At 65.4% G+C, this 56793-nt stretch carries 53 protein-coding genes and 1 pseudogene (2 of these 54 running past the window's edge); 39 read left to right on the top strand and 15 right to left on the bottom strand.

The window, feature by feature from the left end:
• From hda to BJI69_RS11735, 3 genes are all read right to left on the bottom strand, one after another.
• Positions 1-491, bottom strand: the 5' portion of a protein-coding gene (gene hda / locus BJI69_RS11745) for a DnaA regulatory inactivator Hda (RefSeq protein WP_046966990.1). It extends 205 nt beyond the left edge of the window; only the first 491 of its 696 coding nucleotides appear in the window; it begins with the start codon at positions 489-491; the stop codon falls past the left edge of the window.
• Positions 488-1645, bottom strand: a complete 1158-nt coding sequence (locus BJI69_RS11740; protein WP_046966991.1) for an AI-2E family transporter — start codon at positions 1643-1645, stop codon at positions 488-490. Before BJI69_RS11740 ends, hda begins: the two co-directional genes overlap by 4 nt.
• A gap of 70 nt (positions 1646-1715) precedes the next feature.
• Positions 1716-2702, bottom strand: coding sequence for a DUF2066 domain-containing protein (locus BJI69_RS11735; protein ID WP_046966992.1), 987 nt, complete (start codon positions 2700-2702; stop codon positions 1716-1718).
• Between the two features lie 104 nt (positions 2703-2806).
• On the opposite strand from BJI69_RS11735, the gene purM reads away from it, so the two are divergent.
• The 3 genes from purM (at position 2807) to BJI69_RS11720 (ending at position 5359) form a co-directional block, all read left to right on the top strand.
• Entirely contained in the window at positions 2807-3877 is a 1071-nt protein-coding gene (gene purM / locus BJI69_RS11730; RefSeq protein ID WP_181016711.1) for a phosphoribosylformylglycinamidine cyclo-ligase, read from the top strand.
• Positions 3877-4527 (top strand): phosphoribosylglycinamide formyltransferase, encoded by a 651-nt coding sequence (gene purN / locus BJI69_RS11725; protein WP_071925088.1) that lies wholly within the window; start codon positions 3877-3879, stop codon positions 4525-4527. The genes purM and purN overlap by 1 nt, the downstream gene beginning before the upstream one ends.
• A 130-nt stretch (positions 4528-4657) precedes the next feature.
• The gene (locus tag BJI69_RS11720; protein WP_046966995.1) at positions 4658-5359 is read left to right on the top strand and encodes a DUF3108 domain-containing protein; all 702 of its coding nucleotides are present in this window, start codon (positions 4658-4660) and stop codon (positions 5357-5359) included.
• A gap of 84 nt (positions 5360-5443) precedes the next feature.
• Here BJI69_RS11720 and murA read toward each other — a convergent pair whose 3' ends face one another.
• Together murA and BJI69_RS11710 are read right to left on the bottom strand one after the other, a co-directional pair.
• Positions 5444-6703, bottom strand: a complete 1260-nt coding sequence (gene murA, locus BJI69_RS11715) for a UDP-N-acetylglucosamine 1-carboxyvinyltransferase (RefSeq protein ID WP_046966996.1) — start codon at positions 6701-6703, stop codon at positions 5444-5446.
• Between the two features lie 50 nt (positions 6704-6753).
• Entirely contained in the window at positions 6754-6993 is a 240-nt protein-coding gene (locus BJI69_RS11710; RefSeq protein ID WP_046966997.1) for a BolA family protein, read from the bottom strand.
• Between the two features lie 170 nt (positions 6994-7163).
• Between BJI69_RS11710 and BJI69_RS11705 the strand changes: the two genes are divergently transcribed.
• The 14 genes from BJI69_RS11705 (at position 7164) to BJI69_RS11640 (ending at position 19761) form a co-directional block, all read left to right on the top strand.
• Positions 7164-8177: a KpsF/GutQ family sugar-phosphate isomerase gene (locus BJI69_RS11705; protein ID WP_046966998.1), complete on the top strand. Its 1014-nt coding sequence runs from the start codon at positions 7164-7166 to the stop codon at positions 8175-8177.
• 20 nt (positions 8178-8197) lie between these two features.
• Complete coding sequence (locus BJI69_RS11700; RefSeq protein WP_046966999.1) at positions 8198-8746, top strand: KdsC family phosphatase; 549 nt, start codon at positions 8198-8200, stop codon at positions 8744-8746.
• 5 nt (positions 8747-8751) lie between these two features.
• Positions 8752-9342: an LPS export ABC transporter periplasmic protein LptC gene (gene lptC / locus BJI69_RS11695; RefSeq protein ID WP_046967021.1), complete on the top strand. Its 591-nt coding sequence runs from the start codon at positions 8752-8754 to the stop codon at positions 9340-9342.
• A gap of 22 nt (positions 9343-9364) precedes the next feature.
• On the top strand, positions 9365-9952 hold the full coding sequence (gene lptA / locus BJI69_RS11690) for a lipopolysaccharide transport periplasmic protein LptA (RefSeq protein WP_244465234.1): 588 nt from the start codon (positions 9365-9367) through the stop codon (positions 9950-9952).
• A gap of 4 nt (positions 9953-9956) precedes the next feature.
• Positions 9957-10676 carry an LPS export ABC transporter ATP-binding protein gene (lptB, locus tag BJI69_RS11685; RefSeq protein WP_046967000.1) on the top strand — a complete coding sequence of 240 codons (720 nt, stop codon included), beginning with the start codon at positions 9957-9959 and terminating at the stop codon, positions 10674-10676.
• A 99-nt stretch (positions 10677-10775) separates the two neighbouring features.
• Entirely contained in the window at positions 10776-12257 is a 1482-nt protein-coding gene (locus BJI69_RS11680; protein ID WP_046967001.1) for an RNA polymerase factor sigma-54, read from the top strand.
• A gap of 117 nt (positions 12258-12374) precedes the next feature.
• Entirely contained in the window at positions 12375-12725 is a 351-nt protein-coding gene (gene hpf, locus BJI69_RS11675; RefSeq protein ID WP_046967002.1) for a ribosome hibernation-promoting factor, HPF/YfiA family, read from the top strand.
• A gap of 125 nt (positions 12726-12850) precedes the next feature.
• On the top strand, positions 12851-13753 hold the full coding sequence (gene hprK / locus BJI69_RS11670) for an HPr(Ser) kinase/phosphatase (RefSeq protein WP_244465235.1): 903 nt from the start codon (positions 12851-12853) through the stop codon (positions 13751-13753).
• A gap of 20 nt (positions 13754-13773) precedes the next feature.
• A complete protein-coding gene (gene rapZ, locus BJI69_RS11665; protein WP_107913052.1) occupies positions 13774-14655 on the top strand; it encodes an RNase adapter RapZ in 882 nt (293 codons plus the stop codon).
• Between the two features lie 39 nt (positions 14656-14694).
• A complete protein-coding gene (locus BJI69_RS11660) occupies positions 14695-15087 on the top strand; it encodes a PTS sugar transporter subunit IIA (protein ID WP_046967004.1) in 393 nt (130 codons plus the stop codon).
• Positions 15080-15349, top strand: a complete 270-nt coding sequence (locus BJI69_RS11655; RefSeq protein ID WP_046967005.1) for an HPr family phosphocarrier protein — start codon at positions 15080-15082, stop codon at positions 15347-15349. Before BJI69_RS11660 ends, BJI69_RS11655 begins: the two co-directional genes overlap by 8 nt.
• 3 nt (positions 15350-15352) lie before the next feature.
• A complete protein-coding gene (ptsP, locus tag BJI69_RS11650; RefSeq protein ID WP_046967006.1) occupies positions 15353-17101 on the top strand; it encodes a phosphoenolpyruvate--protein phosphotransferase in 1749 nt (582 codons plus the stop codon).
• 93 nt (positions 17102-17194) lie between these two features.
• Positions 17195-18139 carry a glycosyltransferase family 2 protein gene (locus BJI69_RS11645; protein WP_046967007.1) on the top strand — a complete coding sequence of 315 codons (945 nt, stop codon included), beginning with the start codon at positions 17195-17197 and terminating at the stop codon, positions 18137-18139.
• A complete protein-coding gene (locus BJI69_RS11640) occupies positions 18136-19761 on the top strand; it encodes a hypothetical protein (protein ID WP_046967008.1) in 1626 nt (541 codons plus the stop codon). Before BJI69_RS11645 ends, BJI69_RS11640 begins: the two co-directional genes overlap by 4 nt.
• 199 nt (positions 19762-19960) lie before the next feature.
• Here the strand turns inward: BJI69_RS11640 and BJI69_RS11635 are convergent, their stop codons facing one another.
• Positions 19961-22432, bottom strand: coding sequence for an acyl-CoA dehydrogenase (locus BJI69_RS11635; RefSeq protein WP_046967009.1), 2472 nt, complete (start codon positions 22430-22432; stop codon positions 19961-19963).
• A 5-nt stretch (positions 22433-22437) separates the two neighbouring features.
• Positions 22438-23307 (bottom strand): alpha/beta hydrolase, encoded by an 870-nt coding sequence (locus tag BJI69_RS11630; RefSeq protein WP_244465236.1) that lies wholly within the window; start codon positions 23305-23307, stop codon positions 22438-22440.
• Between the two features lie 155 nt (positions 23308-23462).
• Between BJI69_RS11630 and BJI69_RS11625 the strand changes: the two genes are divergently transcribed.
• From BJI69_RS11625 to BJI69_RS11605, 5 genes are all read left to right on the top strand, one after another.
• Positions 23463-24053: a TetR/AcrR family transcriptional regulator gene (locus BJI69_RS11625; RefSeq protein WP_046967024.1), complete on the top strand. Its 591-nt coding sequence runs from the start codon at positions 23463-23465 to the stop codon at positions 24051-24053.
• Between the two features lie 96 nt (positions 24054-24149).
• Positions 24150-25940 carry a phosphoenolpyruvate carboxykinase (GTP) gene (locus tag BJI69_RS11620; RefSeq protein ID WP_046967011.1) on the top strand — a complete coding sequence of 597 codons (1791 nt, stop codon included), beginning with the start codon at positions 24150-24152 and terminating at the stop codon, positions 25938-25940.
• Positions 25941-26154: 214 nt separating this feature from the next.
• The gene (locus BJI69_RS11615) at positions 26155-26709 is read left to right on the top strand and encodes an RNA polymerase sigma factor (RefSeq protein WP_046967025.1); all 555 of its coding nucleotides are present in this window, start codon (positions 26155-26157) and stop codon (positions 26707-26709) included.
• Positions 26706-27131 (top strand): hypothetical protein, encoded by a 426-nt coding sequence (locus BJI69_RS11610; protein ID WP_046967012.1) that lies wholly within the window; start codon positions 26706-26708, stop codon positions 27129-27131. Before BJI69_RS11615 ends, BJI69_RS11610 begins: the two co-directional genes overlap by 4 nt.
• Positions 27132-27156: 25 nt before the next feature.
• Positions 27157-28065, top strand: coding sequence for a DUF4097 family beta strand repeat-containing protein (locus BJI69_RS11605; protein WP_046967013.1), 909 nt, complete (start codon positions 27157-27159; stop codon positions 28063-28065).
• A 59-nt stretch (positions 28066-28124) separates the two neighbouring features.
• Here the strand turns inward: BJI69_RS11605 and BJI69_RS11600 are convergent, their stop codons facing one another.
• The gene (locus BJI69_RS11600; protein WP_046967026.1) at positions 28125-29081 is read right to left on the bottom strand and encodes a hypothetical protein; all 957 of its coding nucleotides are present in this window, start codon (positions 29079-29081) and stop codon (positions 28125-28127) included.
• Between the two features lie 259 nt (positions 29082-29340).
• On the opposite strand from BJI69_RS11600, the gene BJI69_RS11595 reads away from it, so the two are divergent.
• On the top strand, positions 29341-32241 hold the full coding sequence (locus tag BJI69_RS11595) for a bifunctional diguanylate cyclase/phosphodiesterase (RefSeq protein WP_046967014.1): 2901 nt from the start codon (positions 29341-29343) through the stop codon (positions 32239-32241).
• 113 nt (positions 32242-32354) lie between these two features.
• Here the strand turns inward: BJI69_RS11595 and hslO are convergent, their stop codons facing one another.
• The gene (hslO, locus tag BJI69_RS11590; RefSeq protein ID WP_071924941.1) at positions 32355-33272 is read right to left on the bottom strand and encodes an Hsp33 family molecular chaperone HslO; all 918 of its coding nucleotides are present in this window, start codon (positions 33270-33272) and stop codon (positions 32355-32357) included.
• A 106-nt stretch (positions 33273-33378) separates the two neighbouring features.
• Here hslO and mtgA point away from each other — a divergent pair, with 106 nt between their 5' ends.
• The 3 genes from mtgA (at position 33379) to BJI69_RS11575 (ending at position 35582) form a co-directional block, all read left to right on the top strand.
• Positions 33379-34119: a monofunctional biosynthetic peptidoglycan transglycosylase gene (mtgA, locus tag BJI69_RS11585; protein ID WP_046967015.1), complete on the top strand. Its 741-nt coding sequence runs from the start codon at positions 33379-33381 to the stop codon at positions 34117-34119.
• Positions 34120-34128: 9 nt separating this feature from the next.
• Positions 34129-35073: a glycosyltransferase family 2 protein gene (locus BJI69_RS11580; protein ID WP_046967016.1), complete on the top strand. Its 945-nt coding sequence runs from the start codon at positions 34129-34131 to the stop codon at positions 35071-35073.
• Positions 35074-35153: 80 nt separating this feature from the next.
• A complete protein-coding gene (locus BJI69_RS11575) occupies positions 35154-35582 on the top strand; it encodes a CBS domain-containing protein (RefSeq protein WP_046967017.1) in 429 nt (142 codons plus the stop codon).
• Here the strand turns inward: BJI69_RS11575 and BJI69_RS11570 are convergent.
• Complete coding sequence (locus tag BJI69_RS11570) at positions 35579-36862, bottom strand: NTP/NDP exchange transporter (protein WP_342016341.1); 1284 nt, start codon at positions 36860-36862, stop codon at positions 35579-35581. The two genes, BJI69_RS11575 and BJI69_RS11570, sit on opposite strands and share 4 nt — an antisense overlap.
• 238 nt (positions 36863-37100) lie before the next feature.
• Between BJI69_RS11570 and BJI69_RS11565 the strand changes: the two genes are divergently transcribed.
• Complete coding sequence (locus tag BJI69_RS11565) at positions 37101-38447, top strand: serine hydrolase domain-containing protein (protein ID WP_046967018.1); 1347 nt, start codon at positions 37101-37103, stop codon at positions 38445-38447.
• 601 nt (positions 38448-39048) lie between these two features.
• On the opposite strand, the gene BJI69_RS11560 is transcribed toward BJI69_RS11565, so the two are convergent.
• The 3 genes from BJI69_RS11560 to gcvH form a co-directional block, all read right to left on the bottom strand.
• On the bottom strand, positions 39049-40080 hold the full coding sequence (locus BJI69_RS11560) for an energy transducer TonB (RefSeq protein WP_046968569.1): 1032 nt from the start codon (positions 40078-40080) through the stop codon (positions 39049-39051).
• A gap of 274 nt (positions 40081-40354) precedes the next feature.
• Entirely contained in the window at positions 40355-41008 is a 654-nt protein-coding gene (gene metJ / locus BJI69_RS23110; protein WP_071924940.1) for a met regulon transcriptional regulator MetJ, read from the bottom strand.
• Positions 41009-41440: 432 nt separating this feature from the next.
• Positions 41441-41842 carry a glycine cleavage system protein GcvH gene (gcvH, locus tag BJI69_RS11550; RefSeq protein ID WP_046968508.1) on the bottom strand — a complete coding sequence of 134 codons (402 nt, stop codon included), beginning with the start codon at positions 41840-41842 and terminating at the stop codon, positions 41441-41443.
• A 263-nt stretch (positions 41843-42105) separates the two neighbouring features.
• On the opposite strand from gcvH, the gene BJI69_RS11545 reads away from it, so the two are divergent.
• A complete protein-coding gene (locus tag BJI69_RS11545) occupies positions 42106-43275 on the top strand; it encodes a DUF3103 family protein (protein ID WP_046968509.1) in 1170 nt (389 codons plus the stop codon).
• A gap of 85 nt (positions 43276-43360) precedes the next feature.
• On the opposite strand, the gene gcvT is transcribed toward BJI69_RS11545, so the two are convergent.
• Positions 43361-44470 (bottom strand): glycine cleavage system aminomethyltransferase GcvT, encoded by a 1110-nt coding sequence (gene gcvT, locus BJI69_RS11540; protein WP_046968510.1) that lies wholly within the window; start codon positions 44468-44470, stop codon positions 43361-43363.
• 108 nt (positions 44471-44578) lie between these two features.
• On the opposite strand from gcvT, the gene BJI69_RS11535 reads away from it, so the two are divergent.
• Genes BJI69_RS11535 through BJI69_RS11520 form a run of 4 tightly spaced genes read left to right on the top strand, consistent with a single transcriptional unit; the run spans position 44579 to position 48072 of the window.
• The gene (locus BJI69_RS11535) at positions 44579-45721 is read left to right on the top strand and encodes an MlaE family ABC transporter permease (protein WP_046968511.1); all 1143 of its coding nucleotides are present in this window, start codon (positions 44579-44581) and stop codon (positions 45719-45721) included.
• The gene (locus BJI69_RS11530) at positions 45715-46524 is read left to right on the top strand and encodes an ABC transporter ATP-binding protein (protein WP_425476882.1); all 810 of its coding nucleotides are present in this window, start codon (positions 45715-45717) and stop codon (positions 46522-46524) included. Before BJI69_RS11535 ends, BJI69_RS11530 begins: the two co-directional genes overlap by 7 nt.
• A 4-nt stretch (positions 46525-46528) precedes the next feature.
• The gene (locus tag BJI69_RS11525) at positions 46529-47467 is read left to right on the top strand and encodes an MlaD family protein (protein ID WP_046968513.1); all 939 of its coding nucleotides are present in this window, start codon (positions 46529-46531) and stop codon (positions 47465-47467) included.
• Positions 47464-48072: an ABC-type transport auxiliary lipoprotein family protein gene (locus BJI69_RS11520; protein ID WP_046968514.1), complete on the top strand. Its 609-nt coding sequence runs from the start codon at positions 47464-47466 to the stop codon at positions 48070-48072. Before BJI69_RS11525 ends, BJI69_RS11520 begins: the two co-directional genes overlap by 4 nt.
• A gap of 116 nt (positions 48073-48188) precedes the next feature.
• Here the strand turns inward: BJI69_RS11520 and BJI69_RS11515 are convergent, their stop codons facing one another.
• Positions 48189-49589, bottom strand: coding sequence for an amidase (locus BJI69_RS11515; protein ID WP_046968515.1), 1401 nt, complete (start codon positions 49587-49589; stop codon positions 48189-48191).
• Positions 49590-49741: 152 nt separating this feature from the next.
• Between BJI69_RS11515 and BJI69_RS11510 the strand changes: the two genes are divergently transcribed.
• From BJI69_RS11510 to BJI69_RS11485, 7 genes and pseudogenes are all read left to right on the top strand, one after another.
• Positions 49742-51349, top strand: coding sequence for an electron transfer flavoprotein-ubiquinone oxidoreductase (locus tag BJI69_RS11510; RefSeq protein WP_046968516.1), 1608 nt, complete (start codon positions 49742-49744; stop codon positions 51347-51349).
• A complete protein-coding gene (locus tag BJI69_RS11505; protein ID WP_052767273.1) occupies positions 51349-52620 on the top strand; it encodes a glycosyltransferase in 1272 nt (423 codons plus the stop codon). Before BJI69_RS11510 ends, BJI69_RS11505 begins: the two co-directional genes overlap by 1 nt.
• A complete protein-coding gene (locus BJI69_RS11500) occupies positions 52617-52853 on the top strand; it encodes a hypothetical protein (RefSeq protein WP_046968517.1) in 237 nt (78 codons plus the stop codon). Before BJI69_RS11505 ends, BJI69_RS11500 begins: the two co-directional genes overlap by 4 nt.
• A gap of 14 nt (positions 52854-52867) precedes the next feature.
• Positions 52868-53383, top strand: a pseudogene (locus BJI69_RS23155) (glycosyltransferase family protein); the annotation flags it as partial.
• Positions 53384-53485: 102 nt separating this feature from the next.
• A complete protein-coding gene (locus BJI69_RS11495) occupies positions 53486-55660 on the top strand; it encodes a glycosyltransferase family 4 protein (RefSeq protein WP_244890682.1) in 2175 nt (724 codons plus the stop codon).
• A gap of 36 nt (positions 55661-55696) precedes the next feature.
• Positions 55697-56602 carry an FkbM family methyltransferase gene (locus tag BJI69_RS11490; protein ID WP_046968518.1) on the top strand — a complete coding sequence of 302 codons (906 nt, stop codon included), beginning with the start codon at positions 55697-55699 and terminating at the stop codon, positions 56600-56602.
• Positions 56603-56744: 142 nt separating this feature from the next.
• On the top strand, positions 56745-56793 hold the beginning of the coding sequence (locus tag BJI69_RS11485) for an electron transfer flavoprotein subunit beta/FixA family protein (protein WP_046968519.1). Its footprint extends 698 nt past the window's final position; only the first 49 of its 747 coding nucleotides appear in the window; it begins with the start codon at positions 56745-56747; its stop codon lies beyond the right edge, outside the window.

Here is a 56793-nt window from a genome sequence, read left to right as displayed (position 1 = left end):
TCGGCCAGCGGCTTCAGCAGCGCCTGCGTGAGCGAGCCCAGCCGCGAACGAAGATCGGGCAAGGCGATCTCCAGCGACACCGGCGCGGCGACCGAGGCGAACAGCAAGGTGCAGCCATCGGCGCGATAGCGGTTGAAGGTGTCGAACAGCGCATGTTCGGCGTCGGCCTCACCAGCAATCGAATCGACATCGTCGATCGCCAGCACATCGCTGCCGGCCATGCCACGAATGGCGGCCGCACGCGAACCGCGCAGCCCTGCCAAAGGCAGGTATTGCGCCGTGCGTCCCGCATCGATCGCCGCCTTGCAGGCGGCGATGAGCAAATGCGTGCGTCCGCTGCCGACAGGCCCGGCGACGAACACCCAGGGCGCCACGGGGTCAACTGCCGCCGCGCGAATGGCTTCGAGCGCTACCGCATTTTCGCCGGCATGGAAGTGCTCGAAGCGCTGGCGACGCGGCCAGCGTAGCGCGAGGGGAAGCTGGGTCGTCATGGACCGCCGTCACCCGGGATGGTCGGGCGGACCGGCTTCACGCTCACGTCCACGTCGACGTCCACATCGATGCGCTCCGGCTCCGCCACGACGGCCGGCTCCGTGTAGAGATCGCTCTCGCGGTACCGCGCGAAGACATAACGCATAAGGACCACCACCACCGACGCGGCCGGCAGGGCGAGCAGCACGCCGAGGAAGCCGAACAGATGACCGCCGGCGAGCACGGCGAAGATCACCGCCACCGGATGCAGGCCGATCTTGCCGCCGACCAGGCGCGGCACCAGCACATAGCCTTCGAGCAGCTGGCCGATGGTGAACACGACGGCCACCAGGATGACGTGGGTCCAGTCGCCGTACTGCACGAGGGCGGCGATCATCGCGGCGACGAAGCCGATCATGAAACCGAGGTAAGGCACGAAGCTGAGCAGGCCGGCGACCATGCCGATCAACGGACCGATCGAAATGCCGCACAACGTGAGCCCAAGGCCGTAGAACACGCCGAGCGCGAGCATCACCAGCAGCTGGCCGCGGACGAAGGCACCGAGCACCTGGTCCGACTCGCGCGACAGGCGCACGACGGTCGGCTCGATCGAACGCGGCAGCAGGCGCTGGATGTGCGCGATCATCGTGTCCCAGTCGCGCAGCAGGTAGAACGCAACCACCGGGATCAGCACGAGGTTGGTCAGCCACATGACGATGCCCATGCCAGACTGCGACACCTTGGCCACGGCCGTCGCCAGCACGCTGCTGACCGAGCCGATGTGCTCCTTGATCGTCGCGATCAGGCGATCGCTATCGAACACGTCGGCATCCAGATGCAGGCGTTGCTGGATCCACGGCAAGGCCGTGCTCTTCGCCCATTCGACGTAACGCGGCAGGTTCTCGGCGAGGTTCTCGAACTGGTGCTGGATCAGCGGGACCAGAAGCAGCAGCGCGCCGATGAAGACCAGCGCGATAACCGTGAAGACGATACTGACCGCCCAGGTGCGTCCCATGCCCAGCCGCTGCAGGCGGTCCGCCAGCGGATCACCGAGGTAGGCAAGCATCGCGGCGACGGCGAAGGGCATGAGCACGGGCGCCAACAGCCAGATCACGAAAATGATGACGGCGGCGATCGCAAGCATCTGCCAGCGGCGCGAAGTGTCGTGAGTCATGCGATTCCAGTTCCGGCATAAGAAGGTCGCCGCCATCGTCCCGTGGCGGCGGTGACGCTATTGTCGTGGATCAGGGGATCCAGCGAACGGCGAGGTCGGCGCCGTCGTGGGCGTCGGCGGCAAGAACATGGCCGGCGGAGGCGTAGCCGGCGATCAGGCGGGCCAGCGGGGCGGTGGCGCTCACGTTGAACAGCACGCCCTCGGCGGTAGCACCGACCGGAGCGACCGACTTCACCGCAGGGTCGTTCTGGAAGGTCGACAGCAGACCGGCATAGTCGGCGGCCGAGCGCAGGCCCGACACCCATACCTTGCCGCTGGAGCTACCGCCCTGGGTCGCCGCGAACTGGCGATCCAGCTTGTCCGCCATGGCGTTGGCGCCATTGGAGAGCAGCGCCGCGCGCGCCTCGCCACTGTCTTTCCAGTTGCTCGTGCGACCGGCCGAGACCAGGGTCCAGTCGGTCTGGTCGCCACCGACCTTGCCGATAAGGATCACGGCGGTGTTGTACTGGCGCGCCACCGTCGCGATCGCGGCGGGATCGCCCCCGGCGATGGCATTGGCGTCCAGGGTGGCATCCGGCTTGGGCAGGATGGTCTGGTAGCCGCGGGTATCGGCCATCTGCGACAGCGGGAGCAGGTCCTGCTGGCCGAGCAGCTTGCCGCTCGCATCGCGGGCGATCACCAGCACCGGCGACTTCGGAGCGGCCGCGGCGGCATCGCCGACGGCGAGCACGCGGCGGATCGCACCCGGATCGAAGACGATATCGAGGCTCAGCGGCGCGCCGTTGGCGCCACCCGTGCGGGCGTACTGATACTGCTGAACCAGGCCACCGGGCTGCTTGATCGCCTCGGCATAGCCCGGCTTGGAGCGCGGATCCGCGCCGTTCGATGCCCGGGCGAGCACCTGGGTCAGGCCGTTGGCAAACGCCTGGTCACGCACGGCGGCGCTGGTGTCGGCGACCGGCACCGTCACCGTATAGATCGCGGTCTGCGCCGCCGCCGTGCCAACGAAGGACAGCAGGAAGAGCATCAGGAAGGCGAGGAAACGGGCTGGGCGCATGGTTGTGGCGTCGCTCTGTGAAGACGGGGAGTCTGCCCAAACCTTGCCATGCCGTCCATCCAGACGGCGTGCAGGGCAAGGCCGCGGGGTCGCTTGCTGCTATCATGCACGGTTTCCAATACGCGCCGGTATCGCTTATGTCCTCCGACCAGGGCTCCCTCACCTATCGCGACGCAGGCGTCGATATCGATGCCGGCAACGCCCTCGTCGAACGTATCAAGCCGATGGTCAAGCGGACCTTCCGTCCTGAAGTCATGGGCGGGCTCGGTGGCTTCGGCGGCCTGTTCGACCTCTCCGGTCGCTACAAGGAGCCGGTCCTGGTCTCGGGTACCGACGGCGTGGGCACCAAGCTCAAGTTGGCCCAGAACCTCGGCCGTCACGACACGATCGGCATCGACCTGGTCGGCATGTGCGTCAACGACGTCCTCGTCCAGGGCGCCGAACCGTTGTTCTTCCTCGACTATTTCGCCACCGGCAAGCTCGACATCGACACCGCCGCCTCGGTCATCAGCGGCATCGCTCGTGGCTGTGAGCTGGCCGGTTGCGCCCTGATCGGCGGCGAAACCGCCGAGATGCCCGACATGTACCCGCCGGGCGAATACGACCTCGCCGGCTTCACCGTCGGCGCGGTCGAAAAGTCCGCCATGAACGACGGCTCGAAAATCGTCGCTGGTGACGTCATTCTCGGTGTGGCCGCCTCCGGCCCGCATTCCAACGGCTATTCGCTGATCCGCAAGATCCTCGAACGCGCCGGTTCGCCGCTCGACCTGGACATCGGCGGCGTGAAGCTGGGTGACGCCCTGATGGCGCCGACCACCATCTACGTGAAGCCGATCCTCGACCTGCTGACCAAGGTCGACGTGCACGGCATGGCCCATGTCACGGGCGGCGGCCTGAAGGAAAACATCATCCGCGTCGTGCCTGACGGCCTCGGCCTGAGCATCGATGCATCGTCGTGGGAGCTGCCGCCGGTGTTCCAGTGGCTGCAGCGCGAAGGCAAGGTCGCCCGCGAGGAAATGTGGCGCACGTTCAACTGCGGCATCGGTTTCACCGTGCTGCTGGCTCAGGACCAGGTCGACGCCTCGAAGGCCGCGCTGGCTACCCACGGTCTCGCCTCCTGGGCGATCGGCTCGGTCGTCGCCGCCGGCGGCGACGAGCGCGTCCACATCGCCTGATCCGCTCCGTGGATCGACCCTTGCGTGTCGCCGCGCTCGCTTCCGGGCGCGGCAGCAATCTCGCCGCGCTGATCGCCGCGCGGCTGCCGGTCGAGTTCGTCCTTGTCGGTAGCGATAAGGCATCGGCCGGTGCCCTGTCCGTGGCCGCTGATGCGGGCATCCCGACGGTCTTCCTCGATCCACGTGACTACGCCACGCGTAGCGACTTCGATCGCGCATTGTTCGGCCGCGTCGCCGAGGCCGGTGCCGACCTGCTGGTCCTGGCCGGTTTCATGCGGATCATCGACGCCAGCGTGGTCGCCGACTGGGAAGGCCGGGCGATCAACGTGCATCCGTCCCTGCTGCCGAAGTATCGCGGCCTGCATACGCATCGCCGATGCCTCGAAGCCGGCGACGCCGAACACGGTGCCAGCGTCCACTTCGTCACCGCCGAACTGGATGGCGGACCGGTGGTCGCGCAGGCCCGTATCGCCGTGCACGCCGACGACACCGAGGCCTCGCTGGCCGCGCGACTGCTGGTCGAGGAACATCGCCTGTTGCCGGCCGTCGTGGCGGCCATTGCCAGCCACCGCCTGCGCTGGGATGGCCAGCCGGTGTTCGATGGGGTGCCGCTCGCCTCTCCGCTCGATATCGCGACGCTCCTTCCGTAGGAGCCGATTCATCGGCGATTGGGTGCTCGCGCCAACCCGGCCCGCTGCCGCGGGATCGCCGATGAATCGGCTCCTACCAAGAGCGGCGGCCCTTGCCCACCATTCAGGCGCCGCCGCTAGACTTGGCGGCATGAAGACCACTCCCCTGCTCCGCGCCGGCCTTGCGCTGGCCCTCGCCCTGCCCGTCGCCGCTTTTGCCGCGAACGTACCGCAGTCTTTTACCGCGACGTATCGCGTGCTGCAGGGCGGCAAACCGCTCGGCGACGCGACCATCACCCTCAAGTCCGTCGGTGGCGGCCAGTACGAATACAGCAACCAGACCAAGGGAACCGGTGGCCTTGCGGCAGCCATGGGTGCCAACGTGAGCGAAATCTCGCGCTTCGCCTGGTCCGGCATGGTGCCGTCGGCGATCAGCTACCACTACCAGCTGGACTCGTCGTTCAAAAGCAAGACGCGTGACGTGACCATCCAGGGCAATACCGTCCAGGTGCAGGACACCAAGAAGAGCTACAGCTACGCCGCCGTGCCGAACATGGTCGAGCGCAATACGCTCCCCCTGGCACTTGGCGTCGCACTGGCTGCGGGCCGGCAGCAGGTCACCTTCCCCGTCGCCGTGAAACAGGCCGTGGAGAACCAGTCGTTCGAGGTATCCGGCAAGGAGAAAGTCACCGTTCCCGCCGGCTCGTTCGATGCCCAGCGCGTGGACCGTGCCGACCAGGCCGCCACCTTCAGCGCGTGGTACGTGCCGACAAAGTACCCGGTGCCGGTGAAGCTGGCACCGAAGGATGGCGGCGACCTGACGCTGGAGCTGGTGAGCTTCAAGGGCAACTGAAATAGCGGCTTTCACATAAATCGGCTCCTACCAGAGCAAAAAAAGCCGGCGTCAGCCGGCTTTTTTGTTCCACAGACAGATGGCTCAGCCCGGCAGGCGACGAATCGTCGCGCCGAGGACCCCCAGCTTTTCCTCGATGTTCTCGTAGCCGCGATCGATGTGGTACACGCGGTCGACCGTGGTGTCGCCCTCGGCGACCAGGCCAGCGAGGACCAGACATGCCGAGGCGCGCAGGTCGGTAGCCATGATCGGCGCACCACTCATCTTCGGCACGCCGGTGATGATCGCCGTGTTGCCTTCGAGGCGAATGTCCGCACCGAGGCGCTGCAGCTCCAGCGCATGCATGAAACGGTTTTCGAATACCGTCTCGGTAATCACGCCCACGCCTTCCGCAACGCAGTTCAGCGCGGTGAACTGCGCCTGCATGTCGGTCGGGAACGCCGGGTACGGCGCGGTGACGAGGTTGACCGCCTTAGGCCGACGACCGCCCATGTCGAGCTCGATCCAGTCCTTGCCCGTGCTGATGTGCGCGCCGGATTCCTCGAGCTTCTGCAGCACGGCGTCCAGAGTGTCGGGACGCGCGCCACGCGCACGCACCTTGCCGCCGGTCATCGCCGCGCCGACGAGGAAGGTGCCGGTCTCGATGCGGTCGGGCAGCACTTCGTAGTGCGCACCATGCAGGCGCTCGACGCCTTCGACTATGAGTGTGGACGTGCCGACGCCGTCGATCTTCGCGCCCATCGCCATGAGGCAATGCGCGAGGTCGACCACTTCGGGTTCCTGCGCGGCGTTCTCGATGATCGTCGTGCCCGAGGCCAGGGTGGCGGCCATCAGGATGTTCTCGGTACCGGTGACGGTAACCATGTCCATGACGATGCGGGCGCCCTTCAGGCGGCCGGCCTTCGCCTTGATGAAGCCATTTTCCACCGTGATCTCGGCGCCGAGCGCCTGCAGGCCGCGGATGTGCTGGTCCACCGGACGTGAGCCGATCGCGCAACCGCCGGGAAGCGAGACCTCGGCCTTGCCGAAACGGGCAACCAGCGGGCCCAGCACGAGGATCGACGCGCGCATGGTGCGGACCAGCTCGTACGGCGCCACGCAGGAATTCTCCGGGCGCGGGTCGATGTGCATCTTCATGCGATCGTCCAGCACCACGCGCACGCCCATGCGACCGAGCAGTTCGATGAAGGTGGTGACGTCGTGCAGGTGCGGCACGTTGCCGATGCTTACCGGTTCGTCGGCGAGCAGGCAGGAAGCGAGGATGGGCAGGACGGCGTTCTTCGCGCCGGAAATGCTCACATCGCCCACGAGCGGATTACCGCCGGTGATAAGGATCTTGGCCATGGTGTCGAATACCTAGAGAGGAGATCGTGCGAAGGAAGTCGCGGCGCGCGTCAGCGGCGGCCGGCGGCTTCTTCGGGAGTGAGGGTCTTCAGGCCCAGGGCGTGGATGGCACCGCCCATGAGGTCGCCGAGGGTGGCATAGACAAGGCGGTGACGCGCCAGCGGAAGCTTGCCGGCGAACTGATCCGAGATCACGTCAGCCTCGAAGTGCACGCCGTCGTCGCCGCGAACGTTCACCAGGGCACCGGGCAGGCCGGCTTCGATCAATGCCTGGATGCGTGCAGCGTCCATGGATTCTCCGTTGGAAGGGGGTCGCCAGGCCGAAGGGTTCCGAAACGGACCCTGAACCACCGTTCGATGGCGGCGACGATAAAATGAGAATATGTAATGGTAATGGAAATCCGGTGTCGCAGAAATGGACATCCCGGGTCAAACGCCCCAACCCGGACCCCCGAGGCCGCATGAATGCCCGCACCGCACCGCCTCTCGATCACCCGCTCGTGAACGCCGATATCGTCGTCCGTAGTGCGCGTACCGTGATCGTCACCGAGGCAGCGGCCATCCGTGCCCTGGAAGAGAAGGTCGACGCCTCCTTCGTGGCGGCCTGCCAGATGATCCTGGCCTGCAAGGGCCGCGTGGTCGTCTCCGGCATGGGCAAGAGCGGCCATATCGCACGCAAGATCGCCGCCACACTGGCGTCGACGGGTACGCCGTCGTTCTTCGTCCACCCGGGCGAGGCCAGCCATGGCGATCTCGGCATGATCCAGCCGGACGATATCCTGCTCGGAATCTCCTACTCCGGCGAGACCGACGAACTGCTCTTCATCCTTCCTGCGATCAAGCGCCAGGGCATTCGGCTGATCGCGATCACGGGCAACCCGAAGTCGTCACTGGCCCGGCAGGCCGACGTCAATATCGATGGCAGCGTGAGCTCCGAGGCCTGCCCGCACGGCCTGGCACCCACGGCCAGCACCACGGCCGCCCTGGTGATGGGCGATGCGCTCGCCGTCGCCCTGCTCGAGGCCCGTGGATTCACCTCCGACGATTTCGCACGCTCGCATCCGGCCGGCAGTCTCGGCCGCCGCCTGCTCCTGCACATCGCCGATGTCATGCACGCCGGGGACGACGTTCCTCGCGTCCGCCGCGATGCCACCCTCAGCGAAGCGCTCGTCGAGATGAGCCGCAAGCACCTGGGCATGACCGCCGTGGTCGATGACGACGGCGTCCTGCTGGGTGTGTTCACCGACGGCGACCTTCGCCGCTGTCTCGACGACCACGGCATCGACCTGCGCAGCGCTACCGTCGCCCAGCTGATGACCCGGGGGCCGAAGACCATCGGCTCCGACAAGCTCGCCGTGGAAGCGGCGCAGCTGATGGAAAAACACCAGATCAACGCGCTGCTGGTCACCGATGCCGACGGGCGTGTGGTCGGCGCACTGAATATCCACGACCTGCTCCGCGCCCGCGTCGTCTGACGCCCAGCCACCAGAAGCCCATGCCCTACACGCATTACACCGAGATTTCCGCCGATATCGCCGAGCGCGCTGCCCGAGTACGCGTGGTCGTTTTTGACGTGGACGGAACGCTCACCGACGGCCGCCTGTGGTACGCCGAAGACGGCCGCGAGACCAAGGTCTTCCACGTCCATGACGGGCTGGGCCTGAAGCGCCTGCAGGAAAACGGCGTCAAGGTCGCCATCATCACCGCCCGCATCAGCCACCCGGTGTCGCTGCGCGCGGAAGAGCTGGGCATCCAGCACGTCTACCAGGGCCAGAAAGACAAGCGGGCCTGCCTTACCGAGCTGCTGGATGCCCTGCGCCTGACGCCCGAGCAATCCGCCTTCGTCGGCGACGACCTGCCCGATCTGGCTGCCATGGGCATCGCCGGACTCGCCGTGGCGGTCGCCAACGCACACCCCTGGGTTGTCGAGCGCGCACACATCCGCACCCGCCTGTCCGGCGGTTACGGCGCCGCCCGCGAGGTGGCCGACCTGATCCTCGCCGCCCAGGGCAAGGCCGAAGCCGAGCGGGATCGCTGGCTGTGAACCTGATGCTCCTGTTCAAGGACCGCAGCGCCGCGGGCGTCGCCGGCGTGCTCGCCGTGCTGCTTGGTGCCAGCGTCCTGCTCTATTACTGGGTTGCCCCCGACAAGAAGGTCGACGATTTCGTCGGGCCGCCGCGCTCGGGCTACGTGCTTACCAACTTCAATCTCGACTCCTACAACGACTTCGGCCAGCCCGCCTTCAAGTTGATTGCGCCCCACCTGGAACGCCGCGAGGACGACGAGTCGCTGTACATCAACGCGCCCGACTTCGTCCTGCCGCCGACCAAGGACCTGACGGCGCCACCCTGGAAAGGTCATTCCGAATACGGCTGGGTGAACAAGGACGGCAGCCTGCTCAAGCTGCAGGGCAAGGTCCACATGGACCGCATCGCCTTCGAGCAGAACCCGCCGGCCAGCATCGACACCTCCGAGGTCACCGCGTGGCCGAAGGAGAACCGTCTGGAGACGGCGGAGGCGGCCCGGATCGTTCAGGGAGCCTCTACAATGGAAGGCGTTGGCATGCGCGCCAATCTCGATACCAAGCATTTGGAGCTCCTCGATGCAGTCCACACCGTCTACCCGCCTCGCAAGCGCTAAGGTCCTCCTTGCGGTGCTCGGCGTGGCATTCGCCACGAGCATGCCCGCCGTCGCCAAGCAGTCCGATCGCACGCAGCCAACCAACGTCACCTCGAAGTCGTTCGACGGCACCCAGCAGCAGGCGAACAGCACCCAGCCGGGCAAGGTGATCTGGACCGGCAACGTGCTGCTGACCCAGGGCACGCTGAAGATCACCGGCGACAAGGCGACCGGCTACCTCGACGCCGACAACCAGATCATCCGCGTCATCATCGACGGTAGCCCGGCCACGGTGCAGCAGCTGGACGACCAGGACCTGCTGATGCGGGGCCACGCCAGCAACATCGATTACAAGCCGGAAGACCCCGCCAACAGCGGCAACGGCATCGCCGTGCTCACCGGCAATGCGCATGTCGACAAGCAGACCGATGGCGCCGACAAGAGCAAGCTCAACCAGAGCGACGGCGACAAGATCACCTACAACACGACCAACAGCACCATGACGGGCGAGAGCAACGGCCCGCAGCCCGTGCACATGGTCTTCCAGCCGAAGAACCCGCCCCCGGGCGCGGCTCCGGCCGCACCCGCCACACCGCCGGCCGCCAAGCCGCCCCAGCCGAAGAAGCCCTGACCCGATGCTTTCAGCCCAAGGCCTGCAGAAGCGCTTTCGCGCCCGCCAGGTAGTCCGTGATTTCGCCTTCTCCATCCGGGAAGGTGAAGTCGTCGGGCTACTTGGCCCCAACGGCGCCGGCAAGACCACCTGTTTCTACATGGTGGTCGGCCTGATCCAGGCCGATGCCGGCTCGATCAAGCTCGACCAGCAGGACATCACCGGCCTGCCCATGCACGCCCGCGCCAAGCTCGGCATCGGCTACCTGCCACAGGAAGCCTCGGTGTTCCGCCGCCTCAGCGTGTCGGACAACATCCTGGCCGTGCTCGAACTGCGCGACAACATGACCAGCCGGCAGCGTGAAGAGGAGCTGGAAAGCCTGCTCGACGAGCTGAAAATCGCCCACATCGCGGAACAGAAGGGCATCAGCCTGTCCGGTGGCGAACGTCGGCGCGTGGAAATCGCCCGTGCGCTGGCCGCGCGCCCGCGCTACATGCTGCTGGACGAACCCTTCGCCGGCGTCGATCCGATTTCGGTCGGCGAGATCCAGCGCATCGTCCGCCACCTGAAGGAACGCGGCATCGGCGTGCTGATCACCGATCACAACGTCCGTGAGACGCTCGGCATCTGCGACCGCGCGTATATTCTCAATGACGGCGAAGTCCTGTCCCGGGGTACGCCCCAGCACATCCTCGCCGACGAGAAGGTGCGTGAGGTATACCTGGGCCGTGAATTCCGTATCTGACGTATTGCCTATTCGGCCGGTGGGCCTGGCTCACCGGAATGCTGGTTTGGAAAGGTCGCAAGGGGTTACGATGGATTCGACACCTCACGCATCCAAGGCATGAAACCCGGACTTCAGTTTCGCCTGCATCAGCAGCTCACGCTGACGCCCCAGCTGCAGCAGGCCATCCGCCTGCTTCAGTTGTCGCAGCTGGAGCTCGAGGCCGAGCTCCGCCAGATCGCGGAAAGCAACCCCCTGCTCGAGTTCGCCGAGGATGCCGAAGCGGAGGCCGAGTTGCCCGAAGAAGGCGACTACGACGGCCCCGACTTCCCGGCACGCGACGAACCACCCGCCAAGACCTCCAAGGCCGAGGAAGAGTCGACCGCGACCCCCTCGGAGGAGCTCGCTCCCGAGTGGGACGACGATCGCTTCCACGGCGAAGCCGGCGACTACGCCGGTGCGCCTTCGCGCTCCGGCAGCGGCGACGAGGACGGCTTCGAACCGCAGAACGCCGCTCCCGAAAGCCTCCAGCAACACCTCGAGTGGCAGCTCAACCTGTCCCAGTTCTCGCCGCGCGACCACGCCATCGCTACCGCGATCATCCACGCGCTGGACGAGGACGGTTATCTGCGTGACGGCGTCGAGGCCGTCGAAGCCGCCCTGCCGGCCGAGCTGCATGCCAGCGCCGAGGAGATCGAGCGCGTGCGCCAGCGCGTGCAGCGCTTCGACCCCACGGGCATCGCCAGCCTGGACCTGCGTGACTGCCTGCTCTGCCAGCTGTCGCAGTTCGCCCTGGATACGCCGCATCGCGACCTTGCCATCCGCGTGGTCACCGATGAGCTCGAGCTCCTGGCGCGCAACGACGCGGCCAAGATCGCCCGCAAGCTCAAGGCCGCCGAGGAAGACGTCGCCGCCGCGGCCGCCCTGATCCGCAGCCTCGATCCGCGCCCCGGCTCCGCCCTGGACGCCACGCCCGTGGAATACGTCGCCCCCGACGTCTACGCGCGCCGCGAAAACGGCCGCTGGCAGGTCAGCCTCAATCCCGATGCCCAGCCCCGGCTGGGCCTCAACCAGCACTACTGCAACCTCATCGCTCGCGCCCGCGGCGACGACGCCACCTGGATGAAGGGCCAGCTACAGGAAGCCCGCTGGCTGCTGAAGAGCCTGCAGTCGCGCGCCGAGACGCTGACCAAGGTGGCCGACGTGATCGTCCGCCGGCAAAGCGCCTTCCTCGACTACGGCCCGGAGGCGATGCATCCGCTGGTCCTGCGCGAGGTGGCGGAGGAGGTCGGCATGCACGAATCGACCATTTCCCGGGTCACTACGCGCAAGTACATGCACACGCCGCGCGGTACCTTCGAACTGAAGCACTTCTTCTCCAGTGGCGTGGCCACGGAGGACGGCGGCAGCGCCTCGGCCACCGCGATCCAGGCCATGCTCCGCAAGCTCATCACGGGCGAGGACGCGCGGCGCCCGCTGTCCGACCAGGCCCTGGCCGAGGAACTCCATCGACGCGGAATTCAGGTAGCCCGCCGTACGGTAGCCAAGTACCGGGAAGCCCTGCGCATCCCCAGCTCCAGCGAACGTGTCCGCGCCAGTTGAGGCGCGGGGAACCCTCACGGAGGTCCACGGTCACACCATTTCAGGCTTGAGGAACGGCACTCCGTCGTTCCGCACTCGTCGCCACCAAGGCGGCACCCTCAGCAAGAAGGAGGCGTCATGCAAATCCAGATCAGCGGCCAGCACATCCATCCCACCCCTGCCCTGCGCGAGCGCGTGGAACAGCAAATCAGCCGCTTCGAACGCCTTTTCGACAACATCACCGCCCTCGACGTGGTCCTTTCCGTCGACAAGAACGAGCACAAGGCCGGCGGCACGCTCCATTGTGCCGGCGTCCGTCTCCACGCCGACGGCGTGGCCAGCCTCGAAGATGAAAAGAAGCCCGATGCCCTGCACAAAGCCATCGACGCGATGATCGCCAAGCTTGCCGACCAGCTGAAGAAGCACAAGGAAAAGCTCAAGGATCACCACAACGCCGAGGGTCGCGACGCTCGCGTCGCCGCTCCCTGAACCCCCGTCCACGCTTGATGGCACAATAGCCCCAGCCGGCGCCCTCGCGCCGGCTTCGCCATTTCAAGGGATCCAGCGTGGACCGGCTGACCGCCAGACAACTCTTCGACGGAGTACACGAGCGCATGGCGCTGCGTTGGGCCGCAGGCATGCGCGGCGAATCGCGCGTGCTCGAACCCAACGCCAAGCAAAGTCGCCGGCCGTCCCTGGTCGGTTACCTGAACGTGATCTACCCGAACAAGGTGCAGATCATCGGCACCGAGGAACTCAACTTCCTCGACGGCCTGGAGCCGCGCCAGCGCTGGGAGGCGATCCACAAGATCGCCGCCTACCAGCCGGCGGCGCTCATCGTCACCAAGGATCAAGCGATTCCCTCGGATCTGCGCGAAGTCGCCGAGGAAACCGATACCCCGCTGTGGCAGAGCACCCGCCGCGGTCATGAGCTGCTCACCTACCTGCAATACCACCTGGCGCGCACGCTCGCGCCGAGGGTCACCCTGCACGGCGTGTTCCTCGAGGTGTTTTCGATCGGCGTGCTGATCACCGGTGAACCCGGTTCCGGCAAGAGCGAGCTGGCGCTGGAGCTGGTCAGCCGTGGTCATCGCCTGGTCGCCGACGACGCCACCGAATTCACCCTGATCGCGCCCGACGTCATCGACGGCGCCTGCCCCGATCTGCTCCAGGACCTGCTCGAGGTACGCGGTCTCGGCGTGTTGAACATCCGCGAGATGTTCGGCCATACCGCGGTGAAGCCCTCGAAGTACCTCCGCCTGGTCATCCACCTCAAGCCCATGCTGGTCGGCGAAGAGACGGATGCGATGACCCGCCTCACCGGCGACGTCAGTCGGCGTAATGTGCTCGACGTGGACGTCCCCAAGATCACCATTCCCGTCGCGCCGGGCCGCAACCTCGCTGTTCTCGTCGAGGCGGCCGTGCGTAGCCACGTCCTCAAGAGCAAGGGCATCGACCCCGCGCAGACCTTCATCGACCGCCAGGCGCACCAGATGCGCCGGCTGCCACCGTGGTGACCCCCGTGACCGATGAAGTCATGAGCCCGATCGTCGAGCCCGATGCCATCCACCTGATCGTCCTCACCGGCATGTCCGGTGGTGGCAAGACGGTCGCGTTGCGCGCCCTGGAGGATCTCGAGTTCTATTGCGTGGACAACATGCCCGCCGAGCTCATCCCGCAGCTGGTCGCGGCCGTAAGCCAGGGCGAGCATGGCCCGCGCCGGCGTATCGCCGTGGGCGTGGACGTGCGCAATCGCCGCGTCGACCTCTCGCGCATGCCCCACGTCCTCTCCGAACTGTCGATGGCCGGTGTGCACGTGCACCTGATCTTCCTCGACAGCCGCGACGACGTACTGATCAAGCGCTACTCGGAAACCCGCCGCCGTCATCCGCTGGCCGCCGAAAAGCTTTCCCTGGCCGATTCGATCGCCCAGGAGCGCAAGCTGCTCCGGCCGCTGATCGCGATCGCCGAGAAGGTCATCGACTCCAGCGACCTCAACGTCCACCAGCTACGCCGCCTGTTTGCCACCGGCTACGCGGCCGCCTCCGACGGCACCACCCTGTTGTTCGAATCGTTCGCCTACCGCCGCGGCCTGCCCTCGGACGCCGATTTCGTCTTCGACGCCCGCTGTCTGCCCAACCCGCACTGGGACCCACGCCTGCGCCCCTTCTCGGGCAAGGACCAGCCCGTGAGGGAATTTCTCGACGCGAACCCCCTCGTAGGCGAATACTATGCCGACGTGACTCGCTGGCTGGAAACGTGGTTGCCACGCTTCGAAGGGGAGGATCGCAGCTACGTGACCGTTTCGATCGGTTGCACGGGCGGGCGCCATCGCTCGGTCTACCTCGTCGAGAAGCTGGCCCAGCATTTCCGCTCGGAACGCGGCAACGTACTGACATTTCATCGTGAGCTCGAATAACGCCATGACCCAGCCCAAGCATTACCGAGCGTCCGGGCGATGAGCGTCGGCGTCCTCCTCATGACCCACGAAGCGGTCGGCAAGGCGCTGATCTCCGCGGCACGCCATGTCATGCCCAGGCTGCCGATGGATGTGGACGCCGTGGAAGTGCCGCCCAGTGCGGATCCCGACGTCATGCGCACGCTAACCGCGAAGCACGCCCGCGACCTCGACCATGGCGACGGCGTTCTCGTCCTCGCCGACCTTTACGGCGCGACGCCGTGCAATATCGGTCTTTCCCTGAGCGAACTGGGCGTGCACCTGCGCTGCGTTTCGGGACTCAACCTGCCGATGCTGCTGCGCGTGCTCAACTATTCGGACAAATCGCTGACCGAACTGACCGAAATCGCGGCCAGTGGCGGTCGCGGAGGGATCTTCATCGACCATGCTTGAACGGGACATCGTGGTATCCAACCGGCTGGGCCTGCACGCACGCGCCTCAGCCAAACTCGTCCAGCTGGTTTCCAGCTTCAAATCGACCGTCTGGATCGTCAGCAAGGGTCGTGAGGTCAATGCCCAGAGCATCATGGGGGTGATGATGCTGGCCGCCGGCATGGGCACCGCCCTGGGCGTGCGCGCCGAGGGCGAGGACGAAGAAGCCGCGTTGGCGGCCGTGGTCGAATTGTTCGACCGCAAGTTCGACGAGGGTGCCTGACCGATGAGAGTCGTGCTGACCGGCACGCAAGCCGCCCGGGGCATGGCCCTCGGTCGCGCACGCCTGGTCCAGCCGAGTATCTATGCGGTCGACACGCGCATGCTCGAGGACGCGGAGATCGCGCCCGAGATCGACCGCCTGCACAAGGCCATCGACAGCGCACGCACGGAACTGCGTGAACTACGTGGCAAGTTGCACGGCGCACTGGCGAGGGAGGTCGGCGACTTTATCGACGCCCATAGCCTCCTCCTCGACGACGAAGAATTGCTCCGCGGCCTGGACGAACTGGTTTCCGTCGGCCACTACACCGCAAGCGCCGCGCTGAAGATGCAGCGCGACCGCCTCGCCGCGGTGTTCGATGCGATGAACGACCCCTACCTGAAGAGTCGCGGCGAAGACATCGACCAGGTGATCGGCCGCGTCATGTCCGCCCTGCTCCAGCAATCCAGCCGCGAAGAGCGCAAGCTCGCCGCACGCGTCGGCGAGATCGTGGTCAGCGATACGGTCGCTCCCGCCGACATGGCCAGCATGGCCGGCCAGGGCATGCTCGGCGTCATTGCCAGCGCAGGCAGCATCTACTCGCATAGCGCCATCCTCGCGCGCAGCTTCAACCTGCCGATGCTGGTCGGGACGAAGGACGCCCTCGCCACGATCAATGACGACGACCTCGTCCTGATCGACGCCGAGCACGGCGAAGTCATTGTGCATCCGACCGCACAGGACCTCGCACGCTATCGTCAGTGGCAGCGTCAGGCCGCCGCGGAAGGCCGTCGCCTGGCCGCCCTCGCCTCGGCACCGACGCTGACGAAAGACGGCGCGCACGTGCGCCTCTACGCCAACGCCGAACTGATTGGCGACATCACGCTGGCCCGCGCCCGCGGTGCCGACGGTGTCGGCCTGTATCGCTCCGAATTCCTGTTCCTTCGCCAGCGCGGCCTGCCCTCGGAAGAGGAGCAGTTCATTGCCTACCGTGATGTCGTCCTCGGCATGGGCGGCCTGCCCGTCACGATCCGCACGCTCGACCTCGGTGCCGATAAGGCAGACGCGGCGGGCCTGGCCATCCGTGGGGAAGACAATCCCGCCCTGGGCGTTCGGGGCGTTCGCTTGTCGCTGCGCTACCCCGACATTTTCAGCGTGCAGCTGCGCGCGATCCTGCGCGCCGCCTGTTACGGCCCGGTGCGCATTCTCGTCCCGATGATCACCCACCTGGGTGAGATGACCGAGGTGCGCCGCCTGATCAAGAAGGCGCGCGAGGACCTTGCGCGCGTGGGGCAGGAGTTGCCGGAGCGACTCGACGTCGGCGCGATGATCGAAGTCCCGGCAGCTGCGATCGGTGTGACGTCGATTCTCGAGAAGGCCGACTTCCTCGCCATCGGCACGAACGATCTCGCCCAATACGTGCTCGCGGCCGATCGCAACAACGATGCGCTCGAAGGCATCTACGATCCGCTGCAGCCGGCGTTCCTGCGGCTCATCGCCCATGTGATCGCGAGTGCGCGGCGAGCGAAGAAGCCCGTGAGCCTGTGCGGCGAGATTGCCGGCGATACGCAGTTCACGGCGTTGCTCCTGGCCATGGGCCTGGAAGAGTTCAGCATGCACCCGGGGCAGCTGCTCCAGGTGCGCGACCGCCTCACCACGCTGGACTGCTGCGCGCTCCGCCGTGCGGCACCGCGGTTGTTCCGTGCACATTCGCGGGATGAGGTGGAGGCGCGACTGCTCGAGGTGGTCGCCCGGCAGGATGGTTGCGCCTAGGCCCTGGAGCCCGGCAGGACGCCGCTGTGGGAACTTTCCAGCTTGCCCGGTACCATTTGGCCCTTCTCGCAACTACCGCCCTGGCATTCCCTCATGGATGACTCATCCCTCCGCATAGCCGTATTGATCCCGTGCTTCAATGAGGCAGTAGCGATCAGGCAGGTGGTGGAAGGCTTCAGCGAGGCACTGCCATCTGCCCGCATCGTGGTGTACGACAACAACTCGAGCGACGCCACGTCCGAGGTTGCCCGCACTGCCGGCGCCGAGGTCCGGTTCGAGCGCCTGCAGGGCAAAGGGAATGTCGTGCGCCGGATGTTCGCGGACATCGAGGCCGACATCTACATCATGGCGGATGGCGATGCGACCTACGACGCCGCCGCTGCCCCCGCCCTGGTGGCACGACTCCTGGACGACGGGCTGGACCTGGTCGTCGGCAGCCGGGTGACCGACGACCATGCCGCCTATCGCAGCGGCCATCAGTTCGGGAACTGGGCCCTGACAAGTCTCACGAGCTGGATCTTCGGTCGGTCGTTCAACGACATGCTCTCCGGTTACCGCGTCATGTCGCGACGTTTCGTCAAATCCTTTCCCGCGCACGCCAACGGCTTCGATACCGAAGTTGAGCTGGCGGTCCACGCACTGGAGCTGCGCGTGCCCGTCGTCGAAGTGCCGACGCGCTATTTCGCCCGACCCGAGGGCTCACATAGCAAGCTCAGCACGTACCGCGACGGCTGGCGAATCCTGAAGACCATCCTGCGCCTGACGAAGAACGGTCGGCCACTTGCCTTCTTCATGACCATCAGCGCGATTTGCATCATCGCGGCGGTGGTCATCGCGTTTCCGCTGCTGCGAACGTATCTGGATACGGGCCTCGTTCCGCGCATACCCACGGCCGTCCTGAGTGTCGGCCTCGCGCTCATGGGCAGCATATCGACGGTGTGCGGCATCGTCCTGGATACGGTGACGCTCGGCCGCCGTGAAACGAAGAACGCCGCTTATCTCGCGCACCCCGCGCTTTCCGAGGGCCGCGGGTCTTGAAGCACGGACTGTTTGATCGCTTCGCCCGAAGCCCCTTCCTGCTGCCGGCGTTGCTGCTTCTTGGCGCCGCGATTTCCGTCGCCCGCGGACAGGATGCCGCCTGGGACCTGAAGAACTATCACCTCTACAACGCCTGGGCGTTCCTCAACGGCCGGCTGCCCGTCGATACGGCAGCGGCAGGCCTGCAGGGTTATTTCGGCCCCCTCCTGGATATCCCCTACTTCTGGCTCGGCACGGGTGTGCTGAAGGACGCGCCTCGCGTTCTGGCTGCGTTCCAGGGCCTCTGGTATGGCGCCACGATCTTCGTGCTCAGCCGCATCGTTCTGAAGTACACCGTTCAGCGCGGCATCCCGTTCGACTGGAAGGCTGCCGCTGCTGTCATCGTCGGCGCGACGGGAACGATGACGCTTACCCAGGCGGGCATGTCGACGAATGAGCTACCGCTTGCGCTGCTGGTGTTACTCGGCTTCTACCTCGTCATGCCGTTGTTCGCAGGTAACGAGTCCGCCGCACCGCTCTCTCGTGTCGCATGGGCAGGCTTGCTCTGCGGTGCGGCCGCCGGGCTCAAACCGACGGCCATCGTCTACGCGCCTGCGCTCGCCTTCGCCGTCTGGGCCGCCTACGAGTGGCGGATCGCCGGCCTCAAGCTTGCCGTCGTCATCGGGCTGTCCAGCTTTGCAGCCTTCGTCCTGACTTACGGCGTCTGGGGATGGCAGCTGTGGCAGCTGACCGGGAACCCCATATTCCCGATGTTCAACCAGTTCTTCCATTCGCCATGGATGCCGCCGGTTGGCGGCACGGATCGCGCACTCATGCCGACATCCGTGCTCCAGGCGTTGTTCTATCCGTTCTGGTGGCTGCACAGGAATCGCACCCAGGCGGGAAACCAATTCGCCGATCCGCGCTATGCACTGGCCATGGTCGCCATGCTCGCCTTCGCGGCCTACCATCTCTTCGGCCGCCTCACGCGTACGACCGTGCGAGCGAGCAGGACGAATCGCCTTCTCTTCGTCTTCGTCGCCACCAGTTACGTGCTCTGGCTCGCCCTGTATTCGATCCTTCGCTACGCCGTGCCCATCGAGGCACTGACCGGCCTGATTCTCCTCGCCGGCGTGTCGGAGATGTCCAGCACGACAAGCGGTATGGCCGCAACGTGGCGGACCTATCTCCCGACGGCAGTCATGGTGGCATGCCTTCTGCCGATCGTGATCATGACCCGCTACACGGATTGGGGCCACGCACCGTTCGGCCGCCAGGCCTTCGACATCCATCCCGGCGAGATCGAACCTGGCAGCCTGGTCGTCGTACTCTCGCAACCGAATGCCTACCTCGCCCCCTTCCTCGAAAACGCGGAAGGCAGCCATTTCGTCGGCATCACCTGGCTCAACGACCTCGGCGCCGGCTATGAACTTCAGCGTCGCGTCCGCGAGGACATCGTCAGCCACAAGGGCCCGATGTATGCCCTGCTTCGCGACGACAGCACCGCCGCGGCGGCCACGCTTGCCGGCTACCTTCCCGGCATGAGGTTCGACGCCTGTCATCCGGTCGTTAGCCAGATCGAACAGACCAAGCGCCGCCGGGATATCTCAGAAGGGCTTCGTCTGTGCAAGGTCGTTCGCTGAGTTCACGACGTCACGCGCATAACCCAGGTCAAACAGCAGATAGCTGCGCCAACCATCGAGGCGTCACAGCAGGCAGCCGTGGCGGCATCTCCGCTGCGCAGGCTCGTCGCCCCTGAAACGACGCTCACGGAAAGCAGAAAGGCCGCGATCGCTCGCGGCCTTTCGCCGATGAATCGGCTCCTACAAAGAGCGCGGTTGCTTAGGCAGCCCGCACCTTGTTGATCGCTTCTGCTTTCCGCTGCACGCCGGCCTGCAGCTCTTCGCTGTCGAAGTCATCGACCGAGATGAACTCGGCCACACCGTCACGCACGCGCTGGAGCAGGTCGCGCTCGGCGGCGGTGATGGCGCCCAGCTTCTCGGCTTCGGCAAGCTGCTCGTTGTACGTATGCGACTTCAGCTGGCCACCCTTGAAGGCCTTGAGGAACTTGCGTTCCACCGGCTCGGCAGCGATCACGTCGGGCAGGAGCGCATTCATGCGACCCACCGTGTTGTTCGCCGTCGGGGTGAGATACGTCCAGGTGGTCAGGCGATCGCGAGCTTCGCTGGGCGCGGTGATCAGCGCGGCGACGCGACGACCGAGACGATCGGACGGCGGCACTTCGCGGCGACCGAACGGGAACACCAGGGCACGCAGCAGCCAGGCCACCGGACGCACGGGGAAGTTACGGATCACGCCGTCGAGCGCCATCTGCATGTTCCAGACGCACTGGTGGAAGGCCCAGGCCAGGAGCGGACGATCCGCTTCCGGACGACCGGTGTCTTCGTAGCGCTTGAGCATGGCGCTGGCGATGTACAGGTACGAAAGCACGTCGCCGAGGCGGGCCGAGAGCTTCTCCTTGAACTTCAGCTTGCCGCCGAGCACGCCCATCGCCACGTCGGCACACAGTGCCAGTGCCGCGGAGTAGCGGTTGAGCTTGCGGTAATAGCGGCGCGTGTAAGCATCGCCGGCGGTCTCGCCGATCTTCGCCGCGGTCAGGCCGAGGACAAAGCTGCGCACGGCGTTGGAGAAGCCGAAGCCGATGTGGCCGAACAGCGCCTTGTCGAAGGTCTTCAGGCGCTCACGGTAGTCCGCGATGCCCAGGGCCTGCATTTCCTTCAGTACGTAAGGATGGCAGCGGATCGCACCCTGGCCGAAGATCATCAGGCTGCGCGTCATGATGTTCGCGCCTTCCACCGTGATGGCGATCGGCACGGACTGCCAGCCACGCCCCATATAGTTCTTCGGGCCGAGGATGACGCCCTTGCCACCGTGCACGTCCATCGCGTCCGACGCGATCTGGCGGCACCATTCGGTGGCGTGATACTTGGCGATCGCCGAGGGCACGGCCGGCTTCTCACCACGATCGACCGCGGCGGCGGTGGCACGCGACAGCGCCTGCATGGCGTAGGTCAGGCCGCCGATGCGTGCGAGCGCTTCTTCCACGCCCTCGAAACGACCGATGGCCAGGCCGAACTGCTTGCGCATGCGTGCGTACGAGCCGGTCGCCGAGACCGCCATGCGCGACGCACCCGTTGCGTTCGACGGCAGCGAGATGGCGCGACCGACGGACAGGCACTCGACCAGCATGCGCCAGCCCTGCCCGGCCATGTGCGGGCCACCGATGAGCACGGACAACGGGACGAACATGTCCTTCGCGTGCACCGGACCGTTCTGGAACGGGGTGTTCAACGGGAAGTGACGACGACCGATTTCCATTCCCGGGGTTTCGCGCGGCAGCAGGGCCAGCGTGATGCCGAGGTCTTCCTTATCACCCAGCAGCTTGTCCGGATCGTACATGCGGAACGCGAGGCCGACGATGGTCGCGACCGGCGCCAGCGTGATGTAGCGCTTGTCGAAGGTCAGGCGGATACCGACGGTTTCTTCGCCGTTCCACAGGCCCTTGGTGACGATGCCGAAATCGGGAATCGAGGTCGCGTCCGAACCGGCGTACGGGCCGGTCAGTGCGAAACACGGGACTTCACGGCCATCGGCCAGGCGCGGCAGGAAGTGGTTCTTCTGCTCGTCGCTGCCGTAGTGCATGAGCAGCTCGCCCGGTCCGAGCGAGTTCGGCACGGCGACGGTGGAAGCGACCGTCTGCGACATGCTCGAGAGTTTCTGCAACACGGCGGAGTGCGCCAGCGCCGAGAAACCGAGGCCGCCATAGGTCTTCGGAATGATCATGCCGAAGAACTTGTTCTTCTTGATGAATTCCCAGACGTTCGGCGGGAGATCCGCCAGTTCGTGGGTGATCTGCCAGTCGTCGATCATGCTGCAGAGTTCTTCGACGGGGCCGTCGAGGAAGGCCTGTTCTTCCACCGACAGTTCCGGCTTCGGCTGGCGCAGCAGTTCGGACCATTCCGGCTTGCCCGAGAACAGCTGGCCTTCGAAGCCGACGGTGCCGGCTTCGAGCGCGGTCTGCTCGGTTTCGGACAGCTTCGGCGTCACCTTGGCGAAGATCGACAGCAGCGGCGCACTGATCTTCTTCCGGCGGAAGTCCACCATCAGCAGGGGCGCGGCGACGAGGGCCAGCAGGATCAGCACGACGACCGTGGTCACCGGTGCACGTGCGAGAAGGCCGACGACGAGGGTCGTGACCGCCGTGGCGACAGCCCACGTACGGAGCGACGTGCGGTGGTAGGCACAGGCACCGGAGGCGATGATTGCCGCCAGTACAACCAGGATTGCAGACATCGGTGTTACCTCGTCAGGGATTGCATGAACTGGGTGATCTCGCGGGTAAACGCGTCGTTCGCGTCACCGGCCACCATATGCGTGGCATCGGCGAGGGAGACATGGCGCGCGTGCGGTACGAGACGTAGAAATTCTTCGACGGTATGGCTGGAGACGACGTCGCTGCGGCTGCCGGAAAGGAGCAGGACCGGCACCTCGACGCGCGCGGCGGCGGCGAACAGGCGCGGCTGGTAACGCTCGCTCTCCTGGACCAGGCCATCGAGCAGGGCGGGATCCCAATGCCAGCGCAGACGGCCCCGGCCATCCTGGCGCAACAGGGGCTTGAGCTGGGCCTCGGATTTGCGCTCACGACGCTGCGGCAGGTACGCCTCGATCGCCGAGGCCGCCTCCTCGTAACTCGCGAAACCGTCCGGGTGCGCGCGCATGAAGCCGAGAATACGTTCGACGCCGGCGGTTTCCCAGCGCGGGGTGATGTCGACCAGGATCAAGGCGGAGAACGGCGGACGATCTGCTTCGGCTTCACCGGCCGCCATCAGGCCGAGCAGGCCCCCCATGGAGGCGCCGACCAGCACCGGAGGCCGGCCGTCGGCCGAGTGGGCCCGGGCCGAAACCATGAGCAGGTCGTGGACGAACTGCTCCATGTGATATTCGCCGCGGGGCACGCGCTCGCTTTCACCGTGGCCGCGGGCATCGAAGGTAGTGGCGTCGAAGCCCTGCTCCGCCAGGGTTCGCGCCGCGCCGTTCCAGGCATGACGCGTCTGGCCGAAGCCATGCGCGAACACCAGGGAAGGCGACCGCGCACCGCCCCAGCGCTGCGTGGCGAGGGCGATCCCATCCAGCGAGACCAGGCTCGCGGTGGTGGACGACGGGGACATGGGGCTGGCTACCATACGGCCGAGTATGTAACGCCGGACGAGGTGCGTCAATACGCCAGCGTACGGTCACGCAATGGCAACCAAGTCAAGGTCTTATGCAACACGCCGGACGCCTGCCGGATTGCAAACCGCCGCGTCTCGGCTACCATGCGTCGATGACCGACGGTGCCAAGAATGAACGAGTCCGCCTCTCCGCAGAAGACTGGGAAGACGGCGCCCTAGCCCTTATCGCCGAACAAGGCGTCGGCGCCCTTGCCGTAGAGGCGCTTGCGCGGCGTCTGGGCGTGACCAAAGGCAGCTTCTACTGGCATTTCCGTACGCGCGAAGCGTTGCTCCAGGCCTCACTGGAGCGCTGGGAAGAATACGGCGAACGCGAAGTCCTCGGGGAAATCGAGCGCATTGCCGATCCGCGTAAGCGCTTGCCGGAACTGTTCCGCCGCGTCGCCCATGAATTGCAGGCCCACCGTGTGTATGCCGCGCTACTGAAAGCCCTCGACCACCCCCAGGTCGTGCCGGTCATGGCGCGCGTATCGCAGCGGCGCATCGAGTTCCTCACCACGATGTACAAGGAAGCCGGTCTCGAGCCGGTGGTCGCCCTGCATCGCGCTCGTCTCACCTACGCGGCGTACGTCGGCTTTCTCCAGCTGAACTTCACGCTGGGTCTGCCGCGACTGAGCCACGACGAGTTCGACGCCTACGTCGAGCACGTGATCTTTACGCTGACGCCGGCCAAACCGAACGCGTGAGCTGAACGGCGCAGCGCAAATTGCTGCGCCGTGCCTTGCCAATACCAACGCTCGCAAACTACTGTCTCCACAGCGTTTAACTGGAGACCACAACGGATGCGTTCGTACGGAAGTTCCCTGGAAGCATTGAATCGATGGGTTGACGATGTCGCCCGACTGACGGAGCCCGGCTCCGTTCGCTGGTGTGACGGCTCGGACGCGGAATACGCGGAACTCGTTCAGACGATGCTCGCCAGTGGCGATCTCCTCCCGCTCAACGAGGAGACCAACCCGCGCAGCTACCTGCATCGATCGAATCCGTCGGACGTCGCTCGCGTCGAGCACCTGACCTTCGTTTGCACACCCGAGGAAGAGGAAGCCGGCCCGAACAATCACTGGATGGCACCGGCCGAGGCCCATGCCAAGATCGATGCGCTGTTCGCCGGGGCCATGCGTGGCCGCACCATGTACGTGATCCCCTACTGCATGGGACCGATCGATTCGCCGCTTTCGCGTTGTGGCGTCGAGATCACCGATAGCCCCTACGTGGTCGCCAACATGCGCATCATGACGCGCATGGGTGCGCCTGCCCTGGCGCGGATCGAACGCGAGGGTCAGTTCGTGAAGGGCCTGCACTCGACTGGCGACCTCGACCCCGAGCGTCGCTTCATCATGCATTTCCCCGAGGAGCTGTCGATCAAGTCGATCGGCTCCGGCTACGGCGGCAATGCCTTGCTCGGCAAGAAGTGCCACGCGCTGCGCATCGCCAGCCACCAGGCCCGACGCGAAGGCTGGCTCGCCGAGCACATGCTGATCGTCGGCATCGAGAATCCACAGGGCGAGAAGCACTACATCGCCGCCGCGTTTCCGTCGGCGTGTGGCAAAACCAACCTGGCCATGCTCATCCCGACCGAGGGCTATCGCAAGGCGGGCTGGAAGGTGTGGACGGTCGGCGACGACATCTGCTGGATGACGCCGGGTGAAGACGGCCGCCTCTGGGCGATCAACCCGGAAGCCGGCTACTTCGGCGTCGCCCCGGGTACCGGTGCGAATACCAACCCGACCGCACTGGCCACGCTCGGTCGCGATGCGATCTTCACCAATGTCGCCGTCACCGCCGATGCGCGCCCCTGGTGGGAAGGCCTGGGTGAGGGCGAGCCTGTCACCGACTGGCAGGGTCGTCCCTTCGACATCGCCAACGGTCCCGCCGCCCATCCGAATTCCCGCTTCACCGTCAGCGCGAAGCAGTGCCCGAGCTGGGCGCCGGAGTCCGAAGACGCAGCCGGCGTGCCGATCTCGGCCATCGTGTTCGGCGGTCGTCGGCCCTCGCTCGTCCCGCTGGTCTTCGAGGCGAAGGACTGGGCGCACGGCGTGCTCGTCGGCGCGGCGATGGGGTCGGAAACCACGGCGGCGGCAACCGGCGCGGTCGGCGTGCTCCGTCGCGATTCGATGGCGATGAAGCCGTTCTGCGGTTACAACTTCGCCGATTACTTCGCCCACTGGCTGTCCTTCGACAAACCGGGCGCGAAGCTGCCGCGGATCTTCCACGTGAACTGGTTCCGCAAGGATGCCGATGGTCGTTTCATGTGGCCGGGGTACGGCGAAAACCTGCGCGTGCTCGACTGGATGATCCAGCGCGTCGCCGGCAAGGCCGAAGGCGTGGAGACACCGATCGGCGTGGTCCCGGCCCAGGGCGAGCTCAATGCCGAGGGCCTGTCGTTGGCACCCGGCGCCCTCGACGAGCTGCTCCAGGTCGATGTCGAAGGCTGGACCGAAGAGCTCAACGCCATCGGTCTGTACCTGGATGGGTTTGGGGCGCGTATGCCCGAGCGGCTGAAAGCGGAGCGCCTGCGCGTGAGCAAGGCGCTGGAAGCGGCCGTGGAACGTCGGGCCGCCAACGTCGCCTGATTCGGCAATCCGAGGGGCCCCATGGGCCCCTCTTTGCGCGAGGCCCGCTCCGTGTGGGAGCCGATTCATCGGCGATGGACCTTCCGGCTAACCCGCTCCGTCGGCTTTTCGCCGATGAATCGGCTCCCACATTCCTTGTCTCTTAAACGCTTCTCCCCTTGCCGGCATCCAAGCTGGCAAGATGAATGCCCTATGCCTCGCCGCCACCTCCTTCATGCAGCCTGAGCTGCCTGTCGCCACGTCCGATGACGATGTGGTGCGCGCTGCCGTCGGCGGCGACCGGAAGGCGTTCGAGACGCTCTATCGCAAGCATTCGGACCGGGTCTATGGCGCCATCCTTCGCCTGGCCGCCTTCGACCACGCCCGTGCGGAAGACCTGACCCAGGAAGCCTTCATCCGCGCCTGGCAGAAGCTCGACGGCTTCCGCTTCGAGAGCGCGTTCGGTACCTGGGTGTACCGGCTGGCGGTGAATGTGGCACTCATGTCCATACGTGCCCGCAACGCCGACCCGGTCAGCATCGTCGACGATGAACATCTGCCGGACATCGCCGACCTCGACAATCCCGTCCGCGCCGTGGAGCGCGACGAACTGGAAAAGGCCATCGCGGCGTTGCCGCCGCGGGCCCGTGCCGTGCTCGTCCTTTACGACGTGGAAGGCTGGAAACACGAGGAGATCGCCATCGAACTCGGGATGGCGGTCGGCTCCTCGAAAGCGCAGTTACACCGTGCGCGCGGACTGCTCCGCCGCGCACTGGGAGATACGCCATGAATGACCTCGAATACCTCCGCCAGATGCGCTCCCTCAACCGCCCGGTCGCGCCCCGTCGCGACCTCTGGGCCGGCATCGAGGCCCGCCTCGACGAGGCGCCCGTCGCCGCCGTCCCGCGTCGCCGACGGGCGCAGCCCTGGCTGATGGCCGCCGCCATCGCCGGTGTCGCGGTCCTCGGTGGCGGCATCGGACTCCATCTCGTCGCGCCCACCGGCAGCGACGGCCTCGCCAGTACGAATGAAGTTCACTGGAAACCGACCGACCCGCGGCTCTCCGGAGCCGCGGTAGAACTCGACGCCGCGCGCATGGAGCTGACCCAGGCCATGCAGGACTCCCCCGATTCGGCCGCCCTGCAGCGTCTGCTGCTGAAGACCGAACGCCAGCGCGACCGTCTGCGTAACCTCGAAAAGCAAGCCGGCTAACATGCGATCAGCCAGGACCCCACTCATGAAAACGCTCTATCTCACTCCCCTGCTGCTGGCGCTCTCGATCGGGCAGGCACTCGCCTCGACCCCGATCAACCTGTCGAAAGACATCCGGCCCAATGCCAAGGTCAGCATCGACAACGTCAAGGGCGAGGTCACCGTGACCGCCTGGGACAAGAACCAGATCCAGGTCTCCGGCACCCTGGGCGACGGCGCCCGGCCGCTCGAGATCGAAGGCAGCGACGGCAACGTCGAGATCCATGTCGACAGCGACTCGAAAGAACATTCCATGTTCAGCTGGGGCAGCGACACCCGCATGCAGCCCACCGTACTCAACGTGCGTGTGCCGAAAGCGGTCTCCGTGGAAATCAACGTGGTGAGCGCGCCGGTCAGCATCGACGGGCTCGATGGCGGCAAGATCGAGATCAACTCGGTCAGCGGCCGCATCCGCGGCAACCTGCGTTCGCCCGACCTCAACCTGCAGACCGTCAGCGGCTCGATCGACCTGGCCGGCAGCGCCGCCAAGGCCGACCTGCAGACGGTGTCCGGCGATATCACGGCACCGACCGTCACCGAACGCGTCGAAGCACAGACTGTGTCCGGCCGCATGACGATCGGCGGCGGCCCCTGGAAGCAGGCGAACTTCAGCACGGTGTCCGGCGACACGCAGATTACTGGCGGCCCGTCGCGTGACGGCAAGATCGACGTCGACTCGATGAGCGGCGACGTCCAGCTCCAGCTCCCGTCCGACGTGTCCGCGAAGCTGGAGGCCTCCACCTTCAGCGGCAGCATCCGCAGCGATTTCGGCAGCCCGTCCAGCGGCGAGGATGGCCCCGGCAAGCAACTGAAGACCACCATCGGCAGCGGCAGCGCTCACATCCACGTCGAGTCGTTCAGCGGCGACGTTAGATTACGCGGCCAGGGTCGCTGACCGGCCTTTGTGGGAGCCGATTCATCGGCACATAAAAAAGCCGCCTTGAGGCGGCTTTTTTACAGGTCCTGGTGGTACTGGACGTAGGGGGTTCGAGACTGGTCGGGTTCGGGACCCGTGGGGCTGTTCGGTGCGGTGCCCGAGGACCAGACATTCTGCGCGCCGACGGAGAGCTCGCCGCGCCAGGGCAGACGCCAGGTGACGCCGAGGTCGATCGCGCTCCAGCGACGATCGCCGTTGATCTGATTGATCGCCGTCGCTTCGGGCTGCATCGTGCGGCCGGTGATCAGGCCGGACAGCGGACCACGATCGACACCGAAGCTCAAGGCCTTCTGGTCGACCGAGCCGATACCGAGCAGGTTGCCCGGGGTGAGCCGGATACGACCAATGCTGGCACCCAGATCGATGCCACTACGGGCACCCAGGTCGACCCGGCCGTGCGCGTTGAACTCGGTGCTCGACGACAGGGCCGTAATCGGCAGACCGGAAGCCGTCGCCAGGCCGGGCAGCACGCGAGGCAATGCGGCGCCGGTGCCCGTGGGACGGCTCGAACCGACGCCAAGACCGAGGCTGTAACCGGTGCCGCGGTAGGTGGCGCCGACTTCGCTGCCGACAATGCGCGGCGGCGCGCCAGGTGAATTGCAGAGATCGCCACGCCCGGTGCCCGAGCTGCCGCAGGACTCCACGGAATTCATCCAGCCCTGGCCGGTGATGTTCGCGTGCGCCTGGACGCGGGGACCCAGGTCGTACTGCAGGCCACTGGAAAGGAACGGACCGGCATCCACCGCGTGCAAGGCCAGCGGCTGGGTCGCATCGGAGCGATCGTCCGTCTTCAGGGCGAGCATACGACCGTCCGGTGCGCGCCAGAGCGGCACGGAACCCTGTGCGTTCTGGGCATAAGCGTCGGGTTGCTGGCCGAGCAGCCTCGAGGCCGTGGCGTCCGAACCCACCGGCGCAATCTGCCCTGCCGCGGCAAGCGGCATCAGCAATAGCAAGGTGAGAAAGGATCTGCGCATGGTCATCATATCGGCAGGTGGCTGAAATCCCCGAGGTCCCGCTTCAGCCTCGCGGAAACGCTGCCAGTGTATCGCGTTTTACGTTTTACTAACACCCCGGCGGGGCGCCCTTCAGGAATCTGCAAGGCTGCCGTTTATGACCATGGGGGAAACGATCGCTGCTGGCGCAAGGCCCCTGAGACTGGCGTCCCACGCCCATCGCGCGGCCGCCGTAACGCATATAGACTGCATCCGACCACACCGGAATCCTCGCCAGGCGATGACTATCGCTCCAACCCAAAGCCCGTCCCTCAAGGCGCCCGGTCACGGTGATAGCACCCCGTTGCACGAGGCTGTCGAGCGGTTGCTGCGGGCGGCCGAGGCCGACGTGGTCCTCAGCGAGGGCGAGGCTTTCGCTCGCCACCTGATGCCCGGCGCCCGGGTGGCCTGGCGGCCGGCCGGCGAACCCCGGTCGACGGGTCACGCCGTGATCGAGCTGGGTGTCGATCCGCAGACCGAACACGTCCTCGAGCTGCACACCGACGAAGCCGGGGCCGCCGACTCGGCCGAACTGATCGACTGGCTGGGCCGCCTCGTGTCTGTCCGGCTGAGGCAACTCGCCGAGACCGCCAACCTGTACGAGGCGATCTCGCGACTCGCGCTGGCCGAACGGCTGCAGCGCGCGTTGTATGCGATCGCCGAGCAGGCGGGTGCCGAGCACAACATGAAGGACATGATGAGTGCGCTCCACGGCATCGTGGGCAGCCTCATGTATGCCGAGAATTTCTTCATCGTGCTTTTCGACGCGCAGAACCGCACGGTGCGCTTCCCCTACTTCGTCGACTCGCTGGATCCGGACATCCCGGATCCCGAAGGCATCCGCCCGATCGATGCGATCGAGAACTCGCTGACCTGGCACGTCCTGCAGGGTGGCAAGTCGCTGATGGGCGCGAGCACGGAGCTGGAAAAGAATCTTCCCGGTCCGCGCGTGTCGATCGGACCGCCGAGCGACGACTGGCTCGGCGTACCGATGAAACGCGGCGACGACGTGGTCGGCGCACTGGTCGTGCAGAGTTATCGGGACGACACCCGCTATACGCAGAACGACCGCGAACTGCTCACCTACGTTGCCCAGCACGTGCAGACGGCGCTGGAGCGTCGCCAGGCGCACGAGGAGCTCGAGCGCCGCGTCACCACGCGCACGGCGGCGTTGCGCGAGGCCAATCGCGTCCTGCGCCAGCAGGTGCTGCAACGCCAGCGCGGCGAGCGCCTGCAAGCCGCACTGTTCCGCATCGCCGAACTCGCGAACACCTCGGACAGCATCGAGAATTTTTACGCCGCCGTTCACCGCGTGATCGGCGGCCTGCTGTACGCGCGTAATTTCTATATCGCGCTGCTCTCCGAAGACCAGAACAAACTGACCTTCCCCTACTCGGTCGACGAACTCGACGGCTCCCGCGAACCGCGCGAGCTGGGCCGCGGGCTCACCGAGTACGTATTGCGCAATGGCAAAGCCCTGCTCGCGGACCGCGAAGAGATCGATCGGCTCAATCGCGACCAGGTGCTTTCCACCAGTGGCGCGCGCTCGCTGCACTGGCTCGGCGTACCGCTGATCTGGAACGAAAAATCCATGGGTGTGCTGGCGGTGCAGAGCTACTCGCCCGAGCACACCTACAGTGCGCGCGACCAGGAACTGCTGACCTTCGTCAGTTACCACATCGCCAACGCGCTGCAGCGCAAGTACACCACCGAGTCGCTCAAGCAGGCTTACGCCAGCCTCGAACGCCGGGTCACCGAACGCACGCGCGCATTGGCCCTGGCCAACCGCGACCTGCGCGAGCAGATCGCGGAGCGCGAGCGCGTCGAGCGCCGGCTGAAGTACGAAACCCTGCACGATTCGCTCACCGGCCTGCCCAACCGCACGCTGCTGTTGCAGCGTCTGGAGCAGGCACTGAATCACTACCGCGAGAATCCCGCCGATCTCTTCGCGGTGCTCTTCATCGATCTGGACCGCTTCAAGGTCATCAACGATTCGGTCGGCCATCTGGTCGGCGACGACCTCCTGTTCCAGGTGGGCGGCCGCGTACGCGCCTGCCTGAAGACACGCGACGTGGTCGCGCGCCTGGGTGGCGACGAATTCGCGGTGCTGGTCGAAGGCATCACCGATCCGCAGGCGGCGACGCATATCGCCGAACGCATCATCGCGCAGCTGCAGACGCCGTTCCGCCTGGGGGCGAAGGAGATCTTCACCTCCGCATCGATCGGTATCGCGCTGCCGACACCGGAATACACGCGCCCCGAGGAACTGCTGCGCGACGCGGACTCGGCCATGTACCGCGCCAAGGACGAAGGCCGGCACCGTGCGGCGGTCTTCGACGATCGCCTGCGCCGTGAAGCGCTGTCACTGCTCGAACTCGAAGGCGATCTTCGCCGTGCGCTCACGCGTAACGAATTCGTCCCGTTCTACCAGCCGATCGTGGATCTCGAGAACAGCCGCGTCGTCGGCTATGAAGCCCTGCTGCGCTGGCGTCATCCGGAGCGCGGCCTGCTGCCGCCGGGCGACTTCCTCTCCGTCGCCGAAGACACCGGCTGCTCGGAAGCCATCGACTGGCAGATCTTCGAGCAGGTGGCACGCCAGGTGCGCGCACTCACGCGCGACGAAGGCTTTGTCAGCATCAACGTCTCGGGTAGCCATTTCCGTTCGCCCGATCTCGACCAGCGTCTGCTCGACCTGTTCGCCGAGCACGGCGTGCCGGCCCGTTGCGTACGCGTGGAAGTCACCGAGCGAGCGCTGCTGGAGAACCCGGCACAGGTCAAGCGCATTCTCGAGAACCTGCGCGACCACGGCGTGGGCATCGCGCTGGATGATTTCGGCACCGGGTATTCGTCGCTGAGCTATCTGCATCAGTACCCGATCGAAACGCTCAAGATCGACCGCTCGTTCGTGATCGAACTGCCCTCCGAAGACACCGAAACCGACGCGCACAGCACCGCGGTGGTCCGGGCGATCCAGGCACTGGCCAATTCGCTGCGCATGCAGGTGATTGCCGAAGGCATCGAGACCGAGTCGCAGATGCGCGCCCTGCGCCGCATCGGCTGTCGCTTCGGCCAGGGCTTCCTGTTCGCCCAGCCGCAGCCGGCAAGCAAGTGGCTGGCGGCGCCGCTTTCCCTCGACGCCTGAAAAGCCACCTGCGGCGGGTGGCTTTTTGTGGGAGCCGATTCATCGGCGATTGGCGCTAGGGCTTCACCGCTCCGTTGGCTTTTCGCCGCTGAAGCGGCTCCCACATATCCAGATTACTGCAGGGTCGAGGGGGCTGGCGGGGTTTCCACCTGCATGAGCAGGCGTTCGGCGTCGACGCGGTCGAAGACATAACGCGTGGCACAGAATTCGCAGACCACTTCGATCTCGCCGTCGCGGTCGTCCAGCGTGGCTTCCACTTCCGTCCTGCCGAGCGCACGCAGCATGCCCTCCACGCGCTCCTGCGAACAGGTGCAGCCGAAGGCGAGGCCCTTCGCCTCGTAAACGCTCACGGTCTCTTCGTGATACAGCCGGTAAAGCAGTTCCTCCGGCAGGATCGACAACATCTCGGAACTGCTCAACGTGTCGGTGAGCATGCCGACCCGCGCCCAGGCGTCGTCATCCTCCTCGGCCGCACTGTGGCCACCCTCGCCCGCGATCGGCTGCAGCATGAGCCCGACCGCGTGATCGGCATTCGCCGCGAGCAGGATGCGCGCCGGCAGCTGCTCCGATCGCTCGAAGTAGCTCTCCAGCGCCTTCGCGATCGATGGCTCATCCAGATCGACAACACCCTGGTAGCGCCCACGGTCGACCTGACCGATGGTGATCGCGAGCAAGGCATTTGGCAGCTCGTTCAGGTGCAGGGCCGTCGGCAGGGTGTCGGCGTCGTAGCGCGCCAAACCGCGCAGATGCCCCTGATCGGTGCATTCGGCGAAAAGCAGGCGCAGCGCGCCCTCGCTCTTGAACTCCAGCGAAAGCGATCCGTCGAACTTGATGTTACCCGTGAGCAGGGCACTCGCAGCCGCGGCTTCGCCCAGCGTGTTGCGAATGTCGGTGGGGTAGTCACCACGGGAAACGATCTCGCGCCAGCTGGCGCCCAGACGCACGAGCACGCCGCGGACGCCTGCTTTCTCGAGCATGAAGCGGTGAAGCACGTCTTCGGATGGCAGGGTTTCGACGATCGAATCGGTCACGGTGGCCTCCTGGTGATCCGACGAAAGATGGGGCCGTGCCGGCGCGCCGACAAGACCGGCACACGCGGGGCCCCTATACTGCGCCATCCCTTGCCACCGCGCTGACATGAGCCCGACGCCTCGCTCGCTGCCCATTCGTATTGCCCGCATCGTCGGCCTGGTCCTGCTGGCCTGGCTCGTCCTGTCGTGGCTGGTCGTACTGGTGCTCCGTTTCGTGCCGCCCTGGACCAGCGCGATGATGATGGAGCGTCGTGTCGAGGCGCTCGTTGCCCGCGAACCCGACTTCACGTTTCGCCATCGTTGGGTCCCGTGGGATGCCGTGTCGCCCGAGGTCGGCCTGGCGATGGTCGCCGGCGAAGACCAGAAATTTCCGTTTCATCACGGCTTCGACATCGACGCCATCCAGGACGCCATCGACGCCTCGGATGAAGGCAAGCGCCTTCGCGGCGCCAGCACGATCAGCCAGCAGGTGGCGAAGAACCTCTTCCTGTGGAACGGCCGCAGCTTCGTCCGTAAAGGCCTGGAGGCCTATTTCACCGTGCTGATCGAGGCGACCTGGCCAAAGCGCCGGATCCTCGAGGTCTACATGAATATCGTCGAGCTCGGTAACGGCATCTACGGCGTCGGTGCGGCAAGCGACGTGTTCTATCGCAGCCCGCCCGATCGTCTTGGCGTGACGCAGGCGGCACGACTGGCTGCCGTCCTGCCCAATCCGCGCCGCTTCCGCGTAGACGCGCCCAGCGCCTATGTGCAGAAGCGCACGGCCTGGATCGCGCAACAGATGGGCCAGTTGGGCGGCCCCGCCTACCTCTCCCGCCCGGCCCCTGTCGCCGGCCGCGTTCGCTAAAGGATCGAGATGACGTTCTCACTGGCCATCGTGGTCCCTGCCTACAACGAGAGCGATGTCATCGACATCTTCCATGCCCGGATCGGCGCCGTACTCGACGGTATCGATGCCACGGCGCGGGTGATTTACGTGGACGACGGCAGCAGCGACGACACCTGGCAGAAGCTGAGCGCGATCGCGAGCGCCGATACACGCGCCATCGCGGTCCGGCTTTCGCGCAACTTCGGCAAGGAGGCCGCCATGACGGCGGGCCTGGACGCCGCCGACGCCGATGCCGTCGTGGTCATCGACGCCGACTTGCAGGATCCTCCCGAACTGATTCCGCAGCTCATCGCGCGCTGGCGCGAGGGCTTCGACGTGGTCTATGCGACGCGTGGTGAGCGTGACGGCGAAACCCGCCTGAAGAAATTCACCTCAGCCGCGTTCTACCGCGTCATGGAGCGACTTTCCGACACGCCGTTGCCACGCGACACCGGCGACTTCCGCTTGCTTTCGCGACGCGCTGTCGCTGCCCTGGGCGGCCTGCGCGAGCGCCAGCGATTCATGAAGGGCCTGTTCGCCTGGATCGGCTACCGGCAGACCTCCGTGGTCTACCACCGCGACGCCCGCCATGCCGGCACGACCAAGTGGAACTACTGGCGGCTGGGCAACCTCGCGATCGAAGGCATCACCTCGTTTTCGGCAGCACCCCTGCGCGTCGCCACCTGGGTCGGCCTGTCGGCTGCCGTCATTTCTTTCCTCTACGGCATCTGGGTGCTGATCAAGGTGGTGGCCTGGGGCGATCCGGTACGGGGCTACCCCACCCTGATGGTGGTCATCCTGTTCCTGGGCGGCATCCAGCTCCTCGCCCTGGGCATTATCGGCGAATACGTCGGCCGGACCTATGCCGAGACCAAACGGCGGCCGCTGTATTACGTGGAATCCCGCCTCGGCGGCGAACCGCCGGTCGCCTGATGGCGACCCCCACCGCCGCCGCGACCGGCGCTACACTAAGCCATCGCGGCGACGCGCCGCCTCCACTCGGAGGGTCGAGCATGCAGCAGGTCAAGCATCTCCTGGAATCGAAGGGCAAGGAGGTCTACGCGGTGGCGCCCGACGCGCCGGTGTACGACGCGATCCGCCAGATGGCCGAGAAGAACGTCGGCGCGCTCGTCGTCCTCAAGGGCAGCGAACTGGTCGGTATCGTTTCCGAGCGGGACTATGCCCGGAAAGTCATCCTGAAGGACAGGTCGTCCCGCGACACGCCGGTAGGCGACATCATGACGCCCACGGTGGTTACCGTGTCGCCCAGTGCGACGGTCGATGAGTGCATGCGACTGTGTACCGACGGCCGCCTGCGCCACCTGCCCGTACGTGACGGCGACCGTGTCGTCGGCGTGATCTCCATCGGTGACCTGGTCAAGGCCGTGATCTCCGAGCAGAAGCAGACGATCAACCAGCTCGAGAGCTACATCACCAGCTAGGTATCCGTGTCGCCCGACTCCGGAAGCAGGTCGGGCGATGTGGCGGCGCGACGGGCCACGATCGTGGCCACGCCGCAGAGCGCCGCACTGATCAGGCCCAGCCCTGCAATGCCGACGCCCAGTCCGCGCAAGGCGGTCAAGCCGGTCGTGACCAGCAGGTCGCCGAAGCGCCACACCGTCGTCTCGATGAAGTTCTTGCCTTTGTACCGGGCATCGCGAGGCATGCGCGTGTAGAGCGCGTCGGATGCCGGCTTGGTCATGCCGAAGGTCATGCCGCGGGTACCGACCTGCACGATGGTCAACAGCGAGACGACCGAACCGAAGACGGCGATATCGGCAGGTCCGTAGATGCCCAGCAGGGCCAACAGGACGAAGTTGACCACCGTGGGCAGCAGCATGGCCCAGAGCGTGCCCAGGCCGCGAAGAATCAGCGGTGTGACGGTCAGCTGCAACAGCGCGCCAAAGCCGTTGATCGCCAGGTCCAGGTCGGCGTAGAACGCCGTGCGCTGGGCGATGCCGGGATAATGCACTTTCGTGTAGTCGGCCATCAGCGCATAGGCCAGGGTGGCGATGCCGTCGCTGAGCAGCATGAGGATCGCCATGTAGCGAAGGAACGGCTGGGCGAAGGCGGCCTTCGCGCCGTCCAGCAACGAGCCACCCATGGGTGCGCCGCCACTCGTGTCATTAGCGGTGCCGCCCGTCAACACGCCCAGGAGGAGGCCTAGCGCGATCAGCAGCGCGGTCGCCGACACGACCAGTAGTGCCGGCACCCCGATGCGTGCGACGAGCATGGAGGTCAGCAGGGGCCCCACAAGCGCACCCGCCATGCCACCGAAGGCGATGAATGGAAACATCAGCCGTGCCTGGACGCTGCGATAAATATCCGCCATGAAGCTCCAGAACAGCGACACGACGAACAGGTTGAACACGCTCACCCAGACGAAGAACACGCGGCCGAGCGCGACCGCACCGATGCGGTCCTGGGCGATGAAGGCAGGGATGAAGCCGACCAGGCAGGCGGCGAAGAACAAGTAGCTGCCGAGCAAGACCCGCTTGCGCGAAAAACGCGAGACCAGCCAGCCGAAAACGGGGGTCAGTGCGAGCATCACCACCAGCACGATGGCGTAGAACACAGGCAGCGACGATGACCCCGCCGCACCGACCAGCTGGTCGCGGACCGGCCGGATCACGTAGTACGAGGTCATCACGCAAAAAAAGGCGATGACCGAGAGGGCCAGGGTCATGCCCTCGCCCATGACGGCGTGTCGACGTGTATTCACAAGTGGCCGACTTCGGTCCGGTGGGAGCTGACGAAAGCCTATCACGCCCCTGTGGGAGCCGATTCATCGGCGATGCCCTCCCCCACCCTGGAATCGCCGATGAATCGGCTCCCACATTCGGCAACCCCAATCCGTTGTCCCCGGCCCCTAAGTAAAAGACAATGAGGAGCACGACGATCAGCGCGCTGACGTCCCCCTTTCCGCGGCGTGTCCCCACGCCTCGACCCGCGAGATAAGCATGTCGTTTCGTTCCGCTTCCCTGCTCGCTTGCGCCATCGCCTGCGCCGTCGCTGCTCCCTTTGCCATGGCTGCGCCGCCGCCACCGCCGAAACCGCCGGTGGTTCACGTCGATCCCGAATCCGCCAAACTGCCGCCCGAGCGCATCAAACAAACCGTCGAAGACTACAAACGCTGGCTCGATGCCGCCGAAGCGCGCGACGCCGCGCCGGCGCTCGTCACGGCCGTCATCGTGGACGACAAGGTCGTCTATGAACGCGCCTTCGGCTACGCCAATGCAAAAACCAAAGAACCCGCCACGCCGGAAACCGTCTTCCGCCTGGCGTCGCTGTCGAAAGCATTCGCCACCGGCGTGACCGCCGTGCTCGTCCGCGAAGGCTTCCTCAGCTGGGACACCAAGCTGATCGACACCATCCCCTATTTCAAGCTCAAGGACATGCAGGCGGCACAGCAGGCCACGGTCCGCGACATCCTCGGCCAGCGCCTGGGCCTGCCACGCAACACCTACGACAACATGCTCGAAGCCGACATGCCGTACGAGGAACTCGTGCGCAAGCTCGACGAGGTGGATCTCTCCTGCAAGGTGGGTGCGTGCTACGGCTACCAGAACGTCGCCTTCAGCATGATCGGCGACGTGATCTACGCCACCACCGGCGATTATTTCTTTCGCCAGGTGGAGCGCCGCATCTTCGCACCGCTGGGCATGACCACCGCCAGCTACGGACGCGACGCCCTCGAGGCGAGCAAGAGCTGGGCACGGCCACACCGCGGCGGTCCGCATAACTGGATTCCCTACGAGCCCAACGACAGCTACTACCGCGTCGCCCCCGCCGCCGGCGTCAACGCCAGCCTGCGCGATATGGAGCAGTGGCTGATGGCCCAGATGGGCGGTCGCCCCGACGTGCTGCCCACGCCCTCGCTGGACGTGCTGCACGCACCGGAGGTCGCCACGCCCTCCGAGGTGCACTCCCTGCCCTGGCGTCGCGCCCGCGTCACCGATGCGCACTACGCGCTGGGCTGGCGCGTCTTCAAGTACGCCAACGAAGACCTGATCTTCCACGCGGGCGCCGTCTCCGGCTACCGCACGATGATCGGCTTCTTCCCGAAATACCACGCGGGCGTGGTGACGATGTGGAACGGCGCGGGCCCGATCCCCGCCGGCCTGATGCCGATGGTCTTCGACGATCTCCTCGGCCTCAACCACGTCGACTGGGCCGGCGTCGAGGGCTCGGTACACACCGCCCCCGCCACTGCGCCGACGAAGAAAGCAGCGACGACGAAGAAGGCTGCTGCTTCGAAGAAAGCTGCGCCAGCCAAAGCGACCACGAAGAAAAAGAAGAAGCCCTGAGCGTCAGCTATCGGTGATCTGGAATGACAGCCCGCTACGCGGGCTCGTGCATCCAGCGGCGTTCGCCGCATCACCCTCGTGCTGCTGGGGAGTCGCTTCAGCGGCGAATCCTCTGGCTCTGGGGCCTTCGAGGGAGGCCTTTCATCGCATCGGGCGAGCGGTTGAACCGCCTGCATGATGCGATGTTCGGCCCCGTTCGCAATATTGCGGTTGAGGGTTCGCCGACATAGTCGGCTCCTACAGTTGGGTCGCACGCTTGTGGGTGGTGCGCTCGACCACATGCCACCTCAGTGTTCGGTGCCGCGAGGGGCAAGGCCCTTGGGGCCGCATGAGCTGAGGGCGGCCCCGACTCACTACGGAGCGAGAGAACAGCTACCGCCCGCCTCGAAGAGCTGCGCCGGCGGCCCCAAGGGCCTTGCCCCTCGCGGTTTTCGCACCGCCCCGGCCGTGATGCGGCGAATGCCGCTGGATACATGAGTCCGCGAAGCGGGCTATCCGCTTAAGAGGCTGAACCCGGCACCTTGGTAATCGCCGCTGAAGCGGCTCCCACATGAATCAGTTCGGGCTCAAAAAAAACGGCCCCTTGCGGGGCCGTCTTGGTTTACCTGCCGAGGTTGAACTGCAACCGTCGGCGGAGCGTGACGGAAATCGCCTCGCCGTTTCGACTGGCCGGCTTGAACTCCCACTTGCTCACCGCGTCGATCGCCGAGCGGTCGAACACGTGCTTGGGTTGCGCATCGACCACCGAGACATTGCCCACGGTGCCATCGGCGCCGACCGTCATCTCGACGTCGACCCAGCCTTCCTGGTTCGCACGCATGGCCGCCGTCGGGTAGCGCGGATTCACCTGGCGAATCAGGACAGCCTCGCTGATGGACTCGTCCGTCGCAGCGCGTGCCGCAGGACGTGGTGCCGCTGCAACGGGTGCGGCCGCGGCGGCGGGCTGCTGCTGGGCGACACGGGCGGCCTGCTCACGCGCCGCCTGCTGACGCTGCGCCTCGGCGGCGGCCGAGGCCTGCTGCTCAGCCAGCAACTTGGCGGCGCTGGTGGCGTTCTGCTGAGCCAGCTGCTGGGCTTTCTGCGCGTCGAGCGCCTGCTGCTGCTCGCGGTCCAGCGTCTTGCGCTGGGCATCGAGCTTGGAACGCAGAATGGTCAGCGTGTAGTTCTCGGGATCCGCCTTGGCGAGCAGGTCGATCTCACGCTGGGCTTCGGTGAAGTCCCGCTGGTTGATCGTCTGCTCGGTCGCCGCGGCGCCGTATGAGAAGGTCTCGCGCAAGGCATCGGCGGCGACGGGGTTGCCCGGCTGCTTCTGCAGCACCTTCATATAGAACTCGAAGGCATTGTTGCCTGCCGGCGCGACGAGACGCTGCTCGTTCATCGCCGTGCGGGCTTCGGCCAGGAGCTGGTCGGTGCTGAGTGCGTCGACGTTGGCTGGCGTATCCCGCGTCGCCCCAGGCTTGGTCGCTGCGGCGGTGGCCGGCGTGACGCCTGCATTCGCGTCGCGATAGGGTTTGATGATCAGAAACCAGGCCGCGACTGCCAGCGCCAGAACAATGGCGATGACGGTGAGTGTCACGGGATTGACGGCGCCGCGCGCGCAATGGCGCGACGGAATGCGATGACGATTATCCATGGCGGTCGAAAGCGGACTCCGCATAGCGCGCGCCCCCTGATGGCTTGACGCGAAGAACCCCCCGTCCCCCGCAGCGCGATGTGGCGACAAGGTAACCGTAATAGCCCCGTGAATCCAGCACGGCGGTCTAGGAGGTTTTCCCGGGGCAAGAAACCGCACCCTGGAAATGAATAACCCCGGCAGGGCCGGGGTCAAGGTTTCGAAGTGTCTCCCCGCGCTGGGCACCGCGGGGAGATAATTCGTAACGAGCTTTCTTATTGGAAGGTGACGCTTATTACTTGGCGGCCTTAGCAGCCTTGGGGGCCTTGGCAGCACGCGGTGCCTTAGCCGGCTTGGCAGCCTTGGTCGCGCGAACGACCTTGGCGGCCGCAACCTTCTTCGAAGCAGCCTTACGCGGAGCGGCGGCCTTGCGCGGTGCTGCCTTGCGCGCCGTCTTCTTTACGGAAGCCTTCTTGACGGCCTTCTTGACCGCCTTCTTGGCAGCTACCTTCTTGACGGCAGCCTTGCGGGCGACCTTCTTGACAGCAGCCTTCTTGGCCGGCGACTTGCGGGTCGCAGCCTTCTTGACCGCGACCTTACGGGTCGAGGCCTTCTTTGCCGGCGACTTGCGCGCGGCGGTCTTCTTCACGGTGGACTTCTTCGTCGCCTTTTTGGCGGCGGACTTCTTGGCAGTGGCTTTCTTGGCAGTGGCCATGGTTCGTCTCAGCTCCTCATCAGTTGGCAGTGGTTGCCCAGTAAAAGCATGAAGGAACGCTTCAACCAGCAGATCGCTGTTCGTTGCGTGCCTTAAATTGTTCACCTGGCGGCGAGTACGTTCATCGGAAAGCAGTCGAAGCACGTGAAGCGGAATGGACACAGTGATCTTGCGAACCGCTCCCGCTTTGTTGCCGTGTTCGACGTACGGCCTGATGAATTTTCCTAATTCCATATCGGGTTCCCCGTCAATTGGTGCAAAAGCTATTCCTGAACATATCCGCTGTCAATAAACTTTGGCTATGAATTGAAGACGTTGCGGATGCATACCTCCTCCGTCCGGGTCCACGCTCGGGCCGTGGCGAGGGGTTATCTGTTACGTCCGGAAGTGAATGGACTGCCAAAATAAAAAACACTGGCGCAGATAAATGGTTCAGCAAATAGCTTAAATAATGATGTTTTTTCGTTCGTCGGCGCGAACAATGAGTCGACGACACATGGCGGCGGACGAAAAAAGAGGCGCCGTCCGACACGGTCTGTCGGGGGCGATTTGGCGGATGAACGAAGCGCTACCGAGGGTGAAAAAAAATTTCGCCGAAGGGCCGTTCCGGACAAAAAAATGCCGGTCGAGGACGACCGGCATGCGAATCGAACGTGCCGAGTAGGATCAGTGGTCGTCGCTCTCGGCGATCTCGGCATACTCGTCGGCCGTCAACAAAGCGTCGAGTTCGGACTTGTCGTCGAGCTTCAACTTGAAGATCCAGCCGTCGCCGTACGCGTCTTCGTTGATCGTTTCCGGCTTGTCGCTGAGGACCGTGTTGACCTCGGTGATTTCACCCGAGACCGGTGCATAGATGTCGGAGGCGGCCTTGACCGATTCGACGACGGCGACGCCGTTCCCCGCCTGGACGCTGGAGCCGACTTCCGGCAGTTCGACGTAGACGAGATCGCCGAGTTCGCCCTGCGCGTGGTCGGAGATACCGACGGTGACCGTGCCGTCCTGCTCGACGCGCACCCACTCGTGGGTCTTCTGGAATTTCAGGTCGCCGGGAATTTCTTTATCGCTCATGGGGAGTTCCTCGTTGTATCGGGGCCGGGGCGGGTTGTGCGCCGGTCAATTGTACCGGGATGCGCGATGGGGGAAAGCGCGCCAGGGCCTCCGCTTACATAAATGCAGACCGCCCCCCTACATCCCGCGTTCACAGCGCTAGGTAACTTCGCACCGAGCCTAGGCCACGGCCGACACCTCGACGGCAATACCTTCCCCCATTCGAGGTCATTGCCCGATTGCAACGTCATCTGACCACACAGCCACCCATCAGGAGCTCCCCCGTGAAACGGATTTTCAAAGCAGGCGTCATCGGTACCGCCATCGCCCTGACCCTCCCGACGTCTCTCATGGCAAAAGACGTCACCAACATGGACGAAGCCCGCGAGGAACTGGCTCGCGGCGTCGCGACCCTCGCGGCCGATCCGGCGTTCGACAGCGCGCTGCGCGAACACATCGCCAAGGGAAAGGCCTCCCTCGGTGAGGTCCTGAGCGACGTGCACACGCCGTCCAGCGCGGGCACGGTCAGCCTTCTACGCGACCTCGAACGCAAGGCGATCGAGCTACGCGGCCTCACCGGAGCGCTGGACGCACTGATCGACGTGCGCGTTCACGGTGTCGGCCGCGATGCGCCCCTGCCGGCAACCGATGACGTATGGGTGGGAACGGTGAGCCGCGACCCGGTGTCTGGTGCCAGGCAGGTCGTGGCGTTCGATGCCGCGGGTGCAGAGCACCACTACGACCTCGAGGCCGTGCCGGCCGTACCCATGCTGATCATCGAATCGGACAGCGGCGCCGCCATTCGCGCCGGCACCACGGTGATGAACGAGATCCTGCGACAGGGTGGCGTGCAGGCGGCGCATCGTCTGGCGGGGTCCTCCCACCCGGGTGTGTCCGGCGTCGAAAGCGACGCGAAGGTCGAGGAACTCACGCTGCTCAAGCGCATCTATCTGGAGAAGGACCATGAGCCGGACATCCAGGGCGACGCGGAAATCTTCGCCATCGTCTCGGGTGTGGGCAAGGACGGCAAGCCGCAGCTCATCACCAAGGACATGCCATGGCTGGACCATGACAAGCGCTGGTATACGCCGGGTATGGACCTGATCAACTGGACGGACTACGGCACCAACTACGTCAACGTGCAGCTGTTCGAGGAGGACGGCAACACGAACTTCAAGGCGCTGGCCGAGTCCGTCCTGGTCGCCGTGGGGGACCTGTCCCTCCTCATCTCGCCGGAAGCACCGCCGGCCCTCATTGTCACCGGTGTGACCAAGATCGCGAACGAGATCCTCAAGGCCATGCCGGCGGTCTGGTTCGAAAACTCGAACGATTACGTCGAGTCCTTCTACGTGATCGAACGCGGCGGGAACTACGGTACGGAGGCGAAGCCCCTCGTGGGTGCTCGCGGCGAAGCCCGGATGGTGCTCGCCCCGCATGAAGTGAAGAACCGCTGAGGCAAGGTCGCCTTTCGCAACGACAAAGGGGCGGCCTCCCGGCCACCCCTTTGTCGTTGACATATATATATGAGTGACGCGCGGATCAGCCGTCGACGATGCCCGGCATCGGCTGACCGTCACGGACGAAGGGGAACTTGACGATACGTACCGGCACTTCGCGGCCACGGATATCCACACGAACGTCGCCATGGTCGCCCACGGGCAGGCGCGCGAAGGCGACCGACTTACCGAGGGTCGGCGAGAAACCGCCCGACAGGATTTCGCCTTCGCCGTTGGCGGCGATGACCTTCTGGCCGTGGCGAAGCACGCCCTTCTCGTCCATGACCAGACCGACCATCACGCGCGGCACGCCGTCGGCCTTCTGCTTCTCGAGCGCCTCGCGGCCGATGAAGTCGCGCCCCTCGTCGAGCGAGATGGTCCAGGCGAGTGAGGCTTCCCAGGGCGTGACCGTCTCGTCCATGTCCTGACCGTAAAGATTCATCCCGGCCTCGAGGCGGAGCGTATCGCGCGCACCGAGCCCGGCCGGAGCGACGCCCGCCTCACGCAGGAGATTCCAAAGCTCGACCACGCGCGTGTTCGGCACGACCACTTCGAAACCGTCCTCGCCCGTGTAGCCCGTGCGTGCCAGGAACAGCGGCATGCCGTTCGGGCCCTCGCATTCGATCGCGGCGAACTTGCCGAGCTTGCGTGCCTTCTCGCGGATGTCGTCCGGCAGCAGGCCGATCAGCTTCTCGCGGGCGTTGGGGCCCTGAACGGCGACCATGCCGAATTCCGGGCGCTCGCGCACGGTGATCCCGAAGGCCGTGGCCTGCTTTTCGATCCAGGCCAGGTCCTTCGCCCGCGTGGCGGCGTTGACCACGAGACGGAAGAAATCCTCACGCAGGAAGTAGACGATGAGGTCGTCGATCACCCCGCCGGTCTCGTCGAGCATGCAGGTGTAGAGCGCCTTGCCCGACTTGGTCAGCTTGTCGACGTTGTTGGCGACCAGCTTGCGGAGAAATTCCCGGGTGCGTTCGCCGGTGAGGTCGACCACGGTCATGTGCGAGACGTCGAACATGCCGGCGTCCTTGCGCACCGCGTGATGCTCGTCGATCTGCGAGCCGTAGGCGATCGGCATGTCCCAGCCGCCAAAGTCGACCATGCGGGCGCCGAGTTCACGGTGGGAGGCGTTGAGTTCGGTCTTGTCGGTCATCGTCGTACCTTGCAGGGGAATGTCGGCGGGAACAGCCCCGCATTATCGGCCCGCAAAGGCCATCAGGCCAAGCGCAAACGCAGCATCGGCATCTGCTAGCCTTCGCCCATGACGACCCCATCCCCGCCTGGCTCGGCCACCCTCACCCGCGATGCGGGCGGTGCTCGACTTGCCCTGAGCGGGGACTGGACGCTGGTCCACTACATGGAGTTGCAGGCCCGGGCCAACGCGCTGGCGGGCACGGTGGGCAACGACGTGACGGTGGACATCCACGACTTGGGCGCCATGGACACCTCTGGCGCCTTCGTGATCGCCGAGATGCTCGGCAGCCAGCGCACCCAGACCCTGGCCCAGGACGAGTCGCTGCCACCTGCCCGGCGCGCCCTGCTGAAGACCGTCGGCGATGCGATCGACACGTACTGTAAGGGAGTGAAGCGGCCGAGGGATGCCGGCTTCGTGGTCATGCTCGAGCGCATCGGCACCGCCATGGGCTCGTTCTGGAAACAGACGTTAAAGCTACTGGGCTTCATCGGCATCACCTTGCAGGGCTTCGCCAGCACCACGTTTCGCCCCAGGCACTGGCGAACCACCGCGGTGGTCGCCCAGATCGAACAGACCGGGCTCGACGCCGTGCCGATCCTGGCCCTGCTCTCCTTCATGGTCGGCGCGGTGGTGGCCTTCCTCGGATCCACCGCGCTGGCAAGCTACGGCGCCAGCATCTTTACCGTGGACCTGATCGGCTTCGCCTTCCTCCGTGAATTCGGCGTGTTACTTACCGCCATTCTTCTCGCCGGCCGCACAGCCAGCGCGTTCACCGCCCAGATCGGCTCGATGAAAGCCCGCGAAGAAATCGACGCGATCCGCACCCTCGGCCTGGATCCGATCGAGCTGCTGGTCCTTCCCCGTGTGCTCGCCCTGCTGGTGTCGCTGCCCCTGCTGACCTTCATCGCCATGATCGCCGGCATCGTCGGTGGTGGCGTGGTCTGCCTGGCGGTCCTGAAGATGTCACCCTCGATGTTCCTGTCGATGCTGCAGCAGGACATGTCGCTGACCCAGTTCCTGGTCGGCATGGGCAAGGCGCCGGTGTTCGCCTTCATGATCGGTGTGATTGGTTGCATGGAAGGCTTCAAGGTTTCCGGCAGTGCGCAGTCGGTGGGCGAACACACCACCTCGGCCGTGGTCCAGTCGATCTTCGTGGTTATCCTGCTCGATGCCCTCGCCGCCCTCTTCTATATGGAGATGGGCTGGTGAACGCGCAGACCCAGGCTGTACCGGCGCGTGAAACCGTCATCGAGGTTCGCGGGCTGATCAATCGTTTCGGCTCGCAGACCGTCCATGAAAACCTGGATCTGGACGTTTACCGCGGTGAGATCATCGGCATCGTCGGTGGCTCGGGCACGGGCAAGTCGGTGCTGCTGCGCACGATCATCGGCCTGGTGCGGCCGATCGCGGGCGAGGTACGCGTCTTCGGCGAGAACCTGTTGTCCTTGCCGGCCGAACGTCGTTCACAAGTGGAGCGTCGCTTCGGCGTGTTGTTCCAGAGCGGCGCCTTGTTCTCGTCGCTCACCGTCGCCGAGAACATCGCCCTGCCGCTCATCGAGCATGCGGGACTGCCGCGCATCGATGCGACACGACTGGCCGGCGTGAAGCTCGCGCTCGCCGGCCTGCCCGTCGACGCCGGCCGCAAGTACCCCTCGGAGCTTTCCGGCGGCATGATCAAGCGCGCCGCGCTTGCGCGAGCCCTCGCGCTGGATCCGGAAATCCTATTCCTCGACGAACCGACGGCCGGCCTGGATCCGATCAGCGCCGCTGCCTTCGACAGCCTTCTCGTGACCTTGCGGAACGCGCTCGGCCTCACCGTGTTCCTGGTGACACACGACCTCGATACGCTCTACTCGACCTGCGACCGGGTGGCCGTGCTATCGCAAAAGCGCGTGCTCGCCGCCGCGCCGATCGACGAGGTCGCCCGCACCGACGATCCCTGGGTACAGGCTTATTTCAACGGACCGCGCGGACGCGCGGCCACCTTCGCCGCCCACAAAGGCAAGGACTGACACCATGGAAACGCGCGCGCATCACATCCTGATCGGACTGTTCACCGTCCTCATCGTCATGGCTGGTCTCGGCTTCGGCGTCTGGTTGGCCAAGGCCCACTCGGACCAGGAGTGGAACTACTACGACATTGTCTTCAACGAGGCGGTCACCGGCCTGTCGAAGGGCGGTGCCGTCCAGTACAACGGCATCCGGCTCGGCGACGTCATGCAGCTGCGACTGGACCCGGAAGATCCGCGACGCGTTCTCGCCCGCGTGCGGGTGACCGGCGACACGCCGCTGCGCAAGGACACCCACGCCAAGCTCGCGCTCACCGGCGTGACCGGCGTAGCGATCATCCAGTTGTCCGGCGGCACGCCCGGCGCCCCGCTGCTGGTCGGGCACGACGGCGAAGTGCCGGTGATCATCGCCGACCCCTCGCCGCTCGCCCGCCTGCTCGCCAACGGCGAAGACCTGATCACCAATATCAGCCAGGCGGCTGCGCGAGCCAACGACCTGCTTTCGAAAGAGAACGTGCACCGGATCGAACGCACGCTCGACCACCTCGACCAGACCACCGGCGTGATTGCCGACGAGCGCGAAGACATCCGTACGCTGATCAAGCAGCTGACCACGGCGACGACACAGGCCAACGAGACGCTGGCGGAAAGCCAGAAGCTGGTGCACAACGCCAATGGCCTGATCGAAGGCCAGGGCAAGGCCACCCTGGAAAGCGCGCAGCACGCGATGGCGTCACTCGAACATTCGATGGCCTCGGTGGATCGCCTGATCAACGACAACAGCGATGCGCTGAACGGCGGTGCGGCCAGCCTGGGTGAACTGGCCCCGGCCTTGCGCGAACTACGCGACACCCTGACCTCGCTACGTTCGATCACCCGTCGCCTCGACGAGAATCCCAGCGGCTACCTGTTCGGCCGTGAAAAGACCAAGGAGTTCACCCCATGATGCGTGCCCGCCTCGCCGCTCCGCTGCTCCTCGCGCTGGTGTCGGCATGCTCGATCCTGCCCAGGGCCGAAACGCCGAAGATCTACACCCTGCCCGCCGCACCCGGGGCGCGACCCGCTGCCGCCGTACCAGTGACTTGGGCCTTGCGCGTCGCCGCACCCAGCGCGCCTCGCTCACTGGATAACGTGCGCATTGCCGTGGTCCCGGATTCGAACCAGATCACCGTGTATGCGGGCGCCCGGTGGAACGACAACACGACCAAGCTCTTCCGCGATCGCCTGGCGGATGCGTTCCGCGACAGCGGCCGGATCGCCGCGCTGAGCACGGACGAGAACAACCTCGGCGCGGACTTCGAGCTGGGCGGCAGTCTCGCCGCGTTCCAGACCGAGTACGTCTCGGGCAAGCCCGAGGTGGTGATTCGCTACGACGCCGTGCTCGCCTCGACACGCAAGCACCAGATCGTAGGCAGCCGTCGTTTCGAGGTGCACGAGCCGGTGGAAGGCAAGGACGTGCCGCAAGTCGTCGATGCGTTCGGACGGGCGATGGATAAGGTGTCGCGCGAGGTCGTGGGGTGGACGTTGGAGGCGGGTAACGCGCCTCGGTAATCAGGGCCCGCGAACGTCGGAGCCGCGTGACATGTGGGAGCCGCTTCAGCGGCGATGCCTTTGGCCTCGCAAGAGCATCGCCGCTGAAGCGGCTCCCACATCAGATGCCCATGTGCCTAGACGGGCTCGACGGGATACGCCGGCTCGGCATCCAGCGACGACGCACATACCGCCGCCAGCTCCAGCAGTCGCAGGTCCGAACCACGCGCACCGACCAGTTGCATCCCGATCGGCATTCCGTTCGGTAACGTACCCATCGGAATGCTGACCGCCGGACATCCCGCCAGGCTGGCGAAGCTGCACAGGTCCGCCTGCGAGGCGGGAACCGGCCCGTCCAACGGGAAAGCACCCTGCGAGGTCGTCGGCATCACCAACACGTCGACCTGGGCGAACAGGCGACGCATCTTCAGCGTGGCGTCGTCGAGCACACGGTCTGCGGCGACATAGTCGGCCGCCGACTTGCCCGCGGCGAAATCGACCATCTTCCGGAAGCCCGGCGACACCGGGTACGCCTCATCGGCCAACTCGTCCGCGAACGTGTTGAGCATTTCGGCCTCCATCAGCAACAGGCCGGCACGGCGTGTCCTGGCGAAGTCCCAATCGGAAAAATCCACCAGACGCCGTTCGCCCAGTTCACCGTTGAGCTTGCTCAGCGCGTCCTCGAATACATCGATGACATCGCGCTCCACGCCCACAGCGGCAAGGTCTGGCAGGAAACCCGCGCGCAGGTTGCCCGGCTCCCAATCCGGCGGCGAGAACGCCACGCGGCGACGGCGCGAGCGCGCGTCATCGGCGTCATAGCCCGCCAGCGTCTGCAGAAGGACGGTGAGGTCGTCGACGCCACGCGCGAGCAGGCCGACCGCGTCCAGGCGGCGCGCCGCCGGTACCAGGCCCCGGGCCGAGATTTCGCCGTGCGTCGGTTTCAGCGCATACACGCCGCAATAGCTTGCCGGAACGCGGACCGAACCCAGGGTGTCTGAGCCGATCGCCGCGACGGCCATGCCCGACGCGACGGCAGCCGCCGCGCCACCGGACGAACCGCCGGCGGTAAAGCCCAGTCGATGCGGATTGTGCGTTGCGCCATGAAACGGATTGTTGGTGGTGAGCCCGAGCGCACCTTCGTCCATGTTGGTCTTGCCCAGCAGCACGGCGCCTGAGGCGCGCAGGCGTGCGACCAAGTGTGCGTCGTCGTCGGGGATCACGCTGCGCCGCCGCATACCGGCACGCGTCGGCACGCCGGCGACGTCGAAGTTGTCCTTGATGGCGATGGGGATGCCATCGAGACGACCGATAACGCCGTCGCGGCGGCGCCGATCGGCAGCGAGCGCCTGCTCCTGGATGAGCGGAGCGCTGAAGTCCACGAAGGCGTTGAGCCGTGGATTCAAGCGTTCGATCGCATTTTGGTAAGCATCCGAAAGGGCCTGGGGCTGGACCCTCCCGATCGCCAGCCAATGCAGGATCTGCAGCAGCGTGGCGCGGCGCATGTCGGTGTCGGCCACCGGCGGCATCGTATTCATGAACTCTCCTTGCGCATGGGTCCGATTATGAACGCGCAATGTGAAGGACATGCAACCCAGCCTGTTTGAAACGACGACATTGCCCGCGCGAGGGGGAAGCCGGACAATGCCGGGTTGATCCCCGAAGCCAGCCAAGATTGAGTGAGCCAGCCATGAGCGAACGCGAAACCATGGAATACGACCTCGTCGTCGTCGGGGCCGGCCCCGCCGGCCTGGCGTTCGCGATGCGTACGAAACAGCTCAATCCGGAGGTCACGGTCTGCGTGATCGAGAAGGCGTCGACCATCGGCGCACAGATCCTGTCCGGCGCCGTCATCGAGACCGCGCCGCTGGATCGCCTGCTGCCTGAGTGGCGCAACAGTCCCCCACCGATCTGCGTGCCGGTGACCAAGGACGAGTTCTGGCTGCTGCGCGATCACGCGACGGGCATCAAGGCGCCTGTGGCGCCGCCGCAGATGAACAACCACGGCAACGTGATCGTCAGCCTCGGCGCCCTGTGCGCCTGGCTTGCGCCGCAGGCCGAGGCCCTGGGCGTGGACGTGTTCCCGGGCTATGCCGCGGCCGAAGCCCTGTTCGACGAGGCCGGCGCGGTAAACGGCGTACGCATCGGCGACATGGGCGTGGCGCGCGACGGCACGCACAAGCCCGGCTATACCGAAGGCATCGATATCCGCGCCAAAGTCACCGTACTCGCCGAAGGCTGCCGCGGTCACATCAGCAAGTCGCTGATCAAGCACTTCGACCTGGACAAGGACAGCGATCCGCAGACCTATGGCATCGGCATCAAGGAGTTGTGGCAGCTACCGCCGGGTCGCGGCGAAGCCGGCAAGGTCGTGCACACGGCTGGCTGGCCGCTGGCCAACGACACCTACGGCGGCAGCTTCCTCTATCACCTGGACAAGGATCGGGTGGCGATCGGCTTCGTGGTCGGCCTCGACTATCCGGACCCGACGTTCTCGCCGTTCGAGGCGTTCCAGCAGTTCAAGCACCATCCGAACGTCAAGGGACTGCTCGAAGGCGGCACCATCCTCTCGGCGGGCGCGCGCGCCATCATCGAAGGCGGCTTCCAGTCGCTGCCGAAGGTGGACATGCCCGGTGCGATCCTGATCGGCGATTCCGCCGGCCTGGTCAACGTGCCGAAGATCAAGGGCACCCACCAGGCCATCGCCTCGGGCATGCTTGCCGCGGAACACCTCGTTGCCAGCGCGCTGGATCCCGCCGGCTGGGATGCGAAGCTGCGTGCCTCGGCCGTGATGAGCGAGCTGAAGAAAGTGCGCAACATCCGCCCTGGATTCAACAGGGGCCTGTGGTTCGGCTTGATCAACGCCGCGTGGGAAACGGTCACCGGCGGCCGCTCGCCGTGGACGATGAAGAACCATGCGGACTGGTCGTCACTGGACAAGCTGGGGCAGTACGAGGCACCCACCAAGGATTACGTGGACCGGACGCTTGCGCCGCGCGATCGCCTGGCCAGCGTGTACTTCGCCGCCACCGAACACGATGAAGACCAGCCGGTGCACCTGAAGGTGGCCGACACGTCGATCTGCATCGATCGTTGCACCACCGAATATGGCAATCCCTGCGAGAAGTTCTGTCCCGCTGGCGTGTACGAAATCGTCCAGGATGACGCTGGGAAGCGCCTCCAGATCAATTCGGCGAACTGCGTGCATTGCAAGACGTGTGACATCAAGGATCCCTACCAGATCATCACCTGGGTGACGCCGGAAGGCGGCTCTGGTCCGAACTACCAGAACCTTTGATGGATATTGGCTGGAAGCTGCGCCGTATCGGGCACCTGGTACGACGACTGAAGGGCAGCATTGCCATTCGCGGGTGGCGCGGAACGTTTAGACGGGCCATGCGCGATCGCGCCGTCGCATCCGTCATCGCTCACGATGGAGTCGCAACGGGCGTCCTGCGTGCCCCTGCCGATGGCAAGCAGCACCGCAGGATCCTCGTCGTCGAGACCATGACGCCCGATCCGACCCGCGATTCCGGCTCGATGCGCCTGTGCCAGATCTTCGCGCTGCTCAATGCCGACGGCTGGCATGTCGACTTCATCGCGGATGATGACGATGCGACGGCGCAGGACGTGGTGCGACTGGCGGCACTTGGCGTGCAGGTGCACCGTGGCGGTCCCGCCTCGTGGATGCGCGAGCATGGCCCCACGCTGGACGCGATCATGCTCTGTCGCCTGCCGGTGGCCGACCAGTACCTCGCCCTCGCCCGTCGCCTCGCGCCGCGGGCACGGATCGTCTTCGATACCGTGGATCTGCACTACATACGCGAAGAGCGCGCCGCCACGCTGACATTGAGCGCCTCGCTCGCCCGGCAGGCTGCCAGGTCCCGTCGACGTGAGCTGGCGATGGTCGAGCGCGCCGATGTCACGCTCGTCGTCAGCGGGGACGAACGCGACATTCTCACCGCCGAAACGCCGCGCTCGCGCGTGGAGCTGGTGAGCAATATCCATGATGTCGCCGGCCGGTCGGAGCCGTTTGCTACGCGCAGTGGACTGCTTTTCGTCGGTGGTTTCGGGCATCCACCGAACGAGGATGCGGTTCGCTGGTTCGCCACGCATGTGCTGCCCAGGGTGCGCGAGCGCGATCCTTCCATTGTCTTTCACGTGGTCGGCGATATCGACGACGCCACGCGCCGCGCCATTGAACGCGAAGGCATGGTGGTCCACGGCCGTGTCGAAGACCTCGCTCCCCTGCTTGCCAGCATGCGGATTTCCGTGGCACCCCTGCGTTTCGGGGCAGGCGTGAAAGGCAAGGTAAACCAAGCCATGAGCCATGGTCTGCCCGTGGTCGTCACCACGCTGGCTGCGGAGGGCATGTATCTGGAGAATGGCGTGGATGCGCTGATCCAGGATGACGCGACAACCATGGCTGATGCCGTCGATCGCCTTTACCACGATGAGGCCCTCTGGCTGCAGCTGTCCGATGCCGGCCTGGAAAACGTCCGTCGCCACTTTTCTATCGAGCGTGCGCGCGAGGTTTTGCGTCGGGCGCTGGACGAGCCGCTCGCATGAGTCGCTTCTTTCGCCCCGCGCTGCGCTCGCTTCTTCGTTTTCTCGGGCGATATCCGGCTCTGAAGCGATTCCTCGTCAACGTGATTTACCGCTTTCCCACCCTCGACGGCAAGCTGCGCACGGTAGCCCACCGCGTCATCCATCCCGAAGCCGTGCTCGACGTAGATGCCAGGCGCCTGCCTGAATCGAGCCGCCGTGCTTACGACAGAATGCGCGGAGATACTCGTCGGTGAAGATCGTGATTGACATGCAGGGAGCGCAGACGGACAGCCGGCATCGTGGCATTGGTCGCTATTGCCTGGCCGTCACCCGAGCCTTCCTCGAACTCGGACACCCGTCTCATGACACGAGCCTGGTGTTCAACGCCGCGCTCGATGGCATCGACGAGGCCGTCGAGACGCTGGCCGAAACCGGCAAGGGCGTTCGCCGCCGTGCCATCGGCCCCATTCGCAACACGTCCTCGGACAATCACATCAACGACACGCGTCGTGAAGCCGCCGAACGCGTCTTCACCCATGCGCTCGACGTCGGGAGCCCAGATGTCGTCTGGTTGAGCAGTGTCGTGGAGGGTTTTGCCGACGACGCGCTCGTCCCATACACGACACCCGATGCCTTTACGGTAGCCACGCTGTACGACCTGATTCCACTTCACGACCCCGAGTACCTGGGTCATGCCCGATCACGTGACTGGTACATGCGCAGGATCGAGGTCCTGAAGCATTGCGACCTGCTCCTGGCCATTTCCGAGTGGGTTCGCGCCGACGCCATCGAACGACTCGGTATTGATCCGGAGCGCATCGTTGCGATCGGCGCAGGCGTGGAGGCGTGTTTTGCTCCGCCCGTCCCGGGCATCGACCACGCGACCGTGCTGCGCGAGCGCTTCGGGATCACCCGCTCCTTCGTGATGTACAACGGCGGATTCGATAAGCGAAAGAACGTCATCGCGCTGGTCGAAGCCTATGCGGCACTTCCCGCCACACTGCGTTCGACACACGTTCTCGTCGTCGTGGGACGCATCAGCCCGGTTGTCGGCGAACGTCTCGCCGAAGCGATGGCGATCTCGCACCTGAGGCCGGACGAAGTAATCTTTACCGGGTTTGTCAGTGACGCGGACCTGGTCCGGCTTTATCAGACTTGCGCACTGTTCGTGTTTCCGTCCGAACGCGAAGGCTTCGGCCTGGCGCCACTGGAAGCGATGGCTTGCGGCGCACCGGCTATCGTCAACGACGCAACCAGTTTGCCGGAAGTCGTGGGCGACCCGGAAGCCCTTTTCGACGCGGATGAACCAGGCGCCATGACGGCACGCATGGAAGCCGTGCTCACCCATCCAGAGATCGCGGAAGGCCTCCGCCGCAGCGGCCTGGCGCGGGCTTCACACTTCAGTTGGCAAGCGGTGGCAGAGCGCGCCATGGCTGCTATCGAATCTCGAACGACCGTGCCTGGGCCCCGGCCTCGGCTCCTTGCCGATGAACCTCCTCTCGAACTGCCGCTGTATCGCATCGATGCCACGAATGTCGGTGCCACGCTGCCAACACTGCGCCAGTGGCCCGGTACCGTCCTTTGGTCAGGTCCGCTGCCCACGGAGGGCCCCCAGCTCGCTGGCGATCGCTACCGGCTGGGCGGCTACGCCGGGCTCGCCAGCCGCTGGAATTCTGAAGACTGGATCGCCTTGATCGATCAGGACGCCATTGGCGTCTTGCATGACGACGTGCCAAAGGGCACCGCGTTACGGACCCAACTTCAACGCCTTCACCGCGTCCATCCGCTGGCCCGCCAGCGCATGGTTGAAGAACGTATCGCCCCCTCGATAGCTCCTGCACTTTCGGATGACGACCTGGCATGTGTGGCAGATGCCCTGAGCCGCGCGACGCCGGGCAGGCATGCTCGCTGGCTGGTCGACGTCACCCATATCGCCTCGAACGATCTGGGAACAGGCGTGCATCGTGTGGTGCGATCGATTCTTCGTGAATGGTTGCGCGATCCGCCGGAAGGCGTCCGGATTGAACCCATCGCGTTTCGGGAAGGCCGATACCACCACGCGCACGCCTACGCGTGCCAACTCCTCGGCGTCGACATGGAGGGCGAGCTTCCCGATGACCTCGTTGCCATCACCGGCAACGAGGTTTACGTCGGGCTGGACTGGGCCATGGAAAGCCTGCCTTCAAGCGGTCCCTTGCTACGAACCTGGCGGCGCGCCGGCGTACCGATGCATTTCGTGGTTTACGACTTGTTGCCGCTTACGATGCCGGAGGCATTTCATGCGCAGTCACGGGAGCGCTTTGCCACCTGGATGACGATGATCGCCGATCTCGGAGACGTCCTGCATTGCATCTCCCGCACGACGGCGACCGATGTGGCGACCTGGCTAGCCACCCGCTCATCCGGACGGGTACCCGCGATTGCCAGCTTTGAGCTCGGTGCCGAATCGGATGGAGAACGCCGACACGGCACGCTCGACCCGGTCCTGGAGCAGGCGATGGCCGCCAGCCCATCACTTCTCATGGTCGGCACCGTCGAGCCGCGCAAGGGGCATGAACAAGTCCTCGAGGCGGTAGAGCTCCTTTGGGAGTCCGGTGCGCACCTCTGCCTGGTCATCGTCGGTCATCAGGGCTGGCTCGTGAAAGATCTCGTCAACCGCCTCCAGCAGCACCGCGAGAACGGCAAGCGCCTCTTCTGGCTCGCCGATGCCGACGACGAGACATTGGAAGCGGTGTACCGGCAATCGACCGCGCTCGTCGCCGCCTCACGCGGTGAGGGCTATGGCCTGCCCCTGATCGAAGCGGCCCAACGAGGCAAGCCGGTCATCGCAAGATCCCTCCCCGTTTTCCGGGAAGTGGCGGGCGACTATCCCTCGTACTTCAATACCGATTCCGCCGAGGGTCTGGCGACGCATTTCGCGCGCTGGCTGGTCGATCGGCCGCGCCCGGGGAACCACCCCGTCTGGCGCTCGTGGAAGGAGAGCGCTGCGTCGTTGCGACAGGCCGTGGAAGTGAACAGCACGCAATCGGCACGACATCGGGGCACAATCAACACTGCGTGATTGCCCGCGAGGCAGCACAACAAGGGGTGGGTATCGATGTGCGTGCTTGCAGACCTCAAACGCATTGCTAGCCACCTCGTGCGGGGCGAATCGCAAGGCCGGACCGTAAAACGAACCGGCAACGACAACCTGTCCGCGTCGCGCCTGCCCAGGGCGGCAACTATCGATATTGCCGGACAGGCCTACCTCATCCATTCGGACGACGACTACCTCAAGGCCGTGGGCGCGACGTTCGAACCGGATACGATCGCGCTGTTCCGCCATTTCTCTCGCGACACAGTCCTCGACATCGGGGCCAACGTCGGCCTCACCGCGCTCGCGCTCTCCCGGATGGCCAACCGCGTGCACGCCTTCGAGCCATCGCCGACGACATTCGCCTTCCTTCGCGAAAACACTTCCAGCAACGCTGCCATCGTGCTCCACAACGTAGGCCTGGGCGACCATTCTGGCGAATTCGAACTGACTTTCTCACCATCGAGCCGAGCCGGAGGTTTCGTTTCGGGTGGGACGCCGGTTTCGGGCGGGCACGTCACCGAGAAGATCGATGTGAGGCGCCTGGACGATCTCGCTGCGGAGCTGGATCTCGACGCGCTTGCCTTCGTAAAAATCGATGTCGAAGGCTTCGAGGGAGGAGTGCTTCGCGGCGGCCTGAACACGATCATGCGATTCAAGCCGGTCGTCGCACTTGAACTGAACCACTGGTGCCTGAACGCCTTCCAGCGTACGTCGGTTCCCGATTTTCTGGACTTCCTGCGTGGCGTGTTCCCCATCCTCTATGCGGTCGAGGGTTCGACCTATCTCGATCTTCATGATCCGCAGGAAAACTACATCGTTATGTACCACCATATCCTGCACATGAAGTACGTCACCTTGGTGGGCGCGTTTTCCGCCGACCAGGTCACATCGTTTCGCGCCGGCATGCACCATCGCGCCACCGGCTGAGACCACGACCAGCCGCCGGGCCGTCGCCGCAAAGGCGGTATTGCGACGCACGATGCCGCATGCCGCCATCGCGTTATAATACGGGGTCAATTTGTCCAATCGTCCCCGGGCCCTGGCCCGAACGTCTGCCAAAGGCCCCTAAATGAAGATTCTGGTCGGTTACAAGCGCGTCGTGGACTACAACGTCCGCA

This window comes from Luteibacter rhizovicinus DSM 16549 (genome assembly GCF_001887595.1).
In the GTDB taxonomy this organism is placed as follows: Bacteria; Pseudomonadota; Gammaproteobacteria; order Xanthomonadales; family Rhodanobacteraceae; genus Luteibacter; species Luteibacter rhizovicinus.
Note: the sequence above shows the minus strand (reverse complement) of the source record. Positions and strands in the feature narration are given on the sequence as shown.

Bases quoted from the DNA above. Each gene is read 5' to 3' on its own strand.
- BJI69_RS11605 (WP_046967013.1), top strand. From the start codon at position 27,157: ATGAAAACGCTCTATCTCACTCCCCTGCTGCTGGCGCTCTCGATCGGG.
- gcvH (WP_046968508.1), bottom strand. From the start codon at position 41,842: ATGAGCGATAAAGAAATTCCCGGCGACCTGAAATTCCAGAAGACCCAC.
- lptC (WP_046967021.1), top strand. From the start codon at position 8,752: ATGCTCCTGTTCAAGGACCGCAGCGCCGCGGGCGTCGCCGGCGTGCTC.
- rapZ (WP_107913052.1), top strand. From the start codon at position 13,774: ATGAGCCCGATCGTCGAGCCCGATGCCATCCACCTGATCGTCCTCACC.
- BJI69_RS11500 (WP_046968517.1), top strand. From the start codon at position 52,617: ATGAGTCGCTTCTTTCGCCCCGCGCTGCGCTCGCTTCTTCGTTTTCTC.
- BJI69_RS11660 (WP_046967004.1), top strand. From the start codon at position 14,695: ATGAGCGTCGGCGTCCTCCTCATGACCCACGAAGCGGTCGGCAAGGCG.
- hpf (WP_046967002.1), top strand. From the start codon at position 12,375: ATGCAAATCCAGATCAGCGGCCAGCACATCCATCCCACCCCTGCCCTG.
- BJI69_RS11525 (WP_046968513.1), top strand. From the start codon at position 46,529: ATGGAAACGCGCGCGCATCACATCCTGATCGGACTGTTCACCGTCCTC.
- BJI69_RS11615 (WP_046967025.1), top strand. From the start codon at position 26,155: ATGCAGCCTGAGCTGCCTGTCGCCACGTCCGATGACGATGTGGTGCGC.
- BJI69_RS11580 (WP_046967016.1), top strand. From the start codon at position 34,129: ATGACGTTCTCACTGGCCATCGTGGTCCCTGCCTACAACGAGAGCGAT.
- BJI69_RS11625 (WP_046967024.1), top strand. From the start codon at position 23,463: ATGACCGACGGTGCCAAGAATGAACGAGTCCGCCTCTCCGCAGAAGAC.
- BJI69_RS11595 (WP_046967014.1), top strand. From the start codon at position 29,341: ATGACTATCGCTCCAACCCAAAGCCCGTCCCTCAAGGCGCCCGGTCAC.
- lptB (WP_046967000.1), top strand. From the start codon at position 9,957: ATGCTTTCAGCCCAAGGCCTGCAGAAGCGCTTTCGCGCCCGCCAGGTA.
- BJI69_RS11710 (WP_046966997.1), bottom strand. From the start codon at position 6,993: ATGGACGCTGCACGCATCCAGGCATTGATCGAAGCCGGCCTGCCCGGT.
- metJ (WP_071924940.1), bottom strand. From the start codon at position 41,008: ATGGAATTAGGAAAATTCATCAGGCCGTACGTCGAACACGGCAACAAA.
- gcvT (WP_046968510.1), bottom strand. From the start codon at position 44,470: ATGACCGACAAGACCGAACTCAACGCCTCCCACCGTGAACTCGGCGCC.
- BJI69_RS11490 (WP_046968518.1), top strand. From the start codon at position 55,697: ATGTGCGTGCTTGCAGACCTCAAACGCATTGCTAGCCACCTCGTGCGG.
- hprK (WP_244465235.1), top strand. From the start codon at position 12,851: ATGGCGCTGCGTTGGGCCGCAGGCATGCGCGGCGAATCGCGCGTGCTC.
- BJI69_RS11535 (WP_046968511.1), top strand. From the start codon at position 44,579: ATGACGACCCCATCCCCGCCTGGCTCGGCCACCCTCACCCGCGATGCG.
- BJI69_RS11600 (WP_046967026.1), bottom strand. From the start codon at position 29,081: ATGCGCAGATCCTTTCTCACCTTGCTATTGCTGATGCCGCTTGCCGCG.
- murA (WP_046966996.1), bottom strand. From the start codon at position 6,703: ATGGCCAAGATCCTTATCACCGGCGGTAATCCGCTCGTGGGCGATGTG.
- BJI69_RS11740 (WP_046966991.1), bottom strand. From the start codon at position 1,645: ATGACTCACGACACTTCGCGCCGCTGGCAGATGCTTGCGATCGCCGCC.
- BJI69_RS11720 (WP_046966995.1), top strand. From the start codon at position 4,658: ATGAAGACCACTCCCCTGCTCCGCGCCGGCCTTGCGCTGGCCCTCGCC.
- BJI69_RS11680 (WP_046967001.1), top strand. From the start codon at position 10,776: ATGAAACCCGGACTTCAGTTTCGCCTGCATCAGCAGCTCACGCTGACG.
- BJI69_RS11515 (WP_046968515.1), bottom strand. From the start codon at position 49,589: ATGAATACGATGCCGCCGGTGGCCGACACCGACATGCGCCGCGCCACG.
- BJI69_RS11700 (WP_046966999.1), top strand. From the start codon at position 8,198: ATGCCCTACACGCATTACACCGAGATTTCCGCCGATATCGCCGAGCGC.
- BJI69_RS11610 (WP_046967012.1), top strand. From the start codon at position 26,706: ATGAATGACCTCGAATACCTCCGCCAGATGCGCTCCCTCAACCGCCCG.
- BJI69_RS11505 (WP_052767273.1), top strand. From the start codon at position 51,349: ATGGATATTGGCTGGAAGCTGCGCCGTATCGGGCACCTGGTACGACGA.
- BJI69_RS11620 (WP_046967011.1), top strand. From the start codon at position 24,150: ATGCGTTCGTACGGAAGTTCCCTGGAAGCATTGAATCGATGGGTTGAC.
- ptsP (WP_046967006.1), top strand. From the start codon at position 15,353: ATGAGAGTCGTGCTGACCGGCACGCAAGCCGCCCGGGGCATGGCCCTC.
- BJI69_RS11560 (WP_046968569.1), bottom strand. From the start codon at position 40,080: ATGGATAATCGTCATCGCATTCCGTCGCGCCATTGCGCGCGCGGCGCC.
- BJI69_RS11705 (WP_046966998.1), top strand. From the start codon at position 7,164: ATGAATGCCCGCACCGCACCGCCTCTCGATCACCCGCTCGTGAACGCC.
- purM (WP_181016711.1), top strand. From the start codon at position 2,807: ATGCACGGTTTCCAATACGCGCCGGTATCGCTTATGTCCTCCGACCAG.
- BJI69_RS11575 (WP_046967017.1), top strand. From the start codon at position 35,154: ATGCAGCAGGTCAAGCATCTCCTGGAATCGAAGGGCAAGGAGGTCTAC.
- BJI69_RS11630 (WP_244465236.1), bottom strand. From the start codon at position 23,307: ATGTCCCCGTCGTCCACCACCGCGAGCCTGGTCTCGCTGGATGGGATC.
- mtgA (WP_046967015.1), top strand. From the start codon at position 33,379: ATGAGCCCGACGCCTCGCTCGCTGCCCATTCGTATTGCCCGCATCGTC.
- BJI69_RS11735 (WP_046966992.1), bottom strand. From the start codon at position 2,702: ATGCGCCCAGCCCGTTTCCTCGCCTTCCTGATGCTCTTCCTGCTGTCC.
- BJI69_RS11655 (WP_046967005.1), top strand. From the start codon at position 15,080: ATGCTTGAACGGGACATCGTGGTATCCAACCGGCTGGGCCTGCACGCA.
- BJI69_RS11635 (WP_046967009.1), bottom strand. From the start codon at position 22,432: ATGTCTGCAATCCTGGTTGTACTGGCGGCAATCATCGCCTCCGGTGCC.
- BJI69_RS11645 (WP_046967007.1), top strand. From the start codon at position 17,195: ATGGATGACTCATCCCTCCGCATAGCCGTATTGATCCCGTGCTTCAAT.
- BJI69_RS11565 (WP_046967018.1), top strand. From the start codon at position 37,101: ATGTCGTTTCGTTCCGCTTCCCTGCTCGCTTGCGCCATCGCCTGCGCC.
- BJI69_RS11520 (WP_046968514.1), top strand. From the start codon at position 47,464: ATGATGCGTGCCCGCCTCGCCGCTCCGCTGCTCCTCGCGCTGGTGTCG.
- BJI69_RS11510 (WP_046968516.1), top strand. From the start codon at position 49,742: ATGAGCGAACGCGAAACCATGGAATACGACCTCGTCGTCGTCGGGGCC.